Here is a 57671-nt window from a genome sequence, read left to right as displayed (position 1 = left end):
GAGGCAATGAAAAAGATCATTTCGCATAGAATGAAAACCGCTATTAAAACAAATGTTCCAATTGAAGTAGAAATTGGTGAGGGAGACAACTGGCTGGAAGCGCATTAATTTTTAAATAAAAAAAGGCCTCATTGACGAAACTTCAACGAGGCCTTTTTTAGATTAAAGCTCTATAGTTTCGCCTATTGCAGGCAACAAGAGTACTTTGTTTTCTCTTTTGAATTTAGCCAGGGCTTCCTGTGTGTCAATTTCTATTACCGGGAAACTGTTGTAATGTACACCAATTACGGTGTTACAATCAATATATTTTGTAGCTATAATAGCATCATCAACATCCATTGTGTAGTTACCACCAATTGGCAGAATTGCATAATCAAGATTATAAAGCTCGGCAAGAAGCTTCATTTCCATAGTTAAAGCAGTGTCTCCTGCAAAATAGATGGTTTTGTTTTCAAGTTCCAGGACGTAGCCTGCGGGGTTTCCGCCACAGGTTCCATCAGGCAGTGCTGCTGAATGTGTAGCCCATACCATTCTGAGTTTTCCGAAATCAAAGTTGTGGCTTCCAAAGTTCATTCCATGAACATTCTTTAAGCCTTGCTTGCCCGCCCAGTCTGCTACCTCTGCAATTGCAATAACAAGCGCATTGGTTTGGTTTGCAATTGTTACCAGATCGGCAATATGATCGGCATGCCCATGACTTACCAGGATATAATCGGCCTCAATGCTTTTTATATCAATATGCCCGGCAAGAGGGTTATGTGTAATGAAAGGATCGAAAAGAAACTTTTTGCCATCGGCCTCTATCAGGAAGCAGGATTGGCCATAATATGTATATTTCATTATTGTCCAAACATTCCGCCCAATCCGCCAAACATGTCTTTGGTGGCGGCCTGCATTTCGGTAGCACTAACCTGATCTGCTTGGGTTAAGGCTTTGTTAATGGCTGTTAATAGTAATTCTTCAAGTTCTTCTTTATCGGCCTGTTTATGGAATTCATCGCTGATCTCGACCGCCGTGATCGCTTTGTTTGCTGTTGCAGTTACGCGAATAGCTCCACCTTCAACTTCTCCAAAAACAGAGATTGTATCTAATCTTTTCTTTATTTCATCAGCCTTCTGTTGGGCTGCCATTAATTTATCGAACATAAGTTGTTGTTTTTATTATAAAACGAAATTAAAGGAATTTGGTTTAAAGTAAAGCCAATAAAATGAAAAATAGGGCTTATTTATTTCATTAATGCCGCATTGAAATCAATAAAAAGCTTAAACAGATCCTGATACTCTGTTAAAGGAAGGGTTTTAGGACGGTCATAAATGTCATGATATGCGCTGATGCCACCTGTAGTGTAGATAAAGAAAGCAGGTATGTTTTTTTCTGTGAAGAAGTAGTGGTCGCTGTTTGCGGCCTTGCCTCTTGGATTTATTTTTGGGAGGTATTTGCTCTTATCGTTGAGTTGATTTAATAAGGAAAACTCCTTTGGATGGATGGTTGCGTTTACTACTGTAATGCCTGTTTCGCCTGTGCCAACCATATCTACATTAACTAAAAACCTGATTTTTTGAAGCGGAAGCAATGGGTGGTCTGTAAAATATTTGGATCCAAGTAACCCTGCTTCTTCTCCTGCAAAGCAAATGAATGCCATTGTGTAAGGCTGTGGATTGGCCGCGTAGTATTTTGCCAGAGAAAGTAGAAATGAAATACCACTGGCGTTGTCATTGGCACCGGGGAAATAAGTTTTGCCGCCCATACCACCCAAATGATCATAGTGAGCGGTAATAACCAGAAGTGAATCTGGTTTTGTGGTGCCTTTTACTATGCCACAGATATTGGAGGTGTTAAATTCGGGGATAAAGGCATTTTCAATATTAATTTGAAAATTGAGAGGGATACCTTTTATCGCGTTTTTATTTATTTCAATACCGGTAAAATCACCTTGCTGAGGGGCAACAGACCAGGTAAGTTTATCTTTAAGTACCGTAATTATACGCTGGTCCGTATCGGCAAAAGTAACACTGTCTTTTTGTACAAACTTTCCTTTGGCCGTTTTTCCAATGCTCTGGGGCATTACTATATAATCTTTACCGGGGCTAAGTTTTTTTCCGTTAATGGTAACCAGCATTTTTCCGGGAAAGGTATTAACAGGGAAAGAGAAAGGTTGTTTAAAATCGGCTCCGCTCATAGGGCTGAGGCCGTAAGCTTTAAAGGCTGAGCAAATAAAGTTGGCTGCCTTAGCCATTCCATTATTAGTGTACCCTCTTCCCCAAAGGGCTTTTGAGGTGAGCTGGTTTACTGTTCTACGGGCATTGTGAAGGTCCTGCGAAAATGCCGATCCTGCAATAGAAAGAAATAATATTAAGAAATACTTTCTCATAATAGCCCCTAAGGAAATTCAATATAGGATTAAACTTGCGTAAAGTTTAAATTTTGGGTGTGTAAAACACATATCAAACAAGATTGTTATAGTTTGATTAATTTAAACTTATGGATATTCGCTCAAATGAGCCGTTTTGGCTGGTAAAAAATGGGATAATGCATTCGTATCCTTCGTTAAGGACAGATGCAAAGTGTGATGTACTGATTGTTGGTGGAGGTATTACCGGTGCATTAATGGCCCATGCCTGTATAGCTAAAGGTTACGAAACCATATTAATTGACAAAAGGGAGATTGCGAATGGCAGTACATCGGCAACCACATCAATGCTTCAATACGAAATTGATGTTCCATTATACAGATTAAAAGAATTGATAGGAAACCAGGGTGCTATAGCAAGTTACCTTGCCTGTAAAGATGCCATTTATAAACTGGAGCGTTTGGTAAAAGAGATTGGCTCGGTATGCGGGTTTGAAAAAAAGGAATCACTTTATTTTGCCGGGAAAAGTAAGGATGTTAAATGGCTAAAGCAGGAATATGAAGCCCGTAAGACGGCCGGATTTGAGGTGAAGTGGCTGGATAAAAAAGAAGTAAAGGCGAATTATGGAATTGTTGCTGAAGGTGGAATTCTTTCTGCCGATGGGGGGAGTGTGGACGCTTTTTGTTTAACACACGATTTACTGCATTATAATGCTGAAAAGGGATTAGGAGTGTTTGATAAAACGGAATTGAAAAGGGTGAAATATGAAAAGGAACTACTGAGGGCGCAATTGGATACAGGTGCTGAGATAGCCGCAAAACATATTATTTACTGTACTGGATATGAGGCTCAGAATATGCTTCCTGATAAGGTTGTGCAGTTGAAAAGTACTTATGCAATGGTTAGTGAGAAGATGGACCGACACCACGAAGCTTGTGAAAAAACATTGTTTTGGAATACAGATTCCCCGTATTTATATATGCGTACAACAGCAGATGGGAGATTTCTTGTGGGGGGCGAAGATGAAAGCTTTAAAAATGCTACAAGAAGAGACCTGATTTTGGGCAGAAAAAAAGAGAAGTTGGAAAAAACTTTAAAAAAATATTTGCCTGATAGTTCATTCATTGAAGACTTTTGCTGGGCTGGTACTTTTGGTGAAACTAAGGATGGTTTGCCATACATAGGAATGCATCCTAAATACCCTGGAAGCTACTTTTTGCTAGGTTTTGGAGGGAATGGGATCACTTTTTCGGTAATGGGAATGGATATGATAATTGAAATAATAGAAGGAAGGCCGGGTATTCTGTCTCATTTCTTCAGATTTGGACGTTAAATTAAGTGCAGATATTCATTATAAAAATGTAAAAAAATTAAAAACGTATTGCACAACTCGATATTTATTTAAACCTTTGCGCCTCAACTCATTCAAAGAATTATTATATACAGAAAATGATTAAGCACGCGACCCATAAACTTTCTATTGTTGAAGCAAAAAATATTGCTTCAAGAAGTTTGTTTATTGAACGTTTGCGACCCATTTTTTTTGTAACCACTAACCGGCAAAATTATACGCCGCGGATTTGAGTTAATCTCTGCGTAAAGTCTCAACGCATTTCCACAGAGGATTGCCTCTCAAAAAACAATTAATCAGAACATTTATTTTTTTTCGTTATCATATTAATGAATATAAACGATTTTATAGTGCAAGTTGCACTTCCTGAACATCGTGTCTTTGCAGAAGAAATTTGCGAAGAAATGGCAGAATCGGCAAAAGCCCGAGGTACAGGTATCGCTAAACGCTCTCCGGAGTATGTAGCAAATAAAATTTCAGACGGGAAAGCTGTTATTGCTTTCCATAAGGATGGCTCGTGGGCTGGTTTTTGCTATATTGAAACCTGGACACATGGACAATTTGTAGCCAATTCAGGCTTAATCGTTAGCCCCAAATATAGAAAGGCAGGGCTTGCCCATGCTATTAAGGAGAAGATTTTTGCGCTTTCAAGACAAAAATATCCTAAAGCAAAAATATTTGGTTTAACTACAGGATTGGCTGTAATGAAAATCAATTCTGATTTGGGTTATGAGCCTGTAACTTATTCAGAGCTTACCCAGGATGAAGAGTTTTGGAAAGGCTGCCAAAGCTGTGTGAATTTCGAAATTCTGAAAATGAAGGAGCGTAAGAATTGCATGTGTACTGCAATGTTGTACGATCCTGTGGAACAAAAACATGATGTTGCTAAGAAATTTGCAGAGGAATTGCACAAAAAGCCTAAGCTATATGAGCGTTTTATGCGCATTAAGCAACGATTGGTGCTAAGTTCCAAACCCGAGAATAAAGGAGGTTTAAAATCTCTGTTTTTAATGTTTACCGTTTTATTTAAATAGCTGTTATAAAGATGAAGAAGAAAGTTGTTTTAGCGTTTAGCGGAGGTTTGGATACCTCATTTTGCTGTATTTATTTAGCACAGGATCGCGGATTAGAGGTGCATTCTGTTATTGTAAATACTGGTGGTTTTTCTGATGAAGAATTACAAGAAATAGAAAAACGTGCTTATGCCTTAGGTGTAGCTTCTCATGCTGTTGTTGATGAAACTACAAACTATTATGACAGCTGTATTAAATATTTGGTTTTCGGGAATGTATTAAAAAATGCGACTTATCCATTATCAGTAAGTGCAGAGCGTGTAAGTCAGGCAACTGCAATTGCAAATTATGTGAAGAAAATAGGAGCTGATTATGTTGCTCATGGAAGTACAGGGGCAGGTAACGATCAGGTGCGTTTTGATATGATCTTTAACATTATCATTCCAAATGTAGAGATCATTACTCCGATCAGGGATTTAAAACTATCACGCGAAGCGGAAATAGAATATTTAAGCAATCATGGTGTTAATTATAGCGCAGAAAAAGCAAGATACTCTATCAATAAAGGGTTATGGGGAACATCTGTGGGAGGAAAAGAAACTTTAACTTCCAATGAGACGTTGCCGGAAGAGGCATGGCCAACCCAGGTTTCTGAAACACAGCCTCGCAAACTTACCTTAACTTTTACTAAAGGTGAACTGGTAGCAATTGATGGCGAAACTTTTGAACCGGTTAGAGCGATTCAGAAATTACAGGCTATTGCACAGCCTTATGGCATTGGAAGAGATATCCATGTGGGTGATACAATTATAGGAATTAAAGGACGTGTGGGTTTTGAAGCAGCGGCTCCAATGGTGATTATTAAAGCTCATCACACACTTGAAAAACATACTTTAACAAAGTGGCAGCTTTCGTGGAAAGAGCAATTGTCCTCTTTCTATGGTAACTGGTTACACGAAGGTCAATTCCATGATCCTATTATGCGCAATATTGAAGCATTTTTATCAGATACACAGAAAACAGTAAGTGGAAATGTATTTGTTGAATTGTTACCTTACCGTTTCAATATTATTGGTGTTGAATCTGAACATGATTTGATGAGCAATAAATTTGGCAGCTACGGTGAAATGAACAATGCATGGAGCGGTGAAGATGTTAAAGGTTTCTCGAAGATTTTTGGTAACCAGGTAATGATCTGGCATAAAGTAAACAGTCATGAAGATTAGAGCAGGAATAGTTGGAGGTGCAGGATATACAGGTGGTGAAATGCTACGTATTCTTGTGAACCATCCAATTGTTGATATCGTATTTGTACATAGTAACAGTAATGCCGGAAACCTTATTTCTGATGTTCATACAGATTTGTTTGGCGATACTGACCTGCGTTTTACAGGTGAATTATCGTCGGAGATTGATGTGTTATTTCTTTGTGTAGGACACGGAGATGCCAAGAAATTTTTAGCTGCAAATACCATTGACAGTAGTATTAAAATAATTGACCTGAGTCAGGATTTCAGATTAAAGGTTAATGCAGGAAATAAATGGGTATATGGTTTGCCTGAATTAAATCGTGAAGCGATAAAAAAGGCCAGTTATATTGCTAACCCGGGATGTTTTGCGACTTGTATCCAGTTAGGATTATTGCCTTTGGCATCAAAAGGCCTGCTGAATAGTGAAGTGCATATCAATGCAACAACCGGATCAACTGGAGCCGGACAAGGCTTGTCAGCAACTTCTCATTTTAGCTGGCGCAACAACAACCTGTCGGTATATAAAGCTTTTGAACATCAGCATCTTAATGAGATAGGTGAGAGTTTAAAGCAATTAGAGCCAGGTTTTAATGAGGCTTTAAATTTTGTACCTCAACGTGGTGATTTTACAAGGGGTATTATGGCGGCAATCTATCTGGACAGTGATTTGACGGCAGAGGAGGCACAGCGCATATATGAAGATTTTTATGCTTCGCATCCTTTCACTCATGTAAGTAAAAGAAATATCGATTTAAAACAGGTAGTGAATACAAATAAAGGATTGGTACATGTAGAAAAACATGGCAACAAACTCTTTATTGTAAGTATGATAGACAATTTGTTAAAAGGTGCAAGCGGACAAGCGGTACAAAACATGAATTTGATATTTGGATTAGAAGAGAGTACGGGGCTCCGGCTAAAGGCGGCTGCATTTTAATTTGTTGTTTCGTCATCCTGAATTTATTTCAGGATCTCGGATTTTTATCTAACCCGTGCTCTTGCAGCATCCTGAAATAAATTCAGGATGACATGGAGCAAAAATCTAAAAAAATGAACTTATTCGACGTATATCCATTAAATAATATTGAAATAGTAAAAGCACAAGGCAGCACCGTTTGGGATGCTGAAGGACAAGAATATCTGGATCTTTATGGAGGTCATGCTGTTATCTCTATTGGCCACACTCACCCTCATTATGTGCAACGTTTAACTGATCAGCTTAATAAAGTTGGTTTTTACTCAAATTCTGTTAAAATTGCTTTGCAGGTACAGTTAGCTGAACAGTTAGGTAAAGTTTCTGGTAAAACAGATTATCAGCTTTTTTTGTGTAACTCAGGTGCAGAGGCTAATGAAAATGCTTTAAAACTAGCTTCTTTTTACAATGGCAGAAAGAAAGTTATTGCATTTAAAGGTGCATTTCATGGAAGAACATCCTTAGCTGTTTCAGCTACTGACAATCCTAAAATTATTGCTCCTGTAAATGAAACCGACAACATTGTTTTCCTTCCTCATAATGATGAAGCTGCCCTGGAGCAGGCATTTGCTGAGTTTGGAAATGACGTAGCAGCTGTAATTATTGAAGGAATTCAAGGTGTAGGAGGCATAAAAGAAGCATCGATCAGCTTTTTGCAAAAGATCCGTTCTCTTTGTGATCACTACAATTCAGTTTACATAGCTGATAGTGTGCAGTGTGGTTATGGCAGAACAGGAATGTTCTATTCTCATGAATATGCAGGCGTTAATGCCGATGTTTACACTATGGCAAAAGGAATGGGTAATGGTTTCCCTGTTGCCGGAATTTCTATTGCACCTAAGTTTAAGCCTTGGCATGGTATGCTAGGGACTACTTTTGGTGGTAATCATCTTGCCTGTGCAGCAGCTTTAGCTGTTTTGGAGATCATTGAACAGGATGACTTATTGAAAAATGCCGAGACAATAGGTAGTTATCTTATTGAAGAATTAAAGAGAATAGAAGAGGTAAAAGAAGTGCGTGGACGCGGTTTAATGATAGGTATTGACCTTCCTGAGAGCCTTGCGCATGTAAAAAAAGAACTTTTATTTAAACACAAAATATTTACAGGCGAAGCAAAGCCTAATGTAATTAGACTTTTGCCTGCACTAAATTTAACTAAGGATCAGGCAGATCAATTTTTGAAAGAATTTAAAATTGCTTTAAAAGGATGAACCAATTCACCTCAGTAAATGATGTACAAGACATCGGCCAATTGGTTAAAGACGCATTGGCACTTAAGGAAAGCCCTTATTCGCATCAGCATTTAGGAAAGAATAAGACTCTGGGTCTTGTTTTTCTAAACCCAAGCTTGCGCACTCGCTTAAGTACTCAGAAAGCGGCGCTAAACTTGGGAATGAATGTAATGGTGATGAATATGGACAAGGAAGGCTGGGCATTAGAAACACAGGATGGTGTGGTAATGAACGGAACTACTGTTGAACATATTCGTGAAGCAGCTGCAGTAATGGGGCAATATTGCGACATTTTAGGCTTGCGTTCTTTTCCTAAGTTAGTAAACAGAGATGAAGATTATAATGAGGACTTTTTTAATAAGTTCATTAAATATTGTAATGTTCCTGTAGTAAGTTTAGAAAGCGCTACTCGCCATCCTTTACAAAGTTTAGCAGATCTTGTTACCATTAAAGAAACCTGGACTGGTGCAACTAAGCCCAAAGTAGTATTGGCATGGGCCCCTCATATTAAAGCATTACCTCAGGCTGTTCCTAACTCATTTGCTGAATGGATGTGTAAGGCTCAGGCAGATGGAATGCTTGATTTCACAATTGCTCAGCCAAAGGGCTATGAGCTAAGTGATGACTTTACTCCTGGTGCAATCATTACTCATAGCTTAGATGAAGCCCTTAAAGGAGCAGATTATATTTATGTTAAAAACTGGTCTAGCTTTAAGGAATACGGCAAAGTGCTTACCTATCCTGAAGGATGGATGCTGAATAATGAGAAACTGGTGGGGACAAATAATGCGAAAGTAATGCATTGCTTACCTGTTCGCCGAGATTTGGAGCTGTCGTCTGAAATATTGGATGGCCCCAACTCACTAGTTATCCATGAAGCAGGAAATCGTTTATGGGCGGCACAGGCTGTATTGAAGCAAATGTTAGAGAAATTGTAATAATTTGGTATCCTTATGAAGAAACTCAGTGTAATTAAAATAGGTGGGAATGTTATAGATAATTCAGAGAAACTGCATCAGTTTTTACTTGATTTTGCGGCACTTCCAGGTGATAAGATTTTAATTCATGGTGGTGGTAAAATTGCTACTGAACTGGGGGGTTCACTAGGGGTAGAAGCCAAAATGGTAGAAGGCAGGCGTATAACTGATATTGAAACACTGCGTGTGGTTACCATGGTGTATGCCGGTTTGATTAATAAAAATATGGTTGCCCAGTTACAAGCCAAAGGAAGTAATGCAATTGGCTTAACTGGTGCAGATGGCAATATAATAAAGGCAGTTAAAAGACCAGTAAAGGATATTGATTATGGCTTTGTTGGTGATTTGGATGAGGCTTCGGTTTCGTCTGATACTTTAGATAGCTTATTAAAGGCAGGGCTTGTTCCTGTATTGTGTGCAATTACACACGATGGAGCATCACAATTATTAAACACTAATGCAGATACTATTGCATCTGCTGTTGCTGTTGCCATGTCATCAATTTATGATACCTCTTTAGTTTACTGTTTCGAAAAGCGTGGGGTAATGCGGGATATTGACGATGATCAATCCCTTGTACCTGTAATTAGAATGGGTGAATTTGAAACTTTAAAAAATGAAGGTGTAGTTTCGGGAGGAATGATCCCTAAATTGCACAATGCTTTTGAGGCCATAAAAAGTGGAGTTAGTGCAGTATATATTGGTAAAGCAGATGAATTGCCACAAATAGATCAACAGAATTTCGGAACCCGATTAATCAGATAATTATGAACCAGTTTAAAGGCAGTATTGCCATTTTAGGAAGCGGAAATATTGGTGTCTCTTTAGCCAAAGGGCTAGTTAAGGCGAGCTATGCAGAGCCCGGTCAGATTACGCTGACAAGGCGTAATGTTTCTAACTTAACTGCATTTTCTGATCAGGGGTTTATGGTTAGTGGTGAGAATGCTGCCGTAGTTGCCGCTGCTGATATTGTTGTTCTGGCTGTTTTACCGCAACAATTGAATCAGTTATTGGAACAGATACGTCCTGCAGTTGATCCGGCTAAACAGGTTTTTATTTCTGTTGCATCTGGTGTAAGTTGTATTGACATTAGAAATAAGCTTGGTGATGCAGTTCAGGTTGTTAGGGCAATGCCCAATACAGCAATTGCAATAGGCCAATCGATGACTTGCGTAGCCACAGACAATGCTTCAAAAGAAAATGTGGATGAGGTTGTTAGAATGTTTGAAACAGTTGGAGCTGTTGTAAAAATCAATGAAGACCTAATGACTTCTGCAACCGCGCTATGTGCTTGCGGAATTGCATTTTTCTTACGTGCAATAAGAGCGGCATCGCAGGGTGGGGTAGAAATCGGTTTTCATGCTGATGAGGCATTAAAAATGGCTGTACAAACAGCAAAAGGCGCTGCAGATTTGTTATTGCAAATGCAATCCCATCCTGAACAGGAGATAGATAAAGTTACTTCACCTAAAGGGTGTACAATAGCAGGATTAAACGAGATGGAACACAATGGCTTCAGCTCATCTTTAATTAAAGGTATTAAGTTGTCGGCAATAAAAGCAGGGGCTTTATACACTAAAGAATAATTACTTATGATAGAACAACTGCAAAAAGATAGTTTAGAATTGTTAAGAAAGCTAATAGGCATTCAGTCTTTTAGCAAAGAGGAAGATAAAACAGCTGATGCGATTGAACAGTTTTTGCAGCAACGCAACATAAAAACATACAGGAAGCTTAATAACGTATGGGCTTATAATAAGTACTTTGATAAAAGCAAACCTACATTACTTTTAAACTCACATCATGATACAGTAAAGCCAAATTCAGGCTATACCCGTGATCCTTATGACGCAGCGATTGAAGATGATAAATTATACGGATTGGGAAGTAATGATGCAGGAGGATGTCTGGTATCGCTTATAGCAACATTTCTGTATTACTATGATCAGCAGGAATTAAGCTATAACATTTGTTTGGCTACAACGGCAGAAGAAGAGATTTCAGGCAACAACGGACTAGAGTGTGTACTTCCTGATTTAGGTGAACTGGAGTTTGCAATTGTAGGTGAGCCAACACAGATGAACCTTGCAATTGCAGAGCGTGGATTGTTGGTACTAGATTGTACATCTACTGGCAAAGCTGGTCATGCAGCACGTGAAGAAGGGGACAATGCAATTTATAAGGCGCTTAAAGATATTGAGTGGTTCAGGAATTATCGCTTTTCTAAAGTTTCTGAAGTATTTGGGCCATTAAAAATGTCGGTTACAATTATCAATGCCGGGTCTCAGCATAATGTTGTGCCTGCTACCTGTACTTTTACAGTAGATGTACGTGTAACTGATGCCTATACCAATGAGGAGGTGTTGAAAATTATCCGCACCAATGTGGACTGTGATGTGAAGCCACGGTCTATCAGATTAAAGCCATCATCAATAGATAAAGAACACCCGCTGGTTCAATCGGGCATCGCACTTGGAAGAACAACTTACGGGTCGCCTACAACTTCAGATCAGGCTTTGCTGAGCATTCCTTCTGTCAAGGTTGGCCCTGGTGATTCGGCACGTTCTCATATGGCTGATGAGTATGTTTTTGTAGATGAAATTGCTGAAGGTATAGCACTTTATATTGAGATGCTTAAGCCGGTAATAAAGGGCAAATAAGTAACTCCCGTTAAAAAAAGTGTATTTTTGGTATCCATAATAGATTATAATGAAGATCTGGCAAAAAAACGTAGACGTAAATAAAGATATTGAGACCTTTACAGTTGGTAGAGACAGGGAACTGGATTTGCAAATGGCTGCTTTTGATGTGCTTGGCTCTCTTGCACATGTAGAAATGCTTGAAAGCATAGGGCTACTTACTGCAGATGAGCTTAAAGCTATTCAAAAAGAACTTAAAAATATCTACGCTGATATTGAAGCCGGTAATTTCACAATAGATGATACAGTAGAGGATGTGCACTCTCAGGTAGAATGGTTACTTACTCAGCGCATTGGAGATGCAGGTAAAAAGATTCATAGCGGTAGGTCTAGAAATGACCAGGTTTTGGTTGATCTGAAACTTTTCTTTAGAAACTGTATTGAAGAGATGGTCGGCAATACTTCTGTTTTATTTAGCCAGTTAATGGAATTAAGTAATACCCATAAGGATAAACTTTTGCCAGGTTATACACACCTGCAGATAGCTATGCCATCTTCTTTCGGTTTGTGGTTTGGTGCTTATGCCGAGAGTTTGGTTGATGATATGGAATTAATGCTTGCGGCCTGGAAGATCTGTAATAAAAATCCATTGGGTTCTGCTGCAGGATATGGCTCTTCGTTTCCATTAAACAGAACAATGACTACTGAGTTATTAGGTTTCGAGAGGCTCAATTATAATGTGGTATACGCACAGATGGGTAGAGGAAAAACAGAGCGTATTCTGGCACAGGCGATGTCGTCTGTGGCTGCATCACTGGCAAAAATGGCAATGGATGTTTGTTTATTCATTAACCAGAACTTTGGGTTCATTAGTTTCCCTGATGAACTAACTACCGGATCTAGCATCATGCCGCATAAGAAAAACCCGGATGTGTTTGAATTGATCCGTTCACGTTGCAATAAGATCCAGGCTTTGCCAAACGAGATTGCTATGATGATCACTAACCTTCCTTCGGGATATCACAGAGATCTTCAATTATTAAAAGAAAACCTGTTTCCTGCAATTACTTCATTAAACGAGTGCCTGGAAATGACAACTTTTATGTTACAAAACATTAGCATTAAAGACAATATACTAGCTGATAAAAAATATGCCTATTTGTTTAGTGTTGAAGTAGTAAATGAACTTGCATTAAAAGGCACTCCTTTCAGAGAAGCTTATAAAATTGTAGGTGAATCAATAGAGGATGGAACATTTACTCCAGGTACAGAAATACACCATACACATGAAGGAAGCATTGGGAACCTGTGCAATGGTGATATTGAAGATATGATGGATGAGATTTTGGCTCAGTTTAAATTTGAAAAAACAAAAGGTGCGATTCAGCAATTGTTATCTTAGTCTTTACAATAATTAGTATAAAAATATGAAGGTCTCAGTATTAGCAAACACCCTTATCGGTTCGGAAATCATTAAAATAGGTAACGAGGTTAATGATATGAAGCGAAAGGGAGCGCAGATTGCTAACCTGACAATTGGAGACTTTGATCCATCCATTTTCCCAATTCCTGCTGAACTTAAAGAGGAGATTATTGATGCATACCATCATAATCACACAAACTACCCACCTGCTGATGGTATTTTACCACTACGTGAGACAGTTGTTGAAATTTTAAGGGACAGGTATTCATTGAATTACTCCGTATCAGATATTTTGGTTGCCGGAGGCTCAAGGCCTTTAATTTACGCTACTTATCTGGCTTTAATTGATCCGGGTGATAAGGTAATTTACCCTGCACCTTCATGGAATAATAATCATTATTGTCATCTTTCGTCGGCCCAGGGCGTACCTGTGGTAACCACAGTAGAAAATAACTTTATGCCTACTGCAGCTCAGTTAAAGCCACATTTAAAAGGGGCTACTTTGCTTGCGCTTTGCTCTCCGTTAAATCCAACCGGTACAATGTTTACCCAGGAACAGCTTGAAGAGATCTGTGAAGTGGTAATTGAAGAAAACAAATCAAGAGGTGCTGATGAGAAACCGCTTTATATCCTATATGATCAGATTTACTCTTTATTAACTTTTGGTCGTGAGCATGTTAACCCGGTAAGTTTACGCCCGGAATTGAAAGAATATGTTATCTATATAGATGGGATTTCTAAATGTCTTTCTGCTACTGGGGTTAGGGTAGGGTGGGCCTTTGGACCTGAAGAGATTATCAGTAAAATGAAAGCACTACTTGGCCATATTGGTGCCTGGGCTCCTAAGGCTGAACAGGTAGCTGTTGCTAAGTACTTTAAAAATAAGGAGCTTGTTGATGGCTTTCTGGATTCTTTTAAGAAGCAGGTTCAAGTAAGTCTGGATGAGTTGCATAATGGATTTCAGCAATTAAAATCAGAGGGTTTTAATGTAGATTCTGTAGTTCCAATGGGGGCTATTTATCTGACACTTAAAATAGATTATATAGGTAAGACAACACCATCTGGATCTTTACTTAAAAATAGTGCTGACGTAAATTTCTACTTAATTAAAGAAGCCCAGGCGGCTTTGGTTCCTTTCTCTGCTTTTGGGAACGATGAATCGATGGCCTGGTTTAGAGCTTCTGTAGGGGGATGCTCTCTGCAGGACATTAAAGACATGATGCCGCGAATTAAAACTGCGCTCAGTAAGCTAAAATAAAAGCTATTTAAATTCTGAAGTTTTGTGGAATTCGATATCCGGATAATCCCTCATGGTCATATTGATCATAAATTCATTGTCGGCCAGGTAAACCGGATTACCGTCCTTGTCCTCACCAATATGCTGTTGCTTTCTTTTCAGGAATTCTGCCAGTTTCGTTTTATCTTTTGACGTTACCCAATTAGAGCGAGTATAGCTGAGCATCCTGAATGCCGCTTTTGCACCATATTCATGCTCCAGACGGAATGCAATAACCTCGAATTGAAGTTCGCCTACAGCACCCACTACCTTACGATTTCCGGGTTGCATGGTAAACAATTGGGCCACGCCTTCCTCTGTAAGCTGTTGTATGCCTTTTTCAAGCTGTTTGGTGCGTAGCGGGTCTCTGTTCTCAACTTCCTTGAATATCTCAGGAGAGAAGCTAGGAATGCCTTTAAATTGCAATTGCTCCCCTTCTGTAAGCGTATCTCCAATTTTAAAATTGCCGCTATCATATAAACCTACAACATCACCTGGCCAGGCCTCCTCTACAATACTCTTTTCGTTGGCCATAAAGTCCATTGGGTTAGAGAATTTTAGTTTTTTACCCTGTCTGGTATGGAAGTAGAATTTATTTCGCTCAAATTTTCCTGAACAAATTCTTAAAAAAGCAATACGGTCGCGGTGTTTGGGATCTAAGTTGGCATGGATCTTAAAGACAAAACCAGAAAAGTTCTTTTCTTCAACGAGAACCTCACGCTGCTCAGCTTCACGGCTTTTAGGGCTTGGAGCAATGTGAACAAAAGTATCCAGAAGCTCCTTTATACCAAAATTGTTAATGGCACTTCCAAAAAATACAGGAGCAAGCAACCCTTCAGTGTACATGCTCTTATCAAGCTTACCATAAACGCCATCTACTAGTTCCAGATCGCTTTTTAAGCCATCAAGCTCCTTCTGCTTTAGGAATTTACCAAGATTTTCATCATTCAGATCACTTACCTCAATAACGGGCTCGCTAATCTTGGTTTTATCAGGCTCAAATAAGTTTAGGTGATTATTATATATGCTATAAACTCCTTTAAAGGTGTGCCCTTGTCCAATAGGCCACGATAGTGGGCATAAGCTAATGTTAAGTTTATTCTCAATTTCATCAAGCAAATCAAAGGCATCCTTACCCTCGCGGTCCATCTTGTTAATAAAGATAATCACAGGAGTATTACGCATTCGGCACACGGCCATTAGTTTTTCAGTTTGCTCCTCAACACCTTTTACACAGTCAACAACCAAAATAACACTATCAACTGCTGATAGCGTACGGTAAGTATCCTCCGCAAAGTCCTTGTGGCCGGGAGTATCCAGTATATTGATGCGTTTATTGCTATACTCAAATCCCATTACAGAAGTAGCCACCGATATTCCACGTTGCTTTTCTATTTCCATGAAATCGGATGTATTGCTTTGATTTGCTTTATTCCGTTTAACTGCCCCGGCAGTATTAATAGCACCTCCAAACAGTAAAAATTTCTCTGTTAATGTAGTTTTACCTGCATCGGGGTGACTGATAATTGCAAATGTTTTTCGTTTTTCTATTTCCGGGTTAATCATAAAGAGTTTAAGCGTGTTGTGCTTGGTAAAAGGCTGCAAAGATAAGGAAAAAAAAGCGGGGAATGTGTAAAAGGAAAAGCCGGCATATTTATGCCGGCTTTTCCTTGTAATTTTTATCTAACCTCTTCCGCTTCTTGACGATCTTGAAGAGGAGTTATTCTCTCTTCCACCACCATTGTTTTCACGGCTTTCAGATCCTCTCGAAGGTCTGCTTTGCTCTATACGCTCAGATCTTTGAGGCCTGGCTTGTTCTTGCCTAGGTTGAACCTCTTGTCTTGGCTGAGGTCTTTCTTGTCGAGGTTGTTGAATTGGCTCTTGCCTTGGTTGTCTCGGCTGCGCTTCTTGTCTGGGCAGAGATTGAATTCTTTCTTGTCTCTCTTGCTGACGCTGACCTTCCAGTCTCGGCTGGTCTTGATTATTCACTCTTGCAGGGCGATCAGGCCTTTGAGATGGATAGGTGTTCCCTTGTTGTACTCTTTCAGGACGGCTATTTACTCTTGTACCATCATTCGATCTGTTATCAATTGGCTGCCTGCCATCTCTTGATACTCTTCCGTTAGAGGTTCTGCCATCTGTATTGCCCCTTTCAACGCTGCTGCGGTCAGTTCTCGGACTTGCATATCCTTCACCACGAACCGGGTTTCTTGGTGCAATATTTCCTGCATTAGTTTCTCTGCTGCTCCTTGTGTTTGGTCTGTAAATCTCAAGCCTGTTTCCGCTGATGCTACTTCTACCAGGTCTGCTGCTTCTATCTATGCTATAAACAGGAACCGCTTGTCTGGTCGAACGTCTGATATCGTCTGCTCTTGGACCAGAGTAATAATTACGGTTATTTCTTGAATACACATTGTTGATGATAGTTGTATTATGAATAATAGTTACATTTCTGCGTGAATAGTAACGGGGGAAATTATTGTAATAGATATTTCTTTGAGGAACAAATACCCACCAAAGATCAGGAATGTTGAAATTAACATTAATGTTCATACCAGGACCCATTGGCGCCCAACCATAATAACCGCCACCACTTCTCCAACTTACCCATGCCGGACCCCATACGGTATCTGGTATCCATACCCATTGGCTATAACGGTTATATACCCATCTTCCATAGTGGAAAGGAGCCCATCCCCAGTCATAATCAGATACCCAGGTATTGCCATATTCAGTCATAACCCATCGGCCATTTGAATAATAAGGTCTGAAATCGCCCTGCTCTACGTCAGGACGCCAAACATAGCCATATTGTGAATCCTGAATCCAGGTTCCATAAGGCGATAATTCGTCATAGAAAGATTGCAAGGAAATGTCCTCGTCTTGTGCCATAACCCGCTGTGCGGACCCGGTTAAGAGGAGCATAAGCCCCAGCACAATAACCGGTAATTTGATAATGTTTTTCATTGTGTGTGTGTTTTAAGTTTACCTAACTATTTTTATCTATCAATTTGAGTTCCAAATAATCTAAAAAGTTTAATCCGTTTGAAAAATTTTACATTATGATTATGAGGTATGACGTAATTTTATTGGTTTAAGTGGCGTTTAAGCCAATGTATAATCGGTTTCCTCTTTTGACAATTTACGAAAAATAAATTTTATTTACTTCATCAGATGCGCTTTCCAGCGAATTATTTTCTTCTTTTGTAAGCAAAACAAAATCAATGACAAAAGGCACCTTATTTCTTATTCCAGTACCTCTGGCCGAAAACGCAGCTCATAAATCTTTTACCAGCTATCTGGGAGATACCATTAATTCTATAAACACCTACATCGTTGAAAATGAGAAAACAGCACGTAAGTTTTTAAAGGAAGCAGGAATAAAAACACCCCAAAGTGACCTGGTAATCCATGATTATGGTAAACATAAACGCAATGATTCCTTTGTTCCGTATTTTAAGGAATTAATGACCGGTAAAGATGTAGGGTTAATGAGTGAAGCCGGTTGCCCGGGTGTTGCTGATCCGGGAGCTGATATAGTAGCAGAAGCACATAAAAGAGGGATTAAAGTAGTTCCACTTGTTGGCCCAAGTTCTATTTTGCTGGCTTTAATGTCGTCTGGGTTTAACGGGCAAAGCTTTACTTTTCATGGTTATTTGCCAATTGATAAAGTGGAAAGGGGAAAAAAACTTAAAGAACTGGAGCAACTTGCAGGTAAAAATAAACAAACCCAAATCTTTATTGAAACACCTTTCAGAAACAACCATTTATTTGAAGATGTATTAAAGAATTGTCAGCCCCAAACACTACTTAGTCTTGCCAGCAACGTTACCTCAGAAGATGAGTATATCAAAACAATGCCAGTAGCCCTGTGGAAAAAAGAAAGAATAGACCTGCATAAGAAGCCTACAATATTTTTACTGTACCGTCAGGTTTAACGGTACATGTTCTTGCTCTCAATAAAAGAAAGAACATTATCAGGGGTAAAATACTGAACATTTTTACCCTCTTTAATCCCTTTACGAATAAAAGTAGACGAAATATCCATTTGAGGGGTCTCGGTAATTACAATTGAGGGATGATTTTCCCATTCTGTAACATCAACTCCGGGCCTTGGATATACAAAAATTTGATAGTTCTTTAAAAGAACATCATAATTTTTCCATTTTTTAATAGAAGCCAAATTATCCGCACCCATTATTAATACAAACTCCTTACCGGGATATTTTTCGTTTAAATGGGTCAATGTATCAATAGTATAGGATGGTTGAGGAAGGCCAAATTCGATATCGCTAACCCTGATTTTTTCTGAGTTTTCAGTTGCTAATTTGGCCATCTCCAGTCTGTCGTACATATTGGTCAGACCGTTTTTATTCTTCAGCGGATTATGAGGTGAAACCACTAGCCAAACTTCCTTTAACTCTGTAAAACTTGCCATATAGTTAGCAATTACCAGATGTCCAATGTGTATGGGGTTAAAAGACCCGAAGAATAACCCTGTTTTCATGGTTAACGGTTGATAAAATCTCCTATCAGTTTTTCAGCTTCAGCACATGCCGTGTCTAATTCATAGTTTTTTAATATAACATCGAATTTACTGGCATATCCTAGCTCTTTTTCAGCCTTTATAAAGCGCTCCTGAAGCTTTTCCGCACTATCAGTTCCGCGGCCACTTAAACGTTCTTTTAAGACCTCCAAAGAAGGTGGCTGAACAAATATGGCCAATGCATCATCCTCATATTTACGTTTCAAGCGTAATCCGCCTTCTACATCAATGTCAAATATTACATGCTTTCCTTCTTGCCAGATCCGTTCAATTTCAGATCTTAAAGTACCGTAAAAAGTGCCATTATAAACTTCTTCAAATTCAACAAATTCCTGATGGGCAACTTTGTGCAGAAAATCTTCTTTTGAGATAAAATAATAGTCTTTGTCATTTTTTTCATCTCCACGTAATTGGCGTGTAGTTGCAGAGATAGAGAAACTTAATGAAGGGAATTTCTTTAGTAAATGTTTTACAATTGTTGTTTTTCCGGCCCCGGATGGTGCAGAAAATATGATAAGTTTACCTTGTTTCATCTTGTGTTATTGTCTTTCAGCCAGCGGCTTACAAAACATTTAATAGTTGCTCCTTAATTTTTTCTAACTCTTCCTTCATTCCCACAACCAACTGCTGTATTTGCGCATCGTTAGCTTTGGCACCCATGGTGTTAATTTCACGGCCTATTTCCTGCGAAATAAAACCAAGCTTTTTTCCATTGGCATCTTTGCTTTTCAAGGTTTCCATAAAGTAATCACAATGACTTCTCAGGCGAATCTTTTCTTCTGTAATGTCAAGCTTATCAATATAATAGATTAACTCTTGTTCCAAGCGGTTCTGATCTACGTTTATTTTGCCAACATTATCTTCAAGAAATTGGTTTAATCTGCTCCTGATCTGAGGAATTCTAAGCGGTTCCAAAACTTCAATCTCCGAAAAGAACTGAAGTATGTTTTTGATTCTCAATTCTAGGTCAGTCTTTAAAACAACACCTTCCGCAAGTCTGAATTTATTAAAGCTTTCCAGTGCCTTAACAAAAGTACTGTTTAATACATCCCAGTCATTTTCATTAACATCCTCGTCAGAATAACTGATTACTTCAGGGAAATTAAGAACAGCCTGCAAAAGATTATTTGAATTGGCTCCCAGCTGGATATTGATTTCTTCGAGTTGTTTGTAATATTTGCTTAGTAAGGCTGCGTTGATGGTTGCACCTTTTAAGTTTTCTTCACTGCGTTCTATGTTTATAGAAACACTTACTTTTCCCCGTTCAATTTCCTTGCTGCAGATATTACGCAACAATAATTCCTTTTCAGAAAAAGCCCTTGGTAATTTTAAATTCAGTTCCAGGAACTTACTGTTTAAAGATTTTATCTCTACTGCAAACTTTACATTTTCGTGATCAGTAGAAGCCAGGCCGTACCCTGTCATTGATTTTATCATGTGCAAAGATATAATTTATTGCCTTTTTAAACTCATTTAACTTTTTTTAACTTAGTTCATTGTCAAACTATAGTTAAGTTTACAAAAAATATTCGTTAGATGAAGAGGCCCGGTTATTTAAATATTTTAATATTCCTATTGTTTTTTGTGGCATCAGTATCCTCTGTTTCGGCACAACAAGAGGTTATTCTTAAAGGAGCGGTAATAGAAAAAGGGACATCTACGCGTGTTGCAGCAGCTCAAGTAATAAATAAAAGATTAGGAATATCGGTTGTAAGCAGTGATTTTGGATTATTCCAGATTAAGGCAGTACCTGGCGATACGCTTTTAGTAGTTAAAATAGAATATTCTGATGCTGAAGCTGTTGTTCCAGCAGGAAAAGATCTTATTGTTTATCTGGATAGAGGTAGAACGCTTAAAGAAGTTAACATTACCGGGCAAACAAAGAAACAAGAATTGAATGATATAAAAAGGGATTTTAAAAATAAGGGGGCGTTCTATCAGGGAAAGCCGCCATTCCTCTCATTTCTTTTCAAGCCGCTTACAGCAGTTTACGAATTGTTTGGACGGACACCCAAAAATGCAAGAAGATTTGGCCGTTATTACGAAACCGAGATGCAGCAAACTTTAATAGATGGGTTCTTTAATGAAATAATTATTCAGAATAACACTGATCTAAAAGGAGAATCTCTGGAAAAATATATGATGGATTACAGGCCAGAGTATGAAAAAGCTAAAAACTGGACAGAATATGATGCTGTCAAATACATAAGGGAGTCGTATAAAAAATATACAGACACATTAAAGAAATAAGTAGAAATTTTAAATAGTTAGTGATTCGCAAGCTTTTTCTGCGGCAAGCTTTTCGGCATTTTTCTTATTGTAGTCTCTGCCGATACCATAGCTTTCGCCCTCAATAACTACTTGAATGGTAAATAGTTTTGCGCTTTCACCTTCTTCATTTTGGATCATATCAAATGATATATCCTTGCCATGACGCTGGCACCATTCTATCAATTTACTCTTAAAGTTAGTCTCAGTAAGCTCTAGTGTATGAATATCGATATAAGGCTTCACTATTCTTTTAAGAAGGAAATCTTTAGTGAAATTATATCCTTTGTCCAGATATACTGCACCTACAAGAGCTTCAAAAGCATCACCCAACATAGAATGATGTTTTGTTTGGATATTTACAGCCTTTTGATCAAAAACAATCAGCTGATCAAAACCCATTTTTCTTGCAAGTTGATTTAAGTTGGCGCGATTTACAATTTTTGAGCGCATTTCTGTTAAAAAGCCCTCTTCCTTATAAGGATAGCTTTTAAACAATAACTCTGCAATTACAGAACCTAAAATAGCATCACCAAGAAACTCCAGGCGTTCATTACTACTTCGACTACCGTTTTTTAGGATTTTTGCCACAGACCTGTGCCTGAACGCCATTTTATACAAAACAGTATTTCCAGGCACAAAGCCTAAAATGTTGTTCAACTTTTTTATAAAGTCCTTATCAGACGATAGATAAAGCTTATACAGGTCAAATAATGGCATTAACTATTGCAAAATTAAAGGAGGCTAATAATAGCCTCCACAAAGTGCTTTTATTCTTCGTATTTTTTAAAAATCACTGATGCATTGTGACCTCCGAAGCCAAAAGTGTTACTTAAGGCAGCACGGATAGGTCTCTTTTGTGCAACATTAAATGTGAAATTTAATTTCGGATCAAACCCAGGGTCATCAGTAAAATGATTAATAGTAGGAGGTACTATATCATTTTTCACTGCCAGGATAGATGCAATTGCTTCAATAGCACCTGCAGCACCTAATAAATGTCCCGTCATAGATTTTGTAGAACTGATGTTTAATTTATAAGCATCTTCTCCAAATAAATCAACGATAGCTTTAGTCTCAGAAATGTCTCCCAAAGGAGTTGAGGTTCCATGAACATTGATGTAATCAATATCTGCAGTGGTTAAGCCTGCGTCTTTAAGGGCATTTGTCATTACCATTTTGGCACCTAATCCTTGTGGATGCGGAGCTGTGATATGGTTTGCATCTGCACTCATTCCGCCGCCAACTAATTCAGCATAGATCTTTGCACCTCTTTTCTTAGCATGTTCCAGTTCCTCCAAAATGATGGTTCCTGCGCCTTCACCTGCAACAAAGCCATCACGGTCTTTGTCAAACGGTCTTGAAGCTGTTTTAGGGTCATCATTTCTGGTCGATAAGGCATGCATTGCATTAAAACCACCAATACCCGCTTCGTTAATGATAGCCTCAGATCCACCGCTAATTACAATGTCGCACATATTCAAACGGATATAATTGTACGCATCGATCATTGCATTTGTAGACGAAGCACATGCAGAAACTGTAGCAAAATTAGGGCCTCTAAGTCCATATTTTATAGAAATATGGCCAGGAACAATGTCAATTATAACTTTAGGAATAAAGAACGGATTCATGCGTGGCGTACCATCGCCTAAAAAGAAGTTCTTCATTTCATCCTGAAATGTTTTAAAGCCGCCAATGCCTGAGCCCCAAATTACGCCAACACGGTTGGTATCAACTTGCGAGAAGTCAAAATTACCATCCTTAACAGCTTCATCTGTGGCTACTAAAGCATATTGAACAAATGGATCTAGCTTGCGCGCTTCCTTTTTGTCCAAAAAATCTTCTGGATTGAAGTTTTTAAGCTCACATGCAAATTTGGTTTTGAACTTTGATGTGTCAAAACCTGTAATGGGGCCAGCGCCACTCACCCCATTTAACAGGCCTTCCCAGAACTCTGGGATTGTACTGCCAATAGGAGTGAGCGCACCCAACCCTGTAACTACTACTCTTTTTACTTCCATTTATACGGATTATACGGAGACCGTATTTTACTTAACGTTTTTTTCTAAGTAAGCAATTGCTTGACCAACTGTACCAATGGTCTCAGCCTGATCATCAGGGATTGCTACATTGAATTCTTTTTCAAACTCCATAATAAGTTCTACTGTATCTAAAGAATCCGCACCTAAATCGTTAGTGAAAGAAGCCTCTGGTGTAACTTCGCTTTCATCCACACCTAATTTTTCAACGATAATAGCCTTAACTCTTGAAGCAATATCAGACATAATGTTATAATTTAATGGTTAAATAATTCAGTGCAAAGAAAAATAAATTCTTACACATTTCAAATGTTTTTATTTCTCTATCAATTTTAATGTTTTTATTTCGAACATTAAAGTAAAATTAGTTTTATAATTTCGTAATCTCGTAAATATATAGTGTTTTGAACAAAACTTATTTAAAACTATCATTAGACCTCGATTTTGTACTAATTGCCATTACTGCATCACTGAAAGATTATATGTTGTGTCATAAAATAAATACAAATCTTAATTTTAATTTTGAAAAGATTGAGGATCATGAGGTTTACTTTAATATAGATGAAGACCCATTACCCTTTTCAAAATATTATTTTTATGTAGAACAAGGCGAAATTGAATATTACATCCTTAACAATCGAAATGCAGAAGGGTTTTTAATCCCCGAAATGAACAAAGTAGATTTTTTTATGATTATTCATCAATATATTGACAAAGAAGATCTTAGTTTTATAATCAATGGATTGAATAAACTTCCTGATATTCAGGTTGCTGCACAAATTGATCCGCGTAAATTGAAGTCGAGAGAAAATTTGATAATGTAAATTTTATACTGTAGGTGTATTAAATACACTATATTTGAACTTACATTATCAGACAAATAACATTAATAATCAGACGGGCATGGGTTTTTTATGTGGAAAATCTGCGTTTTGCCGGTCAATAATAAATTTAAGTAACTAAATGAAACCATTTCATTCCAGAACAAAAATTGTGGCCACCCTGGGCCCTGCTTCAGCTAAACCGGATGTTTTATACAGTATGTTTAACGCTGGATTAGACGTTTGCCGTTTAAATTTTTCTCACGGTTCTCAGGCGGATCATCAGGAAGTATTGGATACCATTCGCAATATCAATCAAAAATATAATTATAATGTAGGAATCCTTGCCGATTTACAAGGTCCTAAAATTAGAATTGGTATAGTTAAGGATGGTGGTATTAACTTAGTTAATGGAGCCCGCACTATCATTACCACTCAGGAATGTATAGGTAATGAGGAACGGATTTACATCACTTACGATACTTTCCCAAAAGACGTAAAAGCAGGTGAGATTATCCTTTTAGATGACGGTAAATTACAAATGCGTGTAATCGAAACTAACCTTAAAGATGAGGTTGTTTGCGAAATAGTACATGGTGGTATTCTTACTTCAAGAAAAGGTGTTAATTTACCCAATACAAAAGTTTCTATCCCTTCTCTTACAGTTGAAGACAGAAAAAACCTTGAGTTTGTTCTCGAAAACGATGTAGAGTGGATCGGACTTTCATTTGTTCGTAATGCAGAAGACATTACCGAGTTAAAAGACATTATTAAGCAAAGGGGCAAAACTGCAAGAGTAATCGCTAAAATCGAAAAACCTGAGGCTATTGCTAATATCGATGAAATCATTGCTGTTTCTGACGGTATCATGGTTGCCCGTGGTGACCTAGGAGTTGAAATGCCAATGGAAGAAGTTCCTTTGTTACAAAAAATGATAGTTCAAAAGTGTAGAGCTGCTTCTAAACCTGTAATTATTGCTACCCAAATGCTGGAAAGTATGATTACTACACCTCGACCAACCCGTGCTGAGGTTAACGACGTTGCAAACTCTGTACTTGATGGTGCTGATGCAGTAATGCTAAGTGGTGAGACCTCTGTAGGTGAGTTTCCGCTTATCGTTATTGAGACTATGCAGAAAATCATTCAAAACATCGAAACGAACAATTATCCATTCCACCCAGAGAAGTTTCTTAAGTCAAAGTCTGAGAGCTTCCTGAGCGATGCAATTTGTGATACTGCTTGCTTCTTATCTAAGCAAACAAATGCAGTGGGTATTGTTTCTATGACGGTTAGTGGATATACTGCATTCGAAATCTCAAGCCACAGACCTAAGGCATTAACTTATATCTTCACCAGCAACAAATCTCTATTAAACACTTTGAGTCTATTGTGGGGTGTTCAAGGCTTTTATTACGATAAATTTGAAAGCACTGACGAAACCATTCAGGATGTAAACAACCTGCTTAAAGAGCATAAAATGGTGAAAAAGGGAGATGTGATTATCAACACAGCTGCTATTCCGATGGAACAGAAAGGCAAAACAAATATGTTGAAAATTACAGTTATTGATTAATATTCACTAACAGTCAAAAAAAAGCCTACTTTTGCGATCCTGCAAAAAGGAGAGTTGTCCGAGTGGTTGAAGGAGCACGCCTGGAAAGTGTGTATATCTCAAAAGGGTATCGAGAGTTCGAATCTCTCACTCTCCGCAAAAGTGCAAAAGCGCGTGTTTTTAGAACACGCGCTTTTCTTGTGTGCCGGGCATGGCAATCAGCTCTAGGGTGCAAGTCCCGAACACACTTTGCAGTAGGAAGTGTTAGCCAATAGCAAGGGTGTCGCAGGCGACTGCGAATCCGAAGGAAGCTGGCGGCAAATATGGGGACTTACGAACAGGAACTGTATATAAGGCGAGGTGATATGGGTGATGTTGCAAGACAAACAAAAGCCCTATACTGCACAGAATATCACTATGTAGATACAGAGGTCACATCCATAGAAAGCGGGTTGCCTTACCCCGGGAGATCTCCCTATAATCTGTCGAGAGCAAGTGCGATTGCTGTAGAAGAAACAATGGACAGTATCGTAATGCCCATCTGGTACAGGGAGAAGTCAGCCGAGGTCATAATACCTATATTTTTTTAGGGAAGGACTGAATGTTGGGATGGCAAAGGAAACAGAAAGTTTATGGCAGAGTGATTACAGCGGAACCACTTTAGAGAACTGCTTACATGATGGTAGGACGGAATCCGAGAGTAGACTGTAAGAGGAGCTGAGCCGAGCCGTGCAACCAATGTGCACAATGCCTGGGAAAGAGTTTTTTTTTAGTAGTATGCTTGAAGAAATATTAGACATCCGAAATGTACAAAGCGCCTTTAGGCAGGTAACCGCCAATAAGGGAGCTGGTGGTATTGATGGTATGCAGACCGATGAACTTCGGGACTACCTGAATATCAACTGGCAGACATTACGGTCTGATATTTTGAACGGCAGTTACCGCCCGAGTGCGGTAAGAAAGGTAGAGATACCCAAGTCTGGTGGGGGAGCAAGGATGCTTGGCATCCCAACGGTCATTGATCGGTTGATTCAACAGTCTATTTCCCAATGGCTGAGTCCGAAATATGAGGGCGACTTTTCTTTCAGTAGTTATGGTTTCCGTCCAAAGCGCAAGGCTCATCAGGCAGTGCTCAAGGCACAGGAATACCTTAATGCTGGTTACACATGGATTGTGGAGCTTGATCTGGACAAATTCTTTGATCGGGTAAACCATGACAAACTCATGTGCCTGCTATCAGGAAAGATAAAAGATAAGCGTACATTAAAGCTTATCCGTTTATATCTGAGCAGTGGTATGATGGAGAACGGGCTTGTTTCCCCAAGAAAAGAGGGCACACCACAGGGCAGTCCACTTAGTCCGCTTTTATCCAATATTGTTCTTCATGAACTGGATGCTAAGCTCGAAGAGCGGGGTCACAAGTTCGTACGATACGCTGATGATTGCAGTATATATGTTCACAGCAGAAAATCGGCAGATAGGGTGATGGATAACATTACCAGCTATCTGGAAGGAGGTCTAAAGCTGAAAGTGAACCGTGAAAAGAGTAAGGTGAGCAGACCATCACAGAGTACCCTGCTGGGCTTCTCGTTCTACAAGACGGGCAAAGATTGGAAAATGAGGATTGCAACCAAGTCTGTTAAGATTATAAAACAGAAACTCCTTGGACATACTAAACGCAATGATCCAATTACTATCATCGAACGGATCAGAAAGCTTGATATGACCATTAGGGGTTGGGTCAACTATTTTTCCATTGCAGGGGCTAAGCATGTGATGATAAGGCTGGATGAAATGACACGGGTCAGACTGCGGATGATCATCTGGAAACAGTGGAAGAATGCAGGATGCCGAAGCCGAAACCTGATCAAACTGGGGGTTGGAAAGCAGAAGGCATTCGAATGGTCTAATAGTAGGAAGTCCTATTGTCGACTGGCACGTAGTCCAATCCTTCAGGGTAATCTGAGTATTGAGTATTTCGCAAAGCTGAAGTACATTGGATTTGCCAACTACTACTATTGGAAAACTGAACACCAAACGAAGTTATTCTAACAAACCGCCGTATGCCGAACGGCACGTACGTGTGGTGTGAGAGGACAGATAGGGAAATAATCCCTATCTTCCTACTCGATTTTATATATAATTGATAATCAGCTATTTATTAAACAACAAAATGAACACTATTTGATGGGTATTAACGATTTATACTAAAAACCGTACTATTTTTCTAAAAATAGACCATAAAACCCCGAGAGCATTAGGGGATTCGAACACCTCCCATTTACATTCTCAGCAGCCAAAAGTGCAGATTTCCCTCAAATATTGAGCCTTCAAAAGAGCCTTTTAATTACTTTGGCTGATTAAACATATAGCGGGCAATCTTCCAAATGCCATTTTCATTTCTCATCAGGAAAAATTCCCTGTTCAACTCTTCAGTTTTTTGACCATTAGCGTGTATCAGTTGTGTTCCGTTTGATTGTGTGCGAACAAAAGCTACGCTATCGTCCAATGATATAATTTCTTCGAGCTTGAAGCTTACATTAAGCTGAATTGCCTTAAAGACATTCTTGTAAGCCGATGTTAGTTCGGATATTCCAGTTGCTGTTGGCAGTCCGGTTGGCATAAATATACCGTCTGCTGTATATTGACTAACCGCCTGCTCTGCACTTGACTTGTTCAGTGCGTCAAAGTAAATACTCAATGATTTTTCTATTCCGTTTTTTGCTGTTTGATTTTCCATTGTTGTTGATTTTTTTGAGTTAGAAATATTTGAATCGTTTTTTTGTTGTTTTGCTTTATTCTGGCAGGCTGCTAAGGCTAATAACAAGACAGCCGATGTGATGATCTTCCTCATAAGATCATGCTTTAGTTTTTGTGTTGGTTGAGGATAATTTTAGCTTCCTCAAACGTTACAGCTTTACCTAAGGCGCCAAATTCGTGGAGATCGCCAAATACTTCTATGCGGATAGATTGATTGGTACCACCAATGTGTAATGGTTCAAAGCCGCTGTCAGTAATGAGCTCCTCTATTTGTTTATTACTGTTGGTGTTGTCAGACGCATAAAAAAGCACTTTTTTTTCGGGTCCAGTGAAGGAATCTTCCAACAAAGTAGCAGCTCCCAGTGTTCCGAATGCCTTTACAAAACTTGCATCCTTTGGGACTAATGCTAAAAGAATTTGACCAGCAGACGCAGCCTTATCAATAATCTTTTTGAAACCTCCATTGGCATCAGGCGCAATAGGATTGGAAACATCTACAATTATTTTTCCTTTCAGTTCTGTTGCATATTGCCCTAAAAACTCTTTGATCTTGTCAAAGTAAATGGCTGGAATAACCACATCGGCATTGCGAATAGCGCTAGATATTTCTTCGGCAGTTGCTAAAGCTCCTAACTCTTCTGCAAGGTAGTTTGCTTTTTCAATTTCTCTGGAAGAAAGAATAACAGGGTGGTTGCCTTTTACAAGATTGGTAGCAATAGCTTTACCAATGTTTCCTAAGCCTATAACGGCTACTTTTGTTTTTTGATTTGCAGTGTTCATCGTTTTATTTTTAAAAAATCTGTTTGTCGATATTGACAATACAAAGTTGCGATGAACAATCTACCTGCACTTATAAAGTAGGATAAGAAATATCCTTAATGTAGATTAAGGGTTAAGCTATTTTTTAAATCGCTCGTTCTTTATTTTACTTAGAAATTCGGGGGTAACACCCAGATAAGATGCTATCTGGGTATTGGGTAGCCTATTAGCCAGATGAGGATATTGGTCGATAAAATTTTCATATCTGTCCAGGGCAGTGTTGCTAAATATTTGCAGTAATCGATTTTGAAGTTCTATATACTTGTCCTCGATAATTACACGAAAGTTTCTATCAAACTTTGGATAGTTGGTATACAGATACCACAAATCCCCTTTTGATATTTGAAGTACAACCGATGGCTCAATTGCTTCTATAAACAGTTTGGAAGGAAGTTCTTTGTGCAGGCTGCCAATATCCGAGGTCCAATCACCTTCAGCAGTAAAAGCAAGGTTGTGTTCAACTCCTTTATCATCTACGCCATATATTTTGAAGCAGCCGCTTTGTACATAAGTAAAGTACTTGCATACATCTCCTTCTTGCAAAAGGAATTGTCTTCGTTTGATTTTCTTTTCTGTCAGCCGGCTTGTTAAAGCTTGTATTTCCTCTGTATCTAACGGAAGATATTTTTTAAAATGGTTAATTATGCTTTCCAAAATGATAATTGCTCTTATTATTTTTTTAAATATACAAATCAGAACAGATGATTATAATTAATGCATCATTCATTCCAATCAAGCAGTGCTCTTTTACTTTTTTATCGCTGACTACTAGTCGGTAAGAATACATCATTAGTAGTTAAATCTGTCAATTCTCTACTATATATTAAAATTATATGACTACCTCAAAATCAAAAGCATATTAAAACTCCAAAAGTTTATTTGTCATCCATTCGCTTCTTATTCTTATAAATTTCTCTGATTATTCTGAAAAGTTCCTGTAGATGTTGTAGTGGGTATTCCGATTCCCCGCATAAGTGCAAAAATGAGTGTTCTAAAAACACTCATTTTTTTATATATATGATAATCAGGCGACTGCAAAATAACAAATAGGTCGTCTTTCAATAAATATTCATCATATAAATTAAAAAGAGCACATTTTAATTAAAATCAGCTATAATACCCCGGAGCTTCACGAGATTCGAACACTCTCGATTTACTTCCAACGACAGGTTTAACGTAATTTGGTGTGATGGTCTAGTATCATCGTTAGATTTATACATCTTGCCCTCCTTTCTGCATAATGGGATAAATCACATCAGGGAAGCTTATATTCGTGTTTATGTCCCAAAGGAGGTAACGAGGCTTACTAACTTGGTGTACCAGTTCAAGATCTCCTCTCGTCTTCAAAAAGTCAGTGTGTTCTAAGTAACTTTGAAAAACTTCAATGATCCCTGTTGAATAGCAATCCTGATAAGCTTTGAAATCGCTAAGTGCATAATTTACATCGTCAACATTAATAAGAGGTTTCTCCATTTCCACCGGACTAGTGAACTGCGTTTTTTGGTTTTTACAAGTGTTGTTCTGCACAAAAATTATTAAAAAATCCTGGGTGCTGTTGAACATGATATGCGTCAATGACTACAATATTTGATCCATAAAACGCCATTGTCTATGTCTTGGGATGGTTATTAGGCTGCGTTTTTTTAATGGTTCTTCAGAATATAGTGACCTTGAAGATTTAAGATTATTGATTGTCTCCTTGTTGATCCATTTTAAAGTTTTTGTTTTTTCCTATTACCTGTAATGCAATTGCTAAGAAGGCGAGATCCTTGATCACAAAAAAGTCGGTGACAGGTACGCCGTCGCTTAGCTTCCAGATTCCGGGTGTGGTGATGAGAAAACTTAAAGTAGTGAGGAAAATAATGGCAGTAAGATATCCTGCGATCAGACCTATTCCTGCGTTCCAGAACGAGGCAATCAGTAAGATGCCTGTGATGAGCTCATAGATACCAATGAAATTAGAAACCCCCTGGTCAGAACTAAAGTGATATAGCCAGCTCATCAGAAAACTGTTGGAGACATAACCTTTAATGGCCAGGGCTTCAGTGGGCGTAAATTTTAATATACCAATCCAGAATAATACTATAATTGTGGCCACAACCCCGAGGTTGTAGCCTGATTTTTTTAAGTCCATTGTTTTAATTTTAGTTAGTATTTCAATTATTGCCAGTGGGGAACTTTTTAAGGTTCTTGCGCCAGGCATTTACCATTAGCCTATCCAAGGAGTGTATGCCGGCCCCTGTGATCATCAAGGAAAGAAGCCCCGCTATGTAGAGGAGGTTAATTTCATATCCTGGTGGTCCGAATAGAGGTCCTTGTGCAGTCAATCCTATGGTTTTTACGGAACTGTACCAAAATCGAACTGGGCGGTGAACATGGTTACGAGCATGATGATGATAAGGGGTACAGTTGTAAGGCTTACAAAAAAGCCAAGTATTAATGCAAATCCGCCTAATAGCTCTATAAGTGAGGTAATCCATGCGCTAAGGTATGGAAATGGAATATTCAGCTGGGTCAGCAGTTTTTCAAAACCTGCTGGCCCATTGCTGAGTTTTGCCCATCCATGTACGATGAATCCGAACCCAATGACCAAGCGTAAAAAGAACGGTGCCCATTGCGTGTAGTTCTTTTTCGTAGTCGAGTATGCTGCAATTGTCATCTTACCTTGATTTAATTCAAGCTCACCTTTACGATCCCGCTAATTTCCGGCAGTGTTGTAAATGGATTTGGATTGGGAACTGCTGAAATGGGATTACTTTCTGAAAGTGGTGTCCCCGCCAGATTGAACTGGGTGAGTCCTGCTCCTGGAAACTGGTCAACGGCAGTTCCATTGTTGTAAAGGGCGATGGAAGTGGAAACGTCCCCCTTTTTCATTGGGTCTATGCCGTCTGAACCTGTCGCAAAAAACCAGTCATTGGAAAATCCATACATGGTTGCCACCGCTACCCGGTCTCCCTTTGTTACAGTCAATTCCTGAGAAACCTGTCCTCCGGCCTGTTCGCCTATTTTTGGCAGCAATACCGTTGTGGTTGGTGCGGGAAGAATATAGACCGCTTTAATACCACTTTTTGCCTTTAATGAAGCGGCAAGTATGGCCGCGTTTCCTTGTTGGGCCAATTCTTTGAGACCCTGGTTACGGTCTTTCTCGCCAATTTTATACAGTGGATCTTCAATGCCATTATAAACTACCACCAGGATGGGTGAAAGTGGTGTAAATATACCGGTGATGCTGCTTATGTAGTTGTGAAGGGAGGCATTATTTCCTGCTTCTGCAATATCGGTCAAGCCGTTGGCACTTGGTTTTCCCTTCATAAATAAAGGTGAGGGATTGAGTAAGTTTCCCCCTGCAATGTAAGATACAGCCCATACACCAGGACTTAGGGGAGTTTCATTCGTAGTTCCACCCGAGGTGTTTTGTAGCGTTAGGGTAAACTGGGAGTTTCCGTTGTATTTCAGGCTGGCTTTAATCAATTTTGCAGCGGAAAGATAGGTGTTCCCCTCTGCATCTGTTCCGGTAACCTCGGTGACATTTTTGTTTTCTGTAGTTCCCGGATGTATGACCCCCGTACCCGGATTCTGGTTAATACGGGTACCATTGTCCCATAGTTTTATTCGTGCAGAAACGTCTCCTTCAATTGGTTCTCCACCCTGATCATAAACCAATATTCCTGGATTTTCCGGAGCGAAAAACAAATCATTCGAAGCACCGTACATGGTTGCAAAAGTGAGGGCTTCCCCCTTGGCAGCATAAAAAGTGATTGTGGTCGATTGTCCTGGCAAAATAAGTGCTGGCGATCCGCTTCCCTGAAAAGTGCCGGATTCTACCAGGGGTTTGGAGTTTAAAACATTTTCAATGGTGATGGTTGTTTTTCCCATTTGATCAACGGGAGTATCAGAATGGTCTTTTTTGCATGCCGTGAATGCTAACGGAATCAATGGAAGGACAAACCAGATCTTATTTTTTGAATTTTTCATATTAAGTTTTTTCAGCTTTGTCGACAAAAACAGATGTTCCTTACAAAATTTTTGTATTTGTTGGAAAATGCTGTTTCCGGGTCGTTCAGGTACCATTAAATGATGATTAACATTTTTTGTAAGGCTTTGGTAATTACTGCGACTAAGCTTAAAAACTACAAATTGCATGAAAAGAAAATTAAACAAAAAGAGCTACTTAATGAGTGGCGGATGGAAAGGTATGGTAGCATTTGTATTGTTGTGTATGTCGGGTTTAGGTCTGGAAGCCATGGCACCGCAGCGAATTGATGAGTCGTATGAACTGTTACCGAGAACCGATACCACAAAAATGATCAAGGGTGTGCCATTGAACCCAGAAGATATCAGTCCTTTGCTGGTTGGAGAAACCATTCCTGTACTCATGTTGCTAAAGTCTTCAGGAGAACGTTTTGACTTAAATAAGTCGGTTGCTGCAAAAGCAACGATACTTATTTTTTACCGTGGAGGGTGGTGCCCTTATTGTTCTAAACAATTATCAGGTCTACAGGAGATAGATCAGGACTTAACTCAGATGGGCTATCAGATCATTGCAATCAGTACAGACAGTCCAAAAAACTTAAGTAAAACGATGGATAAACAAAAATTGTCCTACACGCTGTTATCGGACGCAGACCTCAATGCCGCCAAGAAATTTGGTATCGCTTTCAAAGGACCAAAGAGTTATGATTCGTTTTTACCGGAAACCTCAGGTAGCAAAAATGTAGACAAGCTACTACCGGTACCTTCTGTATTTATTTTGGGCAGGAAGGGGAATATCCTGTTTGAGTATATCAACCCAAATATCACACAAAGGTTAAGTGCTAAGCTACTTAAAGCTGCAGCTGGCGCTCTGCGTAGCGAGTGATAGTACTTTAATTGCTTTATCTGTCGTTAGTAGATAAAGCAATTAGAAATTTTAGCTCATGCGTTTAGTTGTTACCCAACTTTTGATCAATGCGTTTTTGAAGATCTTTTTTGAAATCCTCATCCAGTTTTAGATCAGTCTGACTGGATGACTGAAAAAGGTTACGCACCATGTGATTGATGAGGATGCTTTGCCGTTGAAAGGTTTTGCAAATGGAGCAGCCAGCCAGGTGGATTTTAAGTTCCAGTTTCTCTCTGGTGGTGATGCGGCCGATCTGCTGTTTTTCGATGAGATAGGTTGCCTTGCGGCAGTTATATTGTATTTTCTTTAATTGGTTCATGGCTGTACTGTAGATTAGATCCAGTTTTTTTGGAGGCAGGAACGTAAGTTCACTTTGGTACGGTGTATGATTACCCAGAAATTTGATGCGGAGACTTTCAGCGCTTCACATATAGTTTCAGTTGATTCTTCGTCCATATGTTTCATGGTAAATATAGAAAGCCATAATGAAGGCAGTTTCTGCATGCATAGTCCTAATATTCTTTGAAATTCCTTGTTTTCCAAGGCATCAGGCTGTTCAATGCCGAACTCTTTAGGCCGATGCTGGTCGTTCCAATGACCGTCATCAATGTCGAAAAAGTCCTGGTCACCCTGTTCTACCGTATTGTGTTTCATTCGTTTAGCAAGGCCTGAGGCATTCTTGCGGTACAGGTCAATCACTTTAAACTTTAAAATGGCCGTCAACCAGGTACGTTCAGAGCTCCGGCCCTCAAATTTGTCAGCTTTTTCCAGTGCAGCAAGGAAAGTTTCCTGTACCAGATCACGTGCCTGTTCACGATCATTTATACGGGTAAGGGCATAAGCATACAAGTAGTCAGCATGTTTGCTCACCCATGATTGTGGCTCAAGGGTAATATTGTGCGGGCTAGCTATTTCATTATGAGTGATTTGCATAGTCATGAAATTACTTAAATATTTTTATAGATAGTATGACCTTAGTCGGAATCAATAAGCGATCCTTACAAGCTATTTTTATTTTTTGCAGAGCCGATCTTCAGGGTATATGGTATGTTAAGGCAGCAATTTTTAATCAGCTGGACTGTTCATTTTAGCTGCTGGGAAGTGTTAAGAGCCTCAAATTCCTCTGTTGTTATTTCCATGCCATTCCAGTAATGACGATATTGATCCTGAGCTAAGCGCAGAATTCTTTTGGCATTGTTTTGTGGATAGACAATTTCAAAAGTTTCAATGTCTGCAAGCTGGAGTTTTCTGTGTAGATAGTATACTTGTTCCAGACCCCGGGAATAGAAAATTCCGTGGCCGTATCTTTGCCAGGAGTTTGGATCTGCGGCCTCAATTTCCCTGGCCTGACAGAATACATGAGACTTGTCATATGCAAAGTAGCCATCGTTCAGGGATATAAACGAGCAAGGGTCTGCATTGTGGATGATGCTGAGCCCCTCGCGAACACTAAAATAATAGACCCTGTTTTTGTCTTTGGCGTAACCATAAGAAAATTTAAGTTCAGGTATCGGAAGTTTTCCGGGCATTTCAGACGGTACAGGCAGTACAAATTTTCCAGCATCACAGACTTCAAAAGTCTTAGGGTCTGCCTGGTCAATTTTTCCTGAAGCGCACCATATGAAGTTCCTATCTCTGGCGAAAGAAAGATTGATGCCCTCAAAGCTTTCCTGGTCCGCTTCTTCAAGTGCATCATTTCCCAGGTAGCAACGCGCTTTGTCTTTTGCAAAAGGACCTGTATAAAACCGAAAAGATTCGATGTCCGCTCCCACTATTTCATTAGACCTAAAAAAGACAGTTTTGCCGTCCGTCCAATAGTAAGAATTTTGGTCAAGTTCGTTGAAATCGGTTTGTGTAGCTAAAATGTACATAGGTTATCAGTTAGAACCATTTCTTCAAGGCTCCCTATATGATTAGTCTTAAACTGCTGGTCTTTCGGTTTGGTTTGGCTTCAAGGAAACCATTAGTCAGATAAGATGGTGTCAATTACCAGGCCAATTACCGGGTTGGCCTAAGGTTTATTTTAGTAGCAGCTGAGAAAAAGTCATTGGGGAGAGTTTCTTTAAGCATATTATATGCTTATCATTCCCGGATTTGTGGTCACTCAAAGATGGCCTCCAGTAATAGCATATCCGATGGTCGTATTATAGCCGAAAATATGGTCTGAGAATATCCTCGAAATTATATTGACCTTTTTTAAGATGGGCCAGGTTTTTGGCAATAAATAACGCACCATTTCCAAAGGCTTCCCTGGAAATGGATTCATGGATTAACCTTACTGTTTGATACGGGAATCCAAATATGAGTTCATGTTTACCAACAATTCCCCCGGCCCTCACTGAATTAATATTGCTTACATCCAGGTCGAGCGCATGTGCAATTTTCACGGCTGTACCAGAGATACCTTCTTTTTGTTTGAAGTGCTCTTCAATGATTTCGATATCCACTCCCGGGGCAATTTTTTGCAGGAATTTTGCGGAAAATAACAGGTAATTTACACCCAGAGTAATGTTTGGGGACCAAAATACAGCTGTTTCCTGAGACAGCGTGGTGAGCAGATCCAGTTCTTTTTGGGTGTAGTGAGAAATTGCGGAAATAATTTTTACCTGGCGCTTAGCCGCACTTTTTCCATATACATAGATTCCGTCCTGAGCGGAAAAGTCTACAATAATGTCTACAGGGTGCTTATCCAGCAATTCATCAATGCCAATATGTTCAGTGGAATAAATGAGCCCCGGCTCTTCACTTTCCAATCCAAGAAATTCAGGAACTGACCTGTTTTCAAGGATAGTTGTCCGTCTTAATACCCATTCAAGTGAAAATTCCTGGTTTTGCAGAATTACTGACGCTACGGCCTTTCCTGTCTTCCCAAACCCCACTAAACCTATTTTTACCTTCATATCCCATTTGGTTAGCGGGGTAAAAATATAAGTTTCCTAATACTTTAAAGCAATTGGTTATTTATTTGTTACGCAAATTCACTATTTGTCCATTCGTCTTAGAATAGCCTTCATCTGTGTTATTTCTCGCTGTTGGGACTTTATGATGCTGTCTGCCAGTTCTCTAGTTTCCGGATCTTTCAGGTTGGCACGCTCACTGGTCATTATTGCTGAGGAATGATGTGGAATCATCCCTTTCAGGTATTGGCGGTCACCGATAGCTGATTGTCTTCTCAGGCCAATGAATGACAAGATGAATACGATGGAACTCACCATGATAATCAGCCGGTTGACTGATTTGTTTGAATACATGTGCCGCATCATTTTAAGCATGAGCAGAGACATAGGGCTTACCATCATGATGGTCATGTATAGCCTGTTCAGGCTGAAGTAAATGTGGCTCGTTTGACTGATATTTAAAAACATCACCCCATACATGATGAAAAAGGAGATCAGTAGCATGACCAGAAACTTGGAGTAAGGACGTTGCTTCATAGCTGAAATATTATAGGTGCTTATGAAACAACAAGGTCAATCTCATTCTGTTTTTAATTCCTGATTTTGGAAAAATTCTCCTAAAGCTTTAAAGGCGCAAATTGTATCCTTTAATTTAAAACCTTACTTTTATGATTACATGAGTTATTCCCTTTTAAAAGCTTCTATCCATACCCTGAGAAACCATTTAAAGCGGGCTTTTGACCGTATTAAGAACGAAAAACTAAAATACAATATGCTACAGGCAATTCCCTTCTGGATTGCTTCTATTATTACCGGGCTTATTGCCGTTGTGTATACAAAGCTTTTTTTGCTGGCTGAAGAGCTGACAAAATATGTATACCATCAATCTGTTTGGTTGCTTTTTTTAGTAACACCGGTTTGTTTTCTGCTGGCCTGGTGGCTGGTTATACGTTTTGCCCGCTATTCCGGTGGAAGTGGTATCCCACAGGTAATGGCTGCGATCTCGATTTCCAGCCCAGTGACAAATCGCCGGGTCAACCAACTGTTAAGTTTGAAAGTCATAGCGGTTAAAGTAGCGTCCAGTCTGATACTGGCAATGGGGGGCGGAGCAATTGGAAGGGAGGGACCGACAATTCAGATTGCGGCTTCTATTTTTAGAAGGATCAACCAGGCCTTACCTGAGTGGTGGCCCAAAGTCGCTAAAAGCAACATGATTATTACCGGCGCGGCTGCCGGACTGGCTGCAGCTTTTAATACACCTTTAGGAGGAATTGTTTTTGCCATAGAGGAGCTGACCAAAACCCATTTCAGTTTTTTCAAGACTGCGATTTTTTCTTCCGTTATCATTGCGGGTCTAACCGCCCAGGGAATTCTTGGACCTTATCTTTATCTGGGCTATCCTAAAATCGGTAAGCTCTCGGGACTTATCTTTTTGGGGGTAGTGTTGGTCGCGGTAATTGCCGGTTTATTGGGTAGCGGTATGTCAAAAGTTATCCTGTTGGTATTGAGGTGGAAAGCCAGGTTTAAATTTAATTTTCACCACATATTGTATGTTGGATGTTGTGCTGTAGTGATGGCGACAATTGCTGTATTTTTAGATTATAGCGTTTTGGGATCTGGAAAAGATTTAATGGGAGAGGTCCTTTTTAGTCAGCACAAATATGCAGTCTGGTATGCGCCACTGTTAAGAATTCTTGGCCCGGTCTTATCATTTACTTCCGGAGCGGCAGGTGGGATATTTGCCCCGGCGTTATCGGCGGGTGCTGGCATAGGGTCGGTTGTTTCGAGCTGGTTTGACCTTTCAGAAACCAATACCAATTTACTTATTCTTTCAGGGATGGTGGGGTTTTTAACAGGTGTAACCAGGTCACCTTTTACCTCTGCTATCCTTGTTCTGGAAATGACCGACAGGCATAATGTGATCTTTCACCTGATTTTAGCCGGCATGGTGGCCAGCCTTGTTTCTGTGTTAATTGATAAACATTCCTTATATGATCACTTAAAAGTGCAATATATGAAAGATCTGGAACTGGAAGAAGAACGAGGGGTTTTGAAAACAGGCATCCCAAAGGAAATGAAAACAATCCCCGAAAACAGCTAAGGATGAACGTTTATCACGTAAAATCTGTAGACTTCGCCTGATGGACTGATAGGGATGCTTTGGGGAAATTTCCATTTATGATACCCCATAGTTTTATTTTTTAATCCTATAATTTAACATCTGGGCGCATTTAGCGTTTGGATTTTTCTCAATTTATAATGATAATCAATTAGCTTTTAGTATTTAAAAATAAATGGACTATATTTTGCTGTAATTTTAGACTTTGATTAAAGCGATTATATCTTGACAGAATCTCAGAAAAATAACGCCAACCGTTTAGTCCGGATCATTAAGCTGTCAATAGCACGCAGGTTCGACCTTCATTTAGATAAAGCGGATGAAGACGATGTGGTCTCAGCCATTAAGAAGAATTCAGATTTTATTGGTGCAAATTTATGGACACTGATATTTGCGATTCTGATTGCCTCCATTGGTCTGAACGTAAATTCTACTGCCGTGATCATCGGCGCAATGTTGATCTCTCCCTTAATGGGACCAATTATGGGGGTCGGATTGGGCATTGGCATCAATGATTTTGAATTGGTAAAAAAGGGCCTTCGGAATTTGGCGATCGCAACTGTCATTAGTGTTATCGCTTCTACGATTTATTTCTGGATCACTCCCTTGCATGATGCCCAAAGTGAGTTGCTAGCAAGGACCACGCCTTCATTATGGGATGTGTTTATTGCTTTTTTCGGAGGCTTGGCGGGAATAGTAGCAGGCACACGAAAAGAAAAAAGCAATGTTATCCCGGGTGTAGCAATTGCTACTGCATTGATGCCGCCATTGTGCACAGCCGGCTTTGGCCTGGCGTCGGGCAATTTTTACTATTTCCTTGGTGCCATTTATTTGTATTTTATCAATAGTGTATTTATTTGCATTAGTACTTTTTTAATTGTGCGCTTCCTGAGGTTTGGCAAGAAATATTTTGAGGACCGAGAAACGGAAAAGAAAGTCAGCCGGTATATTATGATCATTGTTTCTATAGCCGTATTGCCCAGTATTTATCTGGCTTATGGAATTGTGGATAAGAGTATTTTTGAAAATAATGCTAAGCGCTTTATTAACGAGCAGTTTCAGTTTAAAAACACACAGGTGGTTAACAAAACGTTGAAGTATAGTAGTTCTAACGGTAATGAAATTGATTTGCTGTTGATTGGTTATGAACTTCCACAAAATAAAATAGATACCATTCGAAAGAAATTGAAAGATTATAAGTTGAAGGATGCAAAGTTACAGATTCGGCAGGGCCTAAATGCCAAACAGGAAATTGATTTCTCCCAGATCAAAGCCAGTATTCTGGAGGATGTATTTAAAAAGGATTCTACAACTAAGGTCGCCAATTCTCAAGTGTCTTCTTTAGAAAAGGAATTGCCAGATATTCGTTTGGAACTGAAAGCCTTGTATCCGGAGATGCGTAAATATTCCGTAGCTAATGTCGTAGTTCAGCAACTCGACAAAGTTAAAAAGGATACTTTGACCATGGTGGTGGCCGATTTTTCAAAGCCGGTAAAATCTGCAGATCGTCAAAAACTATTCACCTGGCTCAAAGCCAGATTGGCTGCTGATTCCTTACGGTTGCTGATTCCCTGATTTTTGACTTATTTTTTGAACTGTTCGAGATTATTTAGGAGAATTCTAGGAACTGATTGACGAGATTCTCAATTTGGTTTTGTTTTTAATGATTGGACTGGAATGCTGATTATTAAGGTAAGTGCAATAGTTTTTTTATAGGGTGTGTTGCTATCCTGGTTGCGCTGCTGGCCAGGTGGCTATCCGTTGTTTTTCCGGTTTTTTTCTCAAGAGGACATATTCTGTTTGAAAAACATGCAGTTGTTATTTTGACTTGGGGGATTAAGAGTTGGCATTTCCGTTGCATTAGCACTATCTCTTTCCACGGAAATGCATCGCGATGAATTTGTTTTCATAACCTATGTTATTGTTGTTTTTCTCTCCTCGTTCAGGGACTTACCATTGGCAAAGTGGCTAAGCTATTAATCTTTGCTCCACAATACGTGACCATAAATCCTCGGTTATTTTATTTTTCTTACTTTTGTATCAATTCATCAGGATCATTGCCTTAGGCCAACTGAACTTTTCCGGTTCTATCTATAAGCCATTGATGATCTGTTTTTTCTTACTGGGTTCATCCCTTATCTCAGCCTAAAGGAGCTGTTAATGACCAAACCTGATTTCCATTTTTGGAAGTCCTGTTCTCTTTATTATGAAAAATCCAAACTTTATCGACACCAATAATTTTCTTGATCATTCCTTTTGGGGAAATTCGATTTATCAATGGATCCTGGCCTTAGGGATAATCATTGGGCTGTTTATACTTATTAAACTGTTTAAGTTCTTTGTGGTGAAAAAAGTGAAAACCTGGGCTTTGACCACAAGTACGACCTGGGATAACTTTTTAATTGCGATCGTCGAAAATTCTATCATTCCGCTGCTATATATCAGTTCCTTTTATTTTGCATTGTCTACACTGAATTTTCCAGCCAAACTGGATAAGGTCATTCATGTGGCTTATCTGGTTGCGATTACCTATTTTGTGCTCCGGATCATCAGTTCTGCTTTTCGAAAATTTGTTTACTCTTTCATACAGCGTGAGGAAAACAGTGAGAGTAAAGAGAAACAGGCAGGTGGACTGATTGTCATTGCGAATGTGATCATCTGGATCCTTGGGATTATTTTTTTAATGGATAACCTTGGGTATAATGTCACAACCTTAATTGCTGGCTTAGGGGTAGGTGGTATTGCCATTGCGCTTGCTGCCCAGGCAGTTTTAGGGGATTTGTTTAGTTACTTTGTGATTTTCTTTGACCGTCCGTTTGAAATCGGTGATTTTGTGGTGGTGGGTGATAAGAATGGCGTGATTGAGTATATCGGCATTAAGACCACCCGTATTCGTACTCTGAGCGGGGAGCAGCTAATTTGTTCGAATACGGACCTGACCAATTCCAGGTTACATAATTTTAAACGCATGCAAAAAAGAAGAATTGTGTTTTCTTTGGGGGTGACTTATCAGGCCACACACGCGCAGTTGTCTGAGATTCCTGGCTTAATAAAGGAGACCATAAACAAAAGGCCAAAACTTCAGTTTGATCGTGCACATTTCTCGGGATATGGGGATTTTAGCCTGAACTTTGAGGTGGTTTATTATGTGTTGGATCCCGATTATACGGTGTATATGGACAATCAGCAGATGGTTTTTCTGGATATTTTTGAGGCTTTTGGACAGCGGGGAATTGAATTTGCTTATCCAACACAAACACTGTTTGTCACACCACAAACTGCGCCTGCTTCTTAAAATTAAAGCTATTAAGGCTGATCAGATGATCAGCCTTATCCCGCCTAAATCGGACAGGGGGTGTCATTTAAAAAGTGCACCCACTGCTTCTCCATATATTTTGCGAAAAAGAAAAAGTATAGCCGGTACAATCAGTAAGATTAGCGAGCATACTGGCTCACATAGAGGATGGTGAGAGATGAAACATAAGGCAGGATGAAGTAATATCATTGCAATGGCTGTGGCAGCCAATTCACCTAGTTTTTTTGATGCTTCATGATTCAATATAGCCAAAATTTAAGTTCCCCAGCCAGTTATAGTATTCATCATTCTTCATTGACTATCTAATCGCGGGCCGTGATCTGCTTTTATGTCTAAATAAAATGTCATCGTTTACTGACTTTTGGCCCAATTGTCAGGAACATGCGTTTGCCTTCCAGTTTGGGGAGTAGTTCAACTTTACCGACTTCTTCCAAAGCCTGAGCAAATTTAAGCAATAGTATTTCTCCCCGGTCTTTATAAACAATGGATCTTCCCTTGAAATGCACAAATGCCCTGACCTTTTCGCCACTTTCCAGGAAGGCTATCGCGTGTTTGAGTTTAAACTGGAAGTCATGGTCATCGGTGTTTGGTCCGAAACGTATGTCCTTGATAATGGTTTGTTTGGTTTTCGCTTTAATTTCCTTTTCTTTTTTCTTTTTTTCGAAAAGGAATTTGGTGTAGTCGATGATCCTGCAGACAGGGGGTACTGCATTTGGAGATATTTCTACCAGGTCCAGTCCTTGATCTTCTGCGATCTGTAGGGCTTGTGCCAATGGGTATATGGCTGATTCGATGTTTTCACCTGTTATCCTCACTTCACTTGAGGTGATGAAATTATTGATCTTGTGTTCCGGTTCTTTCTTTTTGAAGGGCATGCGTACGCCCCTGTTGGATGTTTTCTTTTTTAAAGCCAAATTCTAGTCGTTTAAATTATAAATTCTGTTAGTTAAAGTTTTCTGCATACGTGCCGGCAAGCATTTCAAGCAGCGATGAAACCAGGTAAGGAGTATATAGGTTATACCGCGCAAAAGATGCCTGATGACCCACCTTTATGGTGTAAGCACCGCCGTGATGGGCTAGTACTTTGAACATGTCTTCATCTGTTTGATCGTCTCCGACACACAAGACAAAGTCGTAAGGTTCTCGTTCCAGAATTCTTGCTGCAGCAATTCCTTTGTTTACACCATGGTTCCTTACTTCGATCACTTTGTGGCCGTTGAGTACATCCAGAGGCATCTGCAGCGTATATTCAACGAGTTGTTCATAAAGGTCCTGTGCGCGCCTATTCGCTAAAAAAGGATCTGCATTCCGGTAATGCCAAGCCAGGGAAAATTCTTTTCTTTCAATAAATGAGTTAGGGCTTCTCTGCACATAATGCTTCATGAGTGCTTCAATTTTTTCTTTCCAGGTGGTGGATTCCGCTAAGGCTTCATTTGACCATCTTTCACCTTTATATTTATGCTTTGCACCATGTTCTGCCACCAGGCCGATTGGCAGATGACCAAGCCAATGATCAAGGGTGTCACTGTCCCTGCCGCTGATGATATAGATGTCATTATCCGGGTCGCGAGAAAGATTCGACAGTAACTGCAGCAGTTCATCATTTGGGGCAGCTTTTGATGGGATTTTGGAGAAGTTAACCAATGTGCCGTCATAATCTAATAGTAGCAATCGCTTCTTACTTGATTCGTACTTATTCACAAGTGCTGCTTTACCAAAATTATCTAGAAATTTCACTTCAAACTTTAGTTGTAGCGATTTCACCTTTTTGAGTTCTCCGAAAAAATCTACAGCCCAGGCATTGACATCGTATTTTTTGATGGCTTGCTGCATGCTGTTTAAACGGCTTTCTTGTTCCTCTGGGCTTAGTTTAAGTGCTATAGCTATCGATTCTGCAATCTCTTCTGTATCGTTTGGATTGATGAGCAAAGCATCGGTTAATTCAGCTGATGCCCCAGCCATTTCGCTTAGGATCAGAACTCCGCTTTGATCTTGCCGGCTTGCAATAAATTCCTTTGCAACTAGGTTCATCCCGTCGCGCAGAGGAGTAATCAGCGCCACATCGCAGGTGGTGTATAAGGCAAGCAGCTCCTCAAAGGTCAGGTGGTCGTATTGATAAATTACAGGCTGCCAGTTGATGCTGCCCATTGAACTGTTCAGGTTACCAATATATTCATCAATCATTTTTTTTCCCTCATTGTATTTGGCTATTGCATCCCTTGAAGGAACAACAACTAAGATGAATACAACATTTCCAATATATTCAGGATATTGCTGCAAAAAACGTTCATAGGCAACCAGTCGGTTAAGTATGCCTTTTGTATAATCCAGGCGATCGACGGAAAACAACATTTTTTTGTTTGCTTTCAGTGCTTCATACTTTTTTCTTAGAGACTGAATTTCAGGTTGATGAAAAGCATTGTTAAACAAGCTGAAATCTATGCTTATTGGGAAAGCATCTACCTGGACCTGTCTGGTACCCCATTGGATATATTTATTATCGTGGGTAGTTTTCAAGGCTATATCTACTGATTTTAAGAAGTGTGCTACGTAGTCGGCAGTATGAAAGCCAATGAGGTCGGCACCCAGCATACCTTCCAGCAGCGCACGCTGCCACTTTTTGGGGATGACCCTAAACAACTCATAAGAAGGAAACGGGATGTGCATGAACAGTCCTATGGTGATGTTAGGGTGCTTTTCCCTTAGCATTCCGGCCAGGGGAAGCAGGTGGTAGTCATGTATCCAGACCACATCGTCTTCACGGATTGTTGCTGAAAGTGTTTCACAAAATACTTTGTTCACCGACAGGTAAGCCTCGAAAAAGGATGGCTCGTATGCTGCATAGGAAGGGAAGTAATGAAAAAGTGGCCAAAGCAAGGAGTTGGAGAAGCCATTGTAATAGTGCTCATAGTCTTCCTGACTTGTGAAAATGGGCATAAACTGGTAATGAGACTCGTCCAGTTCTGTTTTATCCCATACCTCCCGGTCAACTCCTGGTACTCCGGCCCATAACTGTTCCGTAAAATTATTCTTACCCTTGCTATTCAGGTACGCTTCAACCGCGGAAATGAGGCCGCCGGATGACTGACGGGGAATATACAGGTTGTCTGTCTTTTCGATGGTAAGGGGTAAACGGTTAGAAACTATGAGTAATCTTCTCTGCATAATTTATCGGGTTTTAAGATGTAAGTCCGGCTTAGATTGGCCAGATAAATTCCCTAAGAATAAGGGTGAATAATTGCCTTCAGCTGTCTGCAGGGCCACACAAAGGTACAAAAAATATTTTTAGGGTATTTTTATACCCATAAGCATGCTATAACACAGAGGTCATAGATAAGAAATAAAGAGAAAAGGCAAGTTCAAAAAATACCTGATTTTATTAGATAGGTTTAGTTGTCTTTTAGTGGTTTTGATACTTTTTTCAGTACAATTGTTCCCAGTATCCCCGCAATTACGGAAGCCAGTAGGATGCCATATTTTGCCTGATCTATAAAGGTCGGGTTTTTAAAGGCCAGTCCGCTAATGAACAGGGACATGGTAAAACCAATTCCTGCAAGTAATGCCACACCGATAATGTGTTTCCATGTTGCTTGTTCCGGTAATTTTGCCAATTTCAATGTAATCATAATCCAGCAAAACAGCAGAATGCCAACGAATTTTCCGATGAGCAGACCTCCGGTCACACCTATTGAAACGGGATTGATGATGGTGGAAAAGAAATCCGAACCAATGACAATACCTGCATTTGACAAGGCAAATAAAGGCATAATCCCGAAAGCCACCCAGGGGTGGAGGCTATGTTCTATCGTCTGTAATGGCGTTTCAGCTGCCATACTCAGTATCCTTACTTTTTGGATAGTCTTGTTTTGCTTGTCAGTAATTAATGCACCCTTTTCAGGTATGTCCTCTTCAAAGTCATAAGATAACTTACGCAGGTTATCCGAATAGATCTGTTCATCGATTTTAGTAACTGCCGGAATGGTGAAGGCAACCAGTACACCGGCAATGGTGGCATGTACGCCAGACAATAAAAAACCTACCCAAACGCCAAAGCCAATGATCAGGTAAAACGCGCTGTTGCGGATACCCATCAGGTTGCCAATAATTAGAACTGCAAGGAAGGAACCTGCAATAATCAATTGCAGGAAATGGATCTGTTCCGTATAAAAGAATGCAATGACCAGTACTGCACCCAGGTCGTCAGCCACGGCGAGTGCTGATAAAAAAACCTTAACAGAGGTAGGAATATGTTTACTCGCCATTGAAAGTAGGGCCAAAGCAAAAGCAATGTCTGTTGCCATTGGGATTCCCCAGCCGTGGCTGGCATCTGTACCTTTATTTAAATAAAAATAAATCAATGCAGGAACGATCATTCCGCCTAGTGCGGCGGACATGGGCAGGGCTGCTTTACTGGCTGAGGAGAGTTCGCCTTCCATGAACTCCCTTTTGAGTTCCAGGCCGATTACAAAGAAAAATATGGCCATCAGGCCATCATTGATCCAGATATGCAAAGGGTGACTCAATATAAAATCATCAAAGCCTATGGAAAAATTGATGTGCCAAAGGTGTTCGTAAAAATCATGGTAGGGGGAATTTGCCCATATGATGGCAATAATTACGCTGATCAATAGTACGATGCCACTTGTGTACTCTAGATGGATGAAGCGGCTTACAGGTGCTACGAGTTTGTCTATTGGCGATTTTTGTATCATGATTGATTGAGCTGAATTTAAAAGAATTTAAGAATGTCCGGGAAGACTACCATTGTTCAGCATTGTCGATGCCGAGACCTTTGGCATCAAACGCAGGATCTTTTCCGGCTTTGCGTTGTCGCTGATAGTCTTCAAATGCTTTTAGCGCAGGTTTTCTAAGCAAGAGGATGGCTACGATGTTTAACCAAGCCATTAAGCCCACGCCAATGTCCCCCAATGTCCAGGCTGCTTCGGCCGTCTTTACTGAACCGTAAAAGGTCGCGAAGAGGATCAGAATCCGCAGGAGCCAAATTGCCCATTTACTGCCTTTTCTATCAAGATAGCTGAGGTTGGTCTCAGCAATATAATAATAAGCCATAATAGTGGTGAAGGCAAAGAAGAGCAGGGAAATGGCTACAAAACCAGCCCCTAAGGACGGGAAATGGGCGTTGACGGCATATTGGGTATATTCGGCACCTATCTTTGCACCTGGCAGGTTTTCTACAATAAAGCCACCTTCTGGATTGATCACATTGTACTGACCTGTAAAAAGGATCATGAAAGCGGTAGCGGTACATACAAATAAGGTGTCGACGTATACGGAGAACGCTTGTACCAAGCCTTGTTTGACAGGGTGGCTCACTTCAGCCGCAGCGGCAGCATGGGGAGCGGTTCCCTGACCTGCTTCATTGGAATAAATGCCACGTTTTACACCCCAGGCAATTGCCATCCCAAATACGCCTGCAAATGCCGGCTCAAGTTTAAATGCTGATTTGATGATCAGCATCATTACGGATGGAATCTGATGAATATGCATGAACATGATGATGATGGCCATTAGGATGTAAGCCCCTGCCATAAATGGAACTACGATTTCGGCTACTCTGCCAATTCGTTTTACACCACCAAAAATGATCAATCCCAAAAGAACGGCTATTGCAATTCCAGTATAGGCAACAGGTATTTGAAATGCATTGCTCATGCTCAATGCGATACTATTGCTTTGCACACCTGGCAAAAACAGGGCCGTGCTCAGTATGGTGGCTATGGCAAATGTAACGGCGTACCATTTCATACCTAATCCTTTTTCAATGTAAAAAGCGGGTCCACCACGGTATTGTCCGTTGTTGACCTGCTTATAGATTTGGCCTAGTGTGGCTTCGATGAAAGCAGAAGCACTTCCTAAAAAAGCAATCAGCCACATCCAGAAAACAGCTCCCGGACCACCCATAGCAATAGCTGTGGCCACACCTGCAATATTTCCTGTGCCGATGCGACCGGATATTGCGATGGCAAAAGCCTGGAAAGAACTTACTCCTTTAGCTGAACTCTGGCCACCAAAAAGTAACGCTACCATTTCCTTCAGGTAACGTAGCTGTACAAACCTTGTGACGATTGAAAAATAAATGCCGGCCCCCATGCAAAGCAGGATAAGGGCGTTGCTCCATACCAGATCGTTTATTTTGCTAAAGATTTCCTCCATATGAGGCTTAAAATAACGGATTATTTTTATAAATTTCTTTAAATCATTAAAAAAATGGTATTGCGGCAAATAGTCTTTTTGATAATGAAAATATTACTAAAAACCTCAGGCAACTTCTATGGTCTTCAATGAAGTAATAATTTTGCACCTGAACGGCATTTTGCAAAGCTTGTTTTCTAAAAAGATATAAATCCAATGTGAGAAAATCCAGTTTGGTAGATTTCTCATGTGAGATGGAAGATTTCAATTTAATTTGTTGCGATTAATTTGACTGAAATCATCCTTCCGGTAACTTAGTCGAGTGTTTCTCATATTATCTATGTTGTCCCGGATTTACTTGTTCGTTAAAGACCTTAAAATATTTCAAACTGGGAAAAGCTATTTATTGGAAATACCCTAGTAGTCTAATCTCTAAATATACTACTAGAGTATTTTGCAAAGCAAAATAAGTGAAATACTCATTCATTGATTGAATTAGCTATTTTGAGCATTCTATATTTTTAGCAATTAATCCTCTCTATCCTCCATACGCCTCTTATTCTTGTAGATTTTCCTGATTATTCTTAAAAGTTCCTGTAGATGTTGCATTGCCTTATGGCAGACATGCGGTTCTTCTGTCTTCTTCTGCGTCATATCATCGTGGCTATGGAATAAACAGATGGTCCATGGTCACCTCGTTTTGTACGAGCCCTATCGAATTGATGTTGCTCTTCAGCCCATACGTATTGACCATCACCAGAAACAGGGATTTTTTGGTTTTGCTCTCACTTTTGAAAATGTTGAGCTTTTCCCTCAGCTCAGTTGCATAGGCCTTGTCGATGACAAATTCCGAACTTGAAAACTTCATCTCACAGATACTGATGACCATATCACTGCGGTTGAGCAACAGGTCGATCTGTGCGCCTTTGCCTGTTTTGGGGGCATGCCTCCAGGCTGATTCCTCCGTATATACACCTGATATGCCCAGGGCGTCTTTGATGTTCTTCACATGCTTCAGGCAAATGCCCTCGAATGCGTATCCACTCCAGCTCCTCCATGTAGGCATGGCAGATTTTTTAAGCCATGTTCCGCTTCCCTTCGCTCGGGAATTTTCAACAAACTTCAGGTAGAATAGGGTATATTCATCGCTCAGTTTGTATATACTCTCATTAGCATTCTTTCCAAAAGGCACATATGCAGAGATAAACCCCGATTCGACCAGTTCCTGTAGCAGTGTAGTAGTTGAGCCTCCGGACTGAAGGCCGCAGGCTGTTATAATCTCCTCTCTGGTCATGCCCGATGGCCTGCCCGCAAGCTCTCGCACAACCGAGATATGCCTGTCCGCATGTTCAAAAAGTGACCTATATAGATTGGGAAATTCATTTGCCAAAGAGCCATCCTTTGCAAAAAATAATCTGTCGATGCACTGCGCCGCGCTCTCGCCCCTTTTGATTTCTTTTAGGTAATGGGGTATTCCGCCCATTGCCATGTAGATGGTCAGTATCTGATAGCGGTCCAGGTTGACACCTTTACTTTTCAGGAACAGCTCCGTCTCATATAGGGTAAAGGGGAGCAGGCGTATTTTCTTTGTCAGCCTGTTGTGCAGGCCTCCCTTATTGTTGACTACATTCTTGATCATCCAAGATGCCGCCGAACCACAGATCACCACCTTAAGATTCGCTTGCTGTGAGCCCCACTGGTTCCAAAAATGTCCAAAAGCGGATAGAAAACCAGATTTACGGGAACTGAGCCAAGGAAACTCGTCAAAGAAGACAACCGCCTTTTTCTTTTTCACGATTGGGGCTAAAAATTCCTGCAATGTCCAAAAAGCCTCCGTCCAGTTCCTCGGCGCGGCGATAGGCATTGGAAGCCCTAGGGCACTTCCCATCGCCTTACTAAAGTTCAATAGCTGTTCGCCCATACTGGCGTCATCTGCGCCCGAGAGTTCAAATAATAGCTGTTTACGGTAGGTGGACCGGATCAGGAATGTCTTTCCAACTCTTCGTCTACCCAGTATCGCTATCAGTTCCGGTGAGTCCGATTCAAGTGCCTCTGATAATATTTTTGCCTCTACTGTCCTTCCTATTAATGCTTCCAATTTTACCTCCGTTGTTAAACAGCTACATAAAACTATAAATAGCCAAAACTCTCCTCAAATATAATGTTTTGGCCAAATATTATAATTATAAATAGCCATAATTATAATAAATATATATAAAATGGCTGTTTATAAAAAATCATAAATAGCCATAATTGTAATAATTATATACGAAATGGCTATTTATAATTGTAACCCCTCACCTTAATCCACCCATTCTTCCGCTCTGACCAACCATACATCTCGCCGTCTGATGAGCACCTGAAGGCTTTTAATTTGCTCCAGTACCTGTGCTAAATAAAGAAGATCAAAGATGAGAAGTGGCTCTTAAAGCCCAAATCGGCCACTTTGCACCGAAAGACGGGGGCAAGTTTGAAACGCGAAATAGGATGTCAGTTTAAATGTGGAATGAGTGGCTATATTTGCCGAAACATGCACCCTAATCAACAAATCAGAAGCAATCGATATTCATCTTCTTTTTCTTCTGGTGCCCGATGAACACAGGGTAAAACCTTCTGCTGAGGATGGTCTACTGCTAATCTCCAAATATGGCCTAATCCTAAATTTATGGGCTTAGCGTTGGCTTTAGGTTGATAATGCAGGTCAAAATAATATTCCTCCAAAAAGCTTTCAAATTCCACGTCTGAACCTTCATGTAATTCTTTAAGCTTTTCCCTAATCTCCGGGATGAGTATTTTTTGTTCAGCCTGATCATTGGGTAAGATTTCGCTAACAGCGCCATAATAGGTACATAAAAAAGTATCCGTTGCAATGGCTGAGCGATCCACATGATAAGAATATACATCTGTTGGAATAAAATCGAACGCATCGTCCCGTGGGTAACTTTTGATCAGATTGAGTGAAGGAGAAGCCCCAAAATCGGTTAATAATTGCAAATCATTTAAAATAATTTGCCGTGCTAAATGCCCTTTTTCGGAAAGTTGAAGCGCTAAAAGCTGCTCGGGGCAAACTTCTGTAATATCTTGTTCAAATTGAAGTTTAGATACCACTTCCTTAAAATCTCCGGCCAAATCTCTATACCAGCAAATAGCGTTCGTAATACCTTTGAAATCGGTATTTACAAGTTCAGAAAAAGTAGAAACTACTCTAATTTGGTGCTTGTCCGAAAATTTATTGTTCATCTGTTTTTGAAAGTCTCTAATTATCTAAATCCTACATTTACTTCCTATTCTTAGGAGCTTTTAATCTTTCTGCCTGATGGATGGAGTCAATTTTAGAAATATCGCGTGCTTCCTTTCTAGATAATCGGTCAGAAATTGATGCTTCCGTTGATTGGTAATATCTCACAAGAAATAAAATAGCGATAACCGTTAGAATCCCCGCCATGATATATGTTGCCTTAAGCGATCTGGCCTGATGTTTAATAGGAATATCTTCAATAATTCCATGGAAACAATATCCGGTTTTAGGAAGTGTTTCGATGATCTTTTTCTGATCGTCCTCCAGTAATTTTCTCAATCCTGATATGGCTTGATTTAAGCCCTCACCTGCTCCGGGATAATCATTCCAGAGTTGTTTGATAATAAAACTACGTTCAACAATCTCTCCATGATTTTCAATGAGAAGGCATAACAGTTTCATCAACCAGGGTTCCAGTCTAACAGATTTTTCCGTCCTGTTATCCAATACTTCATTTCGCGAAGCATTTATAGTAAAATGCTTATTTATTACCATAATTAACTTGTAAAGTTAAAAATAAGCTTTTCTAAAGGTTTTCTAAAGTTTTTATATATGTCTCTGTTCTATTTACAGCCTTAGTTTTGAACAAACTTTTGACATGAAAAATATTGTAAAAAATCTCGCCTTAGCTTACATGCTAATCCCATCCATGGCTTTCTCTCAAGAACAGGTTATTTCAAAGCGCATTGATAGTTTATTTCAGGTTATATCTGAATATAAAATGTTAAATGGCGCTGCCCAAATTACGGTTAATAACAACACCATCTATAAATCATCATTCGGATATTCCGATTTTGCACGGGGTCAGTCAAATACCAAAACAACTAGCTTTGCATTAGGGTCTGTATCAAAAATATTTACCTCAATAGCCATATTGCAATTGAGGGATAGAGGCAAATTTAAATTGGATGACCGTTTTATTAAATATTTCCCAGAATTTCCTTATCCTAATATCACCGTACGTCAGCTTCTATCGCATACTTCAGGTTTGCCAGACTACAATGTTTTCGAATCAGCAGTTGCTAAACAACCCGAAAAGGTTTTTAATAATGGAGATATCATTCCACTTCTGAAAAGCTTAAATCAATCTTTAATATTTAACCCGGGTGAAAAGTGGCAATATTCTAATTTAAACTTTTGCTTACTCGCATTACTTGTCGAAAAGGTTTCAGGCTCATCTTTTGAAGTATATGTAGCTAAAAAAGTCTTCCAGCCTGCTGGGATGTCAGAGACTTATTTTTACACAAGTAAACATATCAAACCATTAAAACAGGCTATAAATCATGATTATCCACTGTTTATTAATACAGTACCTATTGATGCAGATAGCATTAAGAAAGTGAAATGGAGGACTTATAATCTGAACGGATTATTGGGGCAGGGGAACATATACAGTACCACGACTGATATGATCAGATTCGACCAGGCATTGTATGGAACCAAGCTGTTAAAATCAGAAAGTCTTAACGAAGCCCTTGCTGTTAGTCAATTAAACTTAGGTATGCCCAACATTACTGAAAGTGCTTTAGGTAAGGCAGTCTATGGTCTTGGATGGTATGTACTGCAAGATACCACCCTTGGTAAAATTGTTTTTCATACAGGTGGTGTGCCGGGAGCTATCTGTATGTTTGTTCGGAATATTTCCCGTAAACAAAGTTTTATTCTATTCGACAATACTTTCAGCCCAAACGTCTTTAATATTGGAAAGAACATTCTTAAAATACTAAATGCCCGGCCTACGGAAACATTACGGAAAAGCCTTACGCGCGACTATGTCATTGCTTTAACTGAGAGGGGTATTGATAATGCTTTCATAAAATTATGCGCGCTCAAATCAGACAGTCTGCATTATTCTTTAAATGAAGATGAAATGAATGAACTCGGCTTGCAGTTACTTTACGCGGGGAAAACACCTGGCCACGTTTCTGAGGCCCTGGAGGTATTAAAACTTAATGTACTCCTATTTCCACTAAGCTTTAATACCTACGATAGTTATGGCGAAGCATTGGCCTTTGCAGGAAAGAAGCAGGAAGCTATTGAGATGTACAAGAAATCTATTGAATTAAACCATCAGAACACAGGTGGCCAAGCAGCACTTGAGCAACTACTTAAATAGAAGTTCCAATAGAAATCCGCCACATAAAATCAATATCAATTACCCTCAAAGAGGCTAGGTTTGCTGTATTTTTTAAACGACTGCCCAACGACTCTTTTACCGGCTTTGAAACGACTCTGAACGACCTTTTGTCATTTGAGAGACTCATGGGGCTGAATTAACAGCCATTGTTAAACTAGACCTGAAATACTCTTAATAGCCAAAATGAGTATTAAATTTTTATGCAAAAATATAGCAAAGCCGCCAGCACGCTTCCAACAATTGGGCCTATTACGGGTATCCACGCATAACTCCAGTTGTTGCCGCCTTTGCCGGCAACTGGAAGTATGGCATGCATAATTCTAGGACCAAGATCTCTTGCCGGATTAATGGCATATCCTGTTGTTCCGCCTAATGATAGACCTATAACCCATACCAGAAAGGTTACAGGTAGGGCACCAACGGAACCCAGGCCTATCGGAGATTTATCAGAACCGAATGAGGCATCAGTAAAATGGAATATTACAAAAATCAGTACAAATGTGCCTATTATTTCACTTATCAAATTCGAAACAGTATTTGGAATGGCAGGGGCAGTAAAAAAAGTAGCCTGTTTTGCGCCTTTGTCTTCTGTTCCTTTGTAAAAATCTTTAAACAAGAGCCAGACCAAAAAGGATCCAAGCATTGCACCGATAAATTGAGCGGCAATGTAGGCGGGGGCGTCTGCCCAGCTAAACTTTCCGGCAGCCGCCAGGCCAATTGTTACAGCAGGATTAAGATGAGCTCCACTGTATGGCCCGGCTATTACAACACCTACAAATACGGCAAGTGCCCAGGCTGTGGTAATTACAATCCATCCACCATTATTTCCTTTAGTTCCGGTTAAAACAACATTGGCAACAACACCATTGCCCAATAAAATCATAAACATAGTACCGAGGATTTCGGCTGAAAATGCAGACATGCTGATTAGATTTAAATAAGTTATTAGTTTGGTTAATTTTCTGCGTATGCTTTGGCCGCTTTTACAGCTCTATTCCATCCTTTTATACGCTCTTCTATATTTTTAGCCTCTCCGGCTTTAAAACTTTTGTCAATTTTCCACTGGCCACTAATGTCATCCATGCTTGCCCAGTAGCCAACAGCAAGGCCAGCCAGATAGGCCGCACCCAAGGCGGTAACTTCTGTAACCTGCGGTCTGATTACTGTGGTTTCAAGCACATCAGCCTGAAATTGCATCAGTATATCGTTGGCAGTTGCACCTCCATCTACTCTTAGTTCCTTAATTCTAAGGCCTGAATCTGCTTCCATAGCCTTTAAAACCTCCATTGTCTGGAAAGCGATACTTTCAATAGCTGCCCTGGCTAGGTGAGATGCATTGGTGCCTCTGGTAATTCCGGTAATGGTACCCCTGGCATCCTGATTCCAGTGCGGAGCTCCAAGACCGGCAAAGGCTGGAACAAGGTACACGCCACCGGTGTCAGTTTCTCTTAGAGCCAGTTCTTCAACATCTGCCGATGTGGCAATTAAGCCTAATCCATCTCTTAGCCATTGTACAACAGCTCCGCCTATAAATATACTGCCTTCTAAAGCATATTGAACTTTACCATTTATTTTCCAGGCTATAGTAGTTACCAGGTTGTTTTGCGATACAATAGGTTTGTCTCCAATGTTCATCAGCATAAAGCAGCCTGTACCATAAGTGTTTTTAACCATCCCAAGCTCTGTACACATTTGTCCAAACAGCGCGGCTTGCTGGTCGCCGGCTATACCGGCAATAGGTATTTTAGCTGCCAGCACGTTGCCTGTAGTTTCTCCGTATACTTCACTTGATGATTTTACTTCAGGAAGTATACTGCGAGGGATATTAAAAAGGTCCAGTAGCTCCTGATCCCAGTCCAGGCTGTGAATATTATATATCATTGTTCTAGAAGCATTGGTTACATCAGTAACATGTACTCTGCCATCTGTTAATTTCCATATTAGCCAGGTATCTATAGTCCCAAATGCAATCTCTCCCGCTTCAGCTTTCTCTCTTGCTCCGGGCACATTATCTAATATCCATCTGATTTTTGTTGCCGAAAAGTAGGCATCTATAATAAGCCCTGTTTTTTCCTGTACACTTTTACCCAAGCCTTGCACTTTTAATTCATCACAGTAAGCAGATGTGCGTCTGTCTTGCCAAACAATTGCGTTGTGTAAAGGCTCGCCTGTTTTTTTATCCCAAAGTACGGTTGTTTCACGCTGATTTGTAATGCCAATAGCTGCAATATCATGAGGAGTGATGCTGGCTTTTATGATAGCCTCTGTAGCTACTGCAACCTGACTGGACCAGATTTCGGTAGCATTGTGTTCTACCCATCCTGGTTGCGGGTAAATTTGCTGAAACTCTCTTTGTGCAATTGAAATAATGCTCCCTTCTTTATCAAAAACAATTGCCCGCGAACTTGTAGTTCCCTGGTCAAAAGATAGAATGTACGTGCTCATACTTTTTATTTGGTGTAAATATGTAATAAAACGTAAGTATAAGAAATCATTATCGAAAGTAAAAATAAGTATGTGAAATTATTTTTGTTTTTTAATGCTATTGTTTTGGAGATGTGTTTATTGAAATTGTTTGTATCAAATTAGATACAATTTGAAGGGTGGTTTATAAAATTGAAGATAATATTTGTCAATAAAAATCAATGTTGTAACAAGTTTTAAATAGGTGGTAACCAATGTTTAAAGGATATAAAGCAGGGCCTTTTATAAAATTGGCACATTTCTTTCTGATGAACAAGAAAAAAAACTACACAAAATGAAAAAATTAATTGTTTTGGCCATAGGCCTATTTGTAGCCACCGCAGCAAATGCACAGAGCCCAATAAGATTGGGTATTAAGGGAGGCTTAAACTTACCGAACATTATTAAAGGTGACGGTAATAATGATTTTAAAACAAAAGTTAACCCAGGCTTTAATGCCGGTATTACTTTAGACATCAACTTGATAAAAGGGTTGGCGTTTACTCCGGAGTTGTTATATTCTACCAAAGGTTATAAAGCAGAAGCTCCTTTTGGTGAATTTACTCAAACCACTCACTTTATTGATATTCCTATTTTGGCAAGTATTAATGTAGGCGGAACAGGACTTAATTTAGTTGTTGGTCCACAGGTATCTTTCCTTACTTCTACCAAGAACAAATTCGAGAACGGATTCGGATCTACTGAAGAAACAATTATCGAAGACAAATCAGATAGGTTTAAGAAAAGTCTGGTTGGTGGTGTAATTGGTTTCAGATATGATGTAACGGATAAGGTAGATCTTCATGGCCGTTATGCTTTAGACTTCCAGAAAAATAACGAGAATGGATCAAAAGAAACTCCTGAATTTAAAAACCAGGTATTCTCTGTGGGATTAGGGTTGAAATTCTAATTACTTCGGTTGAAGAATTATTTTTATGAAAGAGCCTGTATCATGATTTTTTGATACAGGCTTTTATTATAGTTTGGTTTTCTGAGTGTATCAAATCCGAGACATTTACGGTATAGTAGGTTTCAGGATTTTATTGAGCATATGGGTTTGTTTTTAACAGTCACAAAATGAGTTACTTAAGGTTGTTTTTGCTTTCCTTTGGTTCC

Annotated in this window: 55 protein-coding genes and 1 tRNA gene (1 of these 56 running past the window's edge); 24 read left to right on the top strand and 32 right to left on the bottom strand. The window is 39.6% G+C overall.

The window, feature by feature from the left end:
- Positions 1-108: the 3' end of a DNA polymerase I gene (gene polA / locus CPT03_RS18155; RefSeq protein WP_099441174.1), read on the top strand. 2706 nt of this gene lie to the left of the window's left edge; the window shows 108 of its 2814 coding nt (coding positions 2707-2814); its start codon lies off the left edge, out of view; the stop codon is at positions 106-108.
- A 54-nt stretch (positions 109-162) separates the two neighbouring features.
- Here polA and CPT03_RS18150 read toward each other — a convergent pair whose 3' ends face one another.
- The 3 genes from CPT03_RS18150 to CPT03_RS18140 all read right to left on the bottom strand — a co-directional run bounded on the left by CPT03_RS18150 (position 163) and on the right by CPT03_RS18140 (position 2371).
- Positions 163-840: a metal-dependent hydrolase gene (locus CPT03_RS18150; protein WP_099440154.1), complete on the bottom strand. Its 678-nt coding sequence runs from the start codon at positions 838-840 to the stop codon at positions 163-165.
- The gene (locus CPT03_RS18145) at positions 840-1145 is read right to left on the bottom strand and encodes a YbaB/EbfC family nucleoid-associated protein (protein ID WP_099440153.1); all 306 of its coding nucleotides are present in this window, start codon (positions 1143-1145) and stop codon (positions 840-842) included. Before CPT03_RS18145 ends, CPT03_RS18150 begins: the two co-directional genes overlap by 1 nt.
- Positions 1146-1225: 80 nt before the next feature.
- Positions 1226-2371 carry a M28 family metallopeptidase gene (locus CPT03_RS18140; protein WP_099440152.1) on the bottom strand — a complete coding sequence of 382 codons (1146 nt, stop codon included), beginning with the start codon at positions 2369-2371 and terminating at the stop codon, positions 1226-1228.
- A gap of 110 nt (positions 2372-2481) precedes the next feature.
- Between CPT03_RS18140 and CPT03_RS18135 the strand changes: the two genes are divergently transcribed.
- The 11 genes from CPT03_RS18135 (at position 2482) to CPT03_RS18085 (ending at position 14467) form a co-directional block, all read left to right on the top strand.
- On the top strand, positions 2482-3684 hold the full coding sequence (locus CPT03_RS18135) for an NAD(P)/FAD-dependent oxidoreductase (protein WP_099440151.1): 1203 nt from the start codon (positions 2482-2484) through the stop codon (positions 3682-3684).
- Between the two features lie 347 nt (positions 3685-4031).
- Positions 4032-4736, top strand: coding sequence for an N-acetyltransferase (locus CPT03_RS18130; RefSeq protein WP_099440150.1), 705 nt, complete (start codon positions 4032-4034; stop codon positions 4734-4736).
- Between the two features lie 11 nt (positions 4737-4747).
- Positions 4748-5941, top strand: coding sequence for an argininosuccinate synthase (gene argG, locus CPT03_RS18125; protein WP_099440149.1), 1194 nt, complete (start codon positions 4748-4750; stop codon positions 5939-5941).
- Complete coding sequence (argC, locus tag CPT03_RS18120; protein ID WP_099440148.1) at positions 5931-6902, top strand: N-acetyl-gamma-glutamyl-phosphate reductase; 972 nt, start codon at positions 5931-5933, stop codon at positions 6900-6902. Before argG ends, argC begins: the two co-directional genes overlap by 11 nt.
- A gap of 113 nt (positions 6903-7015) precedes the next feature.
- On the top strand, positions 7016-8149 hold the full coding sequence (locus CPT03_RS18115; RefSeq protein ID WP_099441173.1) for an aspartate aminotransferase family protein: 1134 nt from the start codon (positions 7016-7018) through the stop codon (positions 8147-8149).
- Positions 8146-9108 carry an acetylornithine carbamoyltransferase gene (locus CPT03_RS18110; protein ID WP_099440147.1) on the top strand — a complete coding sequence of 321 codons (963 nt, stop codon included), beginning with the start codon at positions 8146-8148 and terminating at the stop codon, positions 9106-9108. Before CPT03_RS18115 ends, CPT03_RS18110 begins: the two co-directional genes overlap by 4 nt.
- A gap of 15 nt (positions 9109-9123) precedes the next feature.
- Positions 9124-9912, top strand: a complete 789-nt coding sequence (gene argB / locus CPT03_RS18105) for an acetylglutamate kinase (RefSeq protein ID WP_099440146.1) — start codon at positions 9124-9126, stop codon at positions 9910-9912.
- Positions 9913-9914: 2 nt separating this feature from the next.
- On the top strand, positions 9915-10733 hold the full coding sequence (gene proC, locus CPT03_RS18100; RefSeq protein WP_099440145.1) for a pyrroline-5-carboxylate reductase: 819 nt from the start codon (positions 9915-9917) through the stop codon (positions 10731-10733).
- 6 nt (positions 10734-10739) lie between these two features.
- The gene (locus tag CPT03_RS18095) at positions 10740-11807 is read left to right on the top strand and encodes a M20 family metallo-hydrolase (protein WP_099440144.1); all 1068 of its coding nucleotides are present in this window, start codon (positions 10740-10742) and stop codon (positions 11805-11807) included.
- A gap of 49 nt (positions 11808-11856) precedes the next feature.
- The gene (argH, locus tag CPT03_RS18090) at positions 11857-13188 is read left to right on the top strand and encodes an argininosuccinate lyase (RefSeq protein ID WP_099440143.1); all 1332 of its coding nucleotides are present in this window, start codon (positions 11857-11859) and stop codon (positions 13186-13188) included.
- A 25-nt stretch (positions 13189-13213) separates the two neighbouring features.
- Positions 13214-14467 carry a pyridoxal phosphate-dependent aminotransferase gene (locus CPT03_RS18085; RefSeq protein ID WP_099440142.1) on the top strand — a complete coding sequence of 418 codons (1254 nt, stop codon included), beginning with the start codon at positions 13214-13216 and terminating at the stop codon, positions 14465-14467.
- A 3-nt stretch (positions 14468-14470) separates the two neighbouring features.
- Here CPT03_RS18085 and CPT03_RS18080 read toward each other — a convergent pair whose 3' ends face one another.
- Both CPT03_RS18080 and CPT03_RS18075 read right to left on the bottom strand, forming a co-directional pair.
- Complete coding sequence (locus tag CPT03_RS18080; protein ID WP_099440141.1) at positions 14471-16051, bottom strand: peptide chain release factor 3; 1581 nt, start codon at positions 16049-16051, stop codon at positions 14471-14473.
- 117 nt (positions 16052-16168) lie between these two features.
- Positions 16169-17452: a DUF6600 domain-containing protein gene (locus CPT03_RS18075; RefSeq protein WP_099440140.1), complete on the bottom strand. Its 1284-nt coding sequence runs from the start codon at positions 17450-17452 to the stop codon at positions 16169-16171.
- A 257-nt stretch (positions 17453-17709) separates the two neighbouring features.
- On the opposite strand from CPT03_RS18075, the gene CPT03_RS18070 reads away from it, so the two are divergent.
- Entirely contained in the window at positions 17710-18423 is a 714-nt protein-coding gene (locus tag CPT03_RS18070) for an SAM-dependent methyltransferase (RefSeq protein WP_099440139.1), read from the top strand.
- Here the strand turns inward: CPT03_RS18070 and nadD are convergent.
- Genes nadD through CPT03_RS18055 form a run of 3 tightly spaced genes read right to left on the bottom strand, consistent with a single transcriptional unit; the run spans position 18420 to position 20456 of the window.
- Positions 18420-18992, bottom strand: a complete 573-nt coding sequence (gene nadD, locus CPT03_RS18065) for a nicotinate (nicotinamide) nucleotide adenylyltransferase (protein WP_099440138.1) — start codon at positions 18990-18992, stop codon at positions 18420-18422. The genes CPT03_RS18070 and nadD overlap by 4 nt on opposite strands.
- A 2-nt stretch (positions 18993-18994) precedes the next feature.
- A complete protein-coding gene (gmk, locus tag CPT03_RS18060; protein WP_099440137.1) occupies positions 18995-19564 on the bottom strand; it encodes a guanylate kinase in 570 nt (189 codons plus the stop codon).
- A gap of 28 nt (positions 19565-19592) precedes the next feature.
- Positions 19593-20456, bottom strand: a complete 864-nt coding sequence (locus CPT03_RS18055) for a YicC/YloC family endoribonuclease (RefSeq protein ID WP_099440136.1) — start codon at positions 20454-20456, stop codon at positions 19593-19595.
- A 111-nt stretch (positions 20457-20567) separates the two neighbouring features.
- On the opposite strand from CPT03_RS18055, the gene CPT03_RS18050 reads away from it, so the two are divergent.
- The gene (locus CPT03_RS18050) at positions 20568-21281 is read left to right on the top strand and encodes a hypothetical protein (RefSeq protein WP_099440135.1); all 714 of its coding nucleotides are present in this window, start codon (positions 20568-20570) and stop codon (positions 21279-21281) included.
- 9 nt (positions 21282-21290) lie between these two features.
- On the opposite strand, the gene rnc is transcribed toward CPT03_RS18050, so the two are convergent.
- From rnc to CPT03_RS18035, 3 genes are read right to left on the bottom strand one after another with little or no spacing between them, the layout of a single operon-like run.
- Entirely contained in the window at positions 21291-22019 is a 729-nt protein-coding gene (rnc, locus tag CPT03_RS18045; protein WP_172954197.1) for a ribonuclease III, read from the bottom strand.
- Positions 22020-22069: 50 nt separating this feature from the next.
- The gene (gene fabF / locus CPT03_RS18040) at positions 22070-23323 is read right to left on the bottom strand and encodes a beta-ketoacyl-ACP synthase II (protein WP_099440134.1); all 1254 of its coding nucleotides are present in this window, start codon (positions 23321-23323) and stop codon (positions 22070-22072) included.
- A 27-nt stretch (positions 23324-23350) separates the two neighbouring features.
- Positions 23351-23587 carry an acyl carrier protein gene (locus tag CPT03_RS18035; RefSeq protein WP_008508386.1) on the bottom strand — a complete coding sequence of 79 codons (237 nt, stop codon included), beginning with the start codon at positions 23585-23587 and terminating at the stop codon, positions 23351-23353.
- Between the two features lie 158 nt (positions 23588-23745).
- Between CPT03_RS18035 and CPT03_RS18030 the strand changes: the two genes are divergently transcribed.
- The 4 genes from CPT03_RS18030 (at position 23746) to ltrA (ending at position 27766) form a co-directional block, all read left to right on the top strand.
- Positions 23746-24165 (top strand): IPExxxVDY family protein, encoded by a 420-nt coding sequence (locus CPT03_RS18030; protein ID WP_099440133.1) that lies wholly within the window; start codon positions 23746-23748, stop codon positions 24163-24165.
- A 139-nt stretch (positions 24166-24304) separates the two neighbouring features.
- Positions 24305-25735 carry a pyruvate kinase gene (pyk, locus tag CPT03_RS18025; protein WP_099440132.1) on the top strand — a complete coding sequence of 477 codons (1431 nt, stop codon included), beginning with the start codon at positions 24305-24307 and terminating at the stop codon, positions 25733-25735.
- Between the two features lie 48 nt (positions 25736-25783).
- A tRNA-Ser gene (locus CPT03_RS18020) sits at positions 25784-25871 on the top strand.
- A gap of 620 nt (positions 25872-26491) precedes the next feature.
- A complete protein-coding gene (gene ltrA / locus CPT03_RS18015; RefSeq protein ID WP_216641563.1) occupies positions 26492-27766 on the top strand; it encodes a group II intron reverse transcriptase/maturase in 1275 nt (424 codons plus the stop codon).
- A 295-nt stretch (positions 27767-28061) separates the two neighbouring features.
- Here the strand turns inward: ltrA and CPT03_RS18010 are convergent, their stop codons facing one another.
- The 7 genes from CPT03_RS18010 to CPT03_RS17980 all read right to left on the bottom strand — a co-directional run bounded on the left by CPT03_RS18010 (position 28062) and on the right by CPT03_RS17980 (position 33436).
- Positions 28062-28568, bottom strand: a complete 507-nt coding sequence (locus CPT03_RS18010) for a YybH family protein (RefSeq protein ID WP_099440131.1) — start codon at positions 28566-28568, stop codon at positions 28062-28064.
- Between the two features lie 11 nt (positions 28569-28579).
- On the bottom strand, positions 28580-29254 hold the full coding sequence (locus tag CPT03_RS18005) for an NADPH-dependent F420 reductase (RefSeq protein WP_099440130.1): 675 nt from the start codon (positions 29252-29254) through the stop codon (positions 28580-28582).
- 117 nt (positions 29255-29371) lie between these two features.
- Positions 29372-29947: a Crp/Fnr family transcriptional regulator gene (locus CPT03_RS18000; RefSeq protein ID WP_245869883.1), complete on the bottom strand. Its 576-nt coding sequence runs from the start codon at positions 29945-29947 to the stop codon at positions 29372-29374.
- Between the two features lie 558 nt (positions 29948-30505).
- Complete coding sequence (locus CPT03_RS17995) at positions 30506-30766, bottom strand: hypothetical protein (RefSeq protein ID WP_157766493.1); 261 nt, start codon at positions 30764-30766, stop codon at positions 30506-30508.
- Positions 30767-30977: 211 nt separating this feature from the next.
- Positions 30978-31427: a DUF417 family protein gene (locus CPT03_RS17990; RefSeq protein WP_099440127.1), complete on the bottom strand. Its 450-nt coding sequence runs from the start codon at positions 31425-31427 to the stop codon at positions 30978-30980.
- Positions 31428-31631: 204 nt separating this feature from the next.
- Entirely contained in the window at positions 31632-31952 is a 321-nt protein-coding gene (locus tag CPT03_RS23000) for a DoxX family protein (RefSeq protein ID WP_216641567.1), read from the bottom strand.
- Positions 31953-31963: 11 nt separating this feature from the next.
- Entirely contained in the window at positions 31964-33436 is a 1473-nt protein-coding gene (locus CPT03_RS17980) for a spondin domain-containing protein (protein WP_245869882.1), read from the bottom strand.
- Here CPT03_RS17980 and CPT03_RS17975 point away from each other — a divergent pair.
- On the top strand, positions 33435-34151 hold the full coding sequence (locus CPT03_RS17975; RefSeq protein WP_245869881.1) for a peroxiredoxin family protein: 717 nt from the start codon (positions 33435-33437) through the stop codon (positions 34149-34151). The two genes, CPT03_RS17980 and CPT03_RS17975, sit on opposite strands and share 2 nt — an antisense overlap.
- A 64-nt stretch (positions 34152-34215) precedes the next feature.
- Here the strand turns inward: CPT03_RS17975 and CPT03_RS17970 are convergent, their stop codons facing one another.
- The 5 genes from CPT03_RS17970 to CPT03_RS17950 form a co-directional block, all read right to left on the bottom strand.
- Positions 34216-34491 carry a hypothetical protein gene (locus CPT03_RS17970; RefSeq protein WP_099440126.1) on the bottom strand — a complete coding sequence of 92 codons (276 nt, stop codon included), beginning with the start codon at positions 34489-34491 and terminating at the stop codon, positions 34216-34218.
- A 14-nt stretch (positions 34492-34505) separates the two neighbouring features.
- On the bottom strand, positions 34506-35111 hold the full coding sequence (locus CPT03_RS17965; RefSeq protein WP_245869880.1) for a sigma-70 family RNA polymerase sigma factor: 606 nt from the start codon (positions 35109-35111) through the stop codon (positions 34506-34508).
- 143 nt (positions 35112-35254) lie between these two features.
- Positions 35255-36043, bottom strand: coding sequence for a DKNYY domain-containing protein (locus tag CPT03_RS17960; RefSeq protein WP_099440125.1), 789 nt, complete (start codon positions 36041-36043; stop codon positions 35255-35257).
- A 273-nt stretch (positions 36044-36316) separates the two neighbouring features.
- Positions 36317-37072, bottom strand: coding sequence for a 4-hydroxy-tetrahydrodipicolinate reductase (locus CPT03_RS17955; protein WP_099440124.1), 756 nt, complete (start codon positions 37070-37072; stop codon positions 36317-36319).
- An 81-nt stretch (positions 37073-37153) separates the two neighbouring features.
- Positions 37154-37606: a DUF305 domain-containing protein gene (locus tag CPT03_RS17950; RefSeq protein WP_099440123.1), complete on the bottom strand. Its 453-nt coding sequence runs from the start codon at positions 37604-37606 to the stop codon at positions 37154-37156.
- A gap of 139 nt (positions 37607-37745) precedes the next feature.
- On the opposite strand from CPT03_RS17950, the gene CPT03_RS17945 reads away from it, so the two are divergent.
- The 3 genes from CPT03_RS17945 (at position 37746) to CPT03_RS17935 (ending at position 42483) form a co-directional block, all read left to right on the top strand.
- Positions 37746-39170, top strand: a complete 1425-nt coding sequence (locus tag CPT03_RS17945; RefSeq protein ID WP_099440122.1) for a chloride channel protein — start codon at positions 37746-37748, stop codon at positions 39168-39170.
- A gap of 243 nt (positions 39171-39413) precedes the next feature.
- A complete protein-coding gene (locus CPT03_RS17940; RefSeq protein WP_245869879.1) occupies positions 39414-40763 on the top strand; it encodes a TIGR00341 family protein in 1350 nt (449 codons plus the stop codon).
- 631 nt (positions 40764-41394) lie between these two features.
- On the top strand, positions 41395-42483 hold the full coding sequence (locus tag CPT03_RS17935; protein WP_099440121.1) for a mechanosensitive ion channel family protein: 1089 nt from the start codon (positions 41395-41397) through the stop codon (positions 42481-42483).
- A gap of 365 nt (positions 42484-42848) precedes the next feature.
- Here CPT03_RS17935 and infC read toward each other — a convergent pair whose 3' ends face one another.
- From infC to CPT03_RS17895, 7 genes are all read right to left on the bottom strand, one after another.
- Positions 42849-43418, bottom strand: coding sequence for a translation initiation factor IF-3 (gene infC, locus CPT03_RS17925; protein ID WP_099440120.1), 570 nt, complete (start codon positions 43416-43418; stop codon positions 42849-42851).
- A 28-nt stretch (positions 43419-43446) separates the two neighbouring features.
- Complete coding sequence (locus tag CPT03_RS17920) at positions 43447-45669, bottom strand: bifunctional alpha,alpha-trehalose-phosphate synthase (UDP-forming)/trehalose-phosphatase (protein WP_099440119.1); 2223 nt, start codon at positions 45667-45669, stop codon at positions 43447-43449.
- Positions 45670-45893: 224 nt separating this feature from the next.
- Positions 45894-47216, bottom strand: coding sequence for a Na+/H+ antiporter NhaA (gene nhaA, locus CPT03_RS17915; RefSeq protein ID WP_099440118.1), 1323 nt, complete (start codon positions 47214-47216; stop codon positions 45894-45896).
- A 46-nt stretch (positions 47217-47262) separates the two neighbouring features.
- Positions 47263-48678: an alanine/glycine:cation symporter family protein gene (locus CPT03_RS17910; RefSeq protein ID WP_099440117.1), complete on the bottom strand. Its 1416-nt coding sequence runs from the start codon at positions 48676-48678 to the stop codon at positions 47263-47265.
- Between the two features lie 643 nt (positions 48679-49321).
- Positions 49322-50755 carry an AAA family ATPase gene (locus CPT03_RS17905; RefSeq protein WP_099440116.1) on the bottom strand — a complete coding sequence of 478 codons (1434 nt, stop codon included), beginning with the start codon at positions 50753-50755 and terminating at the stop codon, positions 49322-49324.
- Between the two features lie 443 nt (positions 50756-51198).
- Positions 51199-51897, bottom strand: coding sequence for a DUF1826 domain-containing protein (locus tag CPT03_RS17900; RefSeq protein ID WP_099440115.1), 699 nt, complete (start codon positions 51895-51897; stop codon positions 51199-51201).
- 37 nt (positions 51898-51934) lie between these two features.
- A complete protein-coding gene (locus CPT03_RS17895) occupies positions 51935-52450 on the bottom strand; it encodes a transcriptional regulator (RefSeq protein ID WP_099440114.1) in 516 nt (171 codons plus the stop codon).
- Positions 52451-52553: 103 nt separating this feature from the next.
- On the opposite strand from CPT03_RS17895, the gene CPT03_RS17890 reads away from it, so the two are divergent.
- Positions 52554-54071 (top strand): serine hydrolase domain-containing protein, encoded by a 1518-nt coding sequence (locus tag CPT03_RS17890; RefSeq protein WP_099440113.1) that lies wholly within the window; start codon positions 52554-52556, stop codon positions 54069-54071.
- 211 nt (positions 54072-54282) lie between these two features.
- Here CPT03_RS17890 and CPT03_RS17885 read toward each other — a convergent pair whose 3' ends face one another.
- Positions 54283-55014 carry an MIP/aquaporin family protein gene (locus CPT03_RS17885; protein WP_099440112.1) on the bottom strand — a complete coding sequence of 244 codons (732 nt, stop codon included), beginning with the start codon at positions 55012-55014 and terminating at the stop codon, positions 54283-54285.
- 32 nt (positions 55015-55046) lie between these two features.
- On the bottom strand, positions 55047-56537 hold the full coding sequence (gene glpK / locus CPT03_RS17880) for a glycerol kinase GlpK (protein ID WP_099440111.1): 1491 nt from the start codon (positions 56535-56537) through the stop codon (positions 55047-55049).
- Between the two features lie 313 nt (positions 56538-56850).
- Between glpK and CPT03_RS17875 the strand changes: the two genes are divergently transcribed.
- The gene (locus tag CPT03_RS17875) at positions 56851-57465 is read left to right on the top strand and encodes a porin family protein (protein ID WP_099440110.1); all 615 of its coding nucleotides are present in this window, start codon (positions 56851-56853) and stop codon (positions 57463-57465) included.
- Positions 57466-57671: the final 206 nt, after the last annotated feature.

This window comes from Pedobacter ginsengisoli, assembly GCF_002736205.1.
GTDB classification, from domain to species: domain Bacteria; phylum Bacteroidota; class Bacteroidia; order Sphingobacteriales; family Sphingobacteriaceae; genus Pedobacter; species Pedobacter ginsengisoli_A.
Note: the sequence above shows the minus strand (reverse complement) of the source record. Positions and strands in the feature narration are given on the sequence as shown.

Excerpts from the sequence above, each read along its gene's own strand:
- CPT03_RS17955 (WP_099440124.1), bottom strand. The coding sequence starts at position 37,072 with ATGAAGGTAAAAATAGGTTTAGTGGGGTTTGGGAAGACAGGAAAGGCC.
- argG (WP_099440149.1), top strand. The coding sequence starts at position 4,748 with ATGAAGAAGAAAGTTGTTTTAGCGTTTAGCGGAGGTTTGGATACCTCA.
- CPT03_RS18140 (WP_099440152.1), bottom strand. The coding sequence starts at position 2,371 with ATGAGAAAGTATTTCTTAATATTATTTCTTTCTATTGCAGGATCGGCA.
- CPT03_RS18010 (WP_099440131.1), bottom strand. The coding sequence starts at position 28,568 with ATGAGGAAGATCATCACATCGGCTGTCTTGTTATTAGCCTTAGCAGCC.
- CPT03_RS18085 (WP_099440142.1), top strand. The coding sequence starts at position 13,214 with ATGAAGGTCTCAGTATTAGCAAACACCCTTATCGGTTCGGAAATCATT.
- CPT03_RS18145 (WP_099440153.1), bottom strand. The coding sequence starts at position 1,145 with ATGTTCGATAAATTAATGGCAGCCCAACAGAAGGCTGATGAAATAAAG.
- CPT03_RS18115 (WP_099441173.1), top strand. The coding sequence starts at position 7,016 with ATGAACTTATTCGACGTATATCCATTAAATAATATTGAAATAGTAAAA.
- CPT03_RS18110 (WP_099440147.1), top strand. The coding sequence starts at position 8,146 with ATGAACCAATTCACCTCAGTAAATGATGTACAAGACATCGGCCAATTG.
- ltrA (WP_216641563.1), top strand. The coding sequence starts at position 26,492 with ATGCTTGAAGAAATATTAGACATCCGAAATGTACAAAGCGCCTTTAGG.
- fabF (WP_099440134.1), bottom strand. The coding sequence starts at position 23,323 with ATGGAAGTAAAAAGAGTAGTAGTTACAGGGTTGGGTGCGCTCACTCCT.
- argC (WP_099440148.1), top strand. The coding sequence starts at position 5,931 with ATGAAGATTAGAGCAGGAATAGTTGGAGGTGCAGGATATACAGGTGGT.
- CPT03_RS17995 (WP_157766493.1), bottom strand. The coding sequence starts at position 30,766 with ATGGAGAAACCTCTTATTAATGTTGACGATGTAAATTATGCACTTAGC.
- pyk (WP_099440132.1), top strand. The coding sequence starts at position 24,305 with ATGAAACCATTTCATTCCAGAACAAAAATTGTGGCCACCCTGGGCCCT.
- CPT03_RS17895 (WP_099440114.1), bottom strand. The coding sequence starts at position 52,450 with ATGGTAATAAATAAGCATTTTACTATAAATGCTTCGCGAAATGAAGTA.
- nhaA (WP_099440118.1), bottom strand. The coding sequence starts at position 47,216 with ATGATACAAAAATCGCCAATAGACAAACTCGTAGCACCTGTAAGCCGC.
- CPT03_RS17950 (WP_099440123.1), bottom strand. The coding sequence starts at position 37,606 with ATGAAGCAACGTCCTTACTCCAAGTTTCTGGTCATGCTACTGATCTCC.
- CPT03_RS18075 (WP_099440140.1), bottom strand. The coding sequence starts at position 17,452 with ATGAAAAACATTATCAAATTACCGGTTATTGTGCTGGGGCTTATGCTC.
- CPT03_RS18070 (WP_099440139.1), top strand. The coding sequence starts at position 17,710 with ATGACAAAAGGCACCTTATTTCTTATTCCAGTACCTCTGGCCGAAAAC.
- CPT03_RS18135 (WP_099440151.1), top strand. The coding sequence starts at position 2,482 with ATGGATATTCGCTCAAATGAGCCGTTTTGGCTGGTAAAAAATGGGATA.
- CPT03_RS17920 (WP_099440119.1), bottom strand. The coding sequence starts at position 45,669 with ATGCAGAGAAGATTACTCATAGTTTCTAACCGTTTACCCCTTACCATC.
- CPT03_RS18055 (WP_099440136.1), bottom strand. The coding sequence starts at position 20,456 with ATGACAGGGTACGGCCTGGCTTCTACTGATCACGAAAATGTAAAGTTT.
- CPT03_RS18005 (WP_099440130.1), bottom strand. The coding sequence starts at position 29,254 with ATGAACACTGCAAATCAAAAAACAAAAGTAGCCGTTATAGGCTTAGGA.
- CPT03_RS17890 (WP_099440113.1), top strand. The coding sequence starts at position 52,554 with ATGAAAAATATTGTAAAAAATCTCGCCTTAGCTTACATGCTAATCCCA.
- CPT03_RS17935 (WP_099440121.1), top strand. The coding sequence starts at position 41,395 with ATGAAAAATCCAAACTTTATCGACACCAATAATTTTCTTGATCATTCC.
- CPT03_RS17900 (WP_099440115.1), bottom strand. The coding sequence starts at position 51,897 with ATGAACAATAAATTTTCGGACAAGCACCAAATTAGAGTAGTTTCTACT.
- CPT03_RS17970 (WP_099440126.1), bottom strand. The coding sequence starts at position 34,491 with ATGAACCAATTAAAGAAAATACAATATAACTGCCGCAAGGCAACCTAT.
- CPT03_RS17980 (WP_245869882.1), bottom strand. The coding sequence starts at position 33,436 with ATGCAATTTGTAGTTTTTAAGCTTAGTCGCAGTAATTACCAAAGCCTT.
- CPT03_RS17975 (WP_245869881.1), top strand. The coding sequence starts at position 33,435 with ATGAAAAGAAAATTAAACAAAAAGAGCTACTTAATGAGTGGCGGATGG.
- CPT03_RS17910 (WP_099440117.1), bottom strand. The coding sequence starts at position 48,678 with ATGGAGGAAATCTTTAGCAAAATAAACGATCTGGTATGGAGCAACGCC.
- CPT03_RS23000 (WP_216641567.1), bottom strand. The coding sequence starts at position 31,952 with ATGACAATTGCAGCATACTCGACTACGAAAAAGAACTACACGCAATGG.
- CPT03_RS17875 (WP_099440110.1), top strand. The coding sequence starts at position 56,851 with ATGAAAAAATTAATTGTTTTGGCCATAGGCCTATTTGTAGCCACCGCA.
- CPT03_RS17960 (WP_099440125.1), bottom strand. The coding sequence starts at position 36,043 with ATGTACATTTTAGCTACACAAACCGATTTCAACGAACTTGACCAAAAT.
- CPT03_RS18050 (WP_099440135.1), top strand. The coding sequence starts at position 20,568 with ATGAAGAGGCCCGGTTATTTAAATATTTTAATATTCCTATTGTTTTTT.
- proC (WP_099440145.1), top strand. The coding sequence starts at position 9,915 with ATGAACCAGTTTAAAGGCAGTATTGCCATTTTAGGAAGCGGAAATATT.
- CPT03_RS18080 (WP_099440141.1), bottom strand. The coding sequence starts at position 16,051 with ATGATTAACCCGGAAATAGAAAAACGAAAAACATTTGCAATTATCAGT.
- CPT03_RS18150 (WP_099440154.1), bottom strand. The coding sequence starts at position 840 with ATGAAATATACATATTATGGCCAATCCTGCTTCCTGATAGAGGCCGAT.
- nadD (WP_099440138.1), bottom strand. The coding sequence starts at position 18,992 with ATGAAAACAGGGTTATTCTTCGGGTCTTTTAACCCCATACACATTGGA.
- rnc (WP_172954197.1), bottom strand. The coding sequence starts at position 22,019 with ATGCCATTATTTGACCTGTATAAGCTTTATCTATCGTCTGATAAGGAC.
- CPT03_RS17965 (WP_245869880.1), bottom strand. The coding sequence starts at position 35,111 with ATGACTATGCAAATCACTCATAATGAAATAGCTAGCCCGCACAATATT.
- argB (WP_099440146.1), top strand. The coding sequence starts at position 9,124 with ATGAAGAAACTCAGTGTAATTAAAATAGGTGGGAATGTTATAGATAAT.
- CPT03_RS17945 (WP_099440122.1), top strand. The coding sequence starts at position 37,746 with ATGAGTTATTCCCTTTTAAAAGCTTCTATCCATACCCTGAGAAACCAT.
- CPT03_RS18095 (WP_099440144.1), top strand. The coding sequence starts at position 10,740 with ATGATAGAACAACTGCAAAAAGATAGTTTAGAATTGTTAAGAAAGCTA.
- CPT03_RS18035 (WP_008508386.1), bottom strand. The coding sequence starts at position 23,587 with ATGTCTGATATTGCTTCAAGAGTTAAGGCTATTATCGTTGAAAAATTA.
- argH (WP_099440143.1), top strand. The coding sequence starts at position 11,857 with ATGAAGATCTGGCAAAAAAACGTAGACGTAAATAAAGATATTGAGACC.
- glpK (WP_099440111.1), bottom strand. The coding sequence starts at position 56,537 with ATGAGCACGTACATTCTATCTTTTGACCAGGGAACTACAAGTTCGCGG.
- CPT03_RS17990 (WP_099440127.1), bottom strand. The coding sequence starts at position 31,427 with ATGGACTTAAAAAAATCAGGCTACAACCTCGGGGTTGTGGCCACAATT.
- CPT03_RS18130 (WP_099440150.1), top strand. The coding sequence starts at position 4,032 with ATGAATATAAACGATTTTATAGTGCAAGTTGCACTTCCTGAACATCGT.
- CPT03_RS17885 (WP_099440112.1), bottom strand. The coding sequence starts at position 55,014 with ATGTCTGCATTTTCAGCCGAAATCCTCGGTACTATGTTTATGATTTTA.
- gmk (WP_099440137.1), bottom strand. The coding sequence starts at position 19,564 with ATGAAACAAGGTAAACTTATCATATTTTCTGCACCATCCGGGGCCGGA.